The sequence below is a fragment of the Micromonospora sp. NPDC005163 genome, from assembly GCF_053599835.1.
In genome coordinates, this window is record NZ_JBSFYP010000023.1 from 1 (window position 1) to 56437 (window position 56437).

Below are 56437 nucleotides of genomic sequence, written 5' to 3' on the forward strand. Positions count from 1 at the left end.
GACGCTTGACCGGATCGAACCGGTCCTTCCGTTGAACGGGCTGAGAGCAACGACGAGCGCATGGGGAAGCTGCGGCCAGTTGTCGTACATGGACGTCAGGACCCCGCACCCACTCCCACCTGGCGCCATCACCTGGTTGACGATCACGTTCGACGTGCTCGTGCCCTGCCCAGCGCCAATGCCGGTCCTCTTCACCCTCACCTACACACAGGCAGGTGACACCGCCATCTCTGACCTGGGCGGTTTCCCCGATTTAGGCAACGTTCCCTACACCCGATGCACCGCCAGTCCTGGCTAACTCGGCCGCTGTCGGGACGGCCGGATTCGGGCCGATGACCCCTTGACCCCCAGGCAACCAGCACTGCCACCTGAGCTGCTATTCCATGGCCCTTGACCTAGGGGTGCGGTCCGCCATCGTCCGAGCTTGTCCACTGACGTCCGCACCGATCGTCACTCGGTTAGTCACCCAGGGTCGCCCGCCTCGCCCACCCGCACAACATCCCCACGGGTCGCCCGCCATACGTGCGGGGGCAACGCCTTGTTGAGCTACAAGCGCTCGCTGAGTAGCAGTTGCCCGCCGCCGACCAGCATCGCCGCGCCCGCCAATATCATCAACACCCCAAAGAGCCTGTCGAACACAATGAAGAAAGCGCGGCGTCGAGCCAGTCGGTCATCCGTCCACCGGAAGGGACTAAGCGGACGCACAATCTGCATCGATAGATCTATATGCTTTGTCGCGATGCCGCGATAGTCAGTCGCGAGGGCCGCTCCAATCACGATGAAGAGCACTCCCAACAAAAGCCCGAGCAAAACCCGCCACATTACGATGCCTCCGCCGAACGGCTCCCGGGCGGCCCCGCCGACACAGCGAGACTAGACGACATCCTCAAGCCATCCCGATGCTCCTATGGAGGTCAAGGGGCGAGGGCAGCGAAGTCGGCGAGCAGGGCGGTGTAGACGTCGCGGACGATGTAGCGCTTGAGGCAGCGGAGGATCTCCTGCTTGCTGAGGCCTTCGGTGATGCGGCGGTGGACGTAGGCGCGGGTGCGCTGGTCGTAGCGCATGCGGCAGAGCGCGATGGTGTGTAGGGCGTGGTTGGCGCCGCGGTCGCCTCCTCGATGCAGGCGGTGGCGGCGCACCCTTCCTGAGCTGGCGGGGATGGGTGCTGCGCCGCAGAGGTGGGCGAGGGCGGCTTCGGAGTGCAGCCGGTCGGGGTTGTCCCCGGCGGTGGTGAGCAGCTGCGCGGCGACGTCGGGGCCGACGCCGAACAGGGCTGTGGTGCGGGGTGCCGCCTTCGCGACGATGGGTGTCACCTGTCGGTCGAGGAGGGTGATCTCGTCGGTGAGGGCGGTGACCCGGCGTCCGAGTCCGACCAGGGCTGCGGCGGTGGCGTGCTCCGGTTCTTGGAGTGTGGCCGGGTCGTAGATCAGTGCAGCGCACCGGCTGACCAGCGTGGCGGCGCTGGTCCTGGTCAGGTGGGCTCGCAGAGGTTCGGGGGCGGCGGCGACCAGGCCGCGCATCTGGTTCAGGGCGGCCGTGCGGGCTTTGACCGCTCCTCGGCGGGCGACCCGCAGGGCGCGGATGGCCTCGACCGGCCCGGTGCGGGTCTTCGGCGTGCCCATCGCGGTGCCTGCAAGGGTTGCCCGGGCGGCGGCGATGGCGTCGATCGGATCTGACTTGCCGTGATTGCGGCGGGCACGGCGGTCGGGCCGGTCCACCTCCACGACGGCGATCTTCTTGCTGGTCAGGTAGCGGGCCAGGCCAGCGCCGTAGCTGCCGGTGCCCTCGACTCCCACGGCAGTTACCCGGCCGAAGGAGCGCATCCAGGCCAGCAGGTCTGCGTAGCCGGCGGTGGTTGCGGGGAACTCGGCGTCGGCCAGGAGGCCGCCCGTGCTGTCGATGACGGCGGCGTGGTGCGTGTCCCGATGGGTGTCAACACCACCGATAACAGATCGTCTCTTGGCTGCCATGCTGGTGAGGTCCGCCTTTCTCGTCTGCGTCGAGAATCCTGTGGACACGTCACCGGTCAGGCGATGCGGACAACACAGTGGTGGGCGCCTCTCGCACAGGCTCCTATCAGGTCACGACGCCTGACCGGTGACATGCAGGTCGCGGGGCCACCGAGCTGGCCGACGAATCGGGATGAGGACAGCAACCGTCGGTCTGCCGGTGAGTCAGACCAACCCAGCGACCCACCCCACCATCCTCACTGTCTGCCGCCGACCCGCCCTCCTGGGAAGCGGGCCGCCGCCCGGTCCGCCACGTCAAGACGGCCTTGACGCAAGTTCGGGCGCTGGCGGGCCGGGTGGTGGTTTGCTCGGCTCGCCCGGGTCGACGGCTGGCGGGATGGCCCTGCGCAACCACCCACGGACCGCGACCCGCCGACGGACCCCCGGCCATCTCCGAGTCGTTGCGCCCCCGCCGGAGGCGCGATAACCGCGACCAACCCGCCGCCCCGACCCGCCGCGCGGACCCGGCGTGCCCTTCCCTGCGCCGCGCCGATCGGGCGCGGCCCGGCCGGCTGCCGGCCCACGAACCTCAACGACCCTCGGCGCTACCGTCAGCGGCGGCCCCTGGGCTTCCCGCTCTCCGCGCCAGCCGACGGGCGATGGCGTGGCTGGCCCCGACCGGCTAAGGGAGGGGTCAGACGCGCGCCCAGGCGGCGGCGCGTGCGGCCCGTCTCGGGCCGCCTTGAAGACGTACAGAAAGTTTGCACAACATCGCCGGCGGTCGGCCTGTCGTGTCACGGCCGATGCTTGGCATTCGCGTCCCACCAGACGCTTGACATGATCCTCAGGACGATCCCGGAGACCCTTACGGTCCGCGGCAGGGCCGGCTCATCGCAGCACGAGCGCGACGCTGATCAAGCGGTGCTGACGACCAAGACGGCACTGCGCTGGCTCAGAGCCGAACCCACTCTCCGAGTCGTTCGGCTGGAGCACCTTCGATGAATGCCGTGATCGCCGCCATTGCCGTCGCCACGCTGGAGACGAAGTCACCCGAGAATGTGCAGTCGCCGCCGAACACCGGCACGTCGATGGTTCTCATCGCGGGCAGCCTTCCATCCCCACGGAGAAGGCGGCAGTCGTCTGGCGACTCAAACAGGTGCATGACCCCGTAGTCCCCTCTGAACGAGAACGTTAGGAGGGGGTAGTCCACCTCGACGCGGCGCACCTCCGTGTATCCCTCCCCGGCGCGCAGAAGGTGCTGAAGCCGGGACATGAACCCGTCGGCGTTAGACCGGGTCTCCGTGGCGGCCAGGTCGCCACTCTCGGGATCGATCGCGGTCCAGGCCACGTCCATGTGTGTCTCCATCAAGCGGGTCAGCAGTCGCACGTGGGTGTCGCACATGAGCGGATGGGTGCGTAAGCCCACCGTCACCACCGCTCGATGGTCACTGAAGGTACTCAGGATGATCGAGTAATCAAGGCGGACTTTCGTGCATGTTCTGGGACGGATTCGTCAAGCGTGTGGTGGGACTAGACGCGCCGGCAGCCCGGCCGCCCTCGCCTGGCCAGCGACTGGACACGGGATGGTGCGCGGGCTGGGTCGCTCCGTAGCCTGGCGACATGGCCGCCCTCGTCGACACCGCCCGGGAAGTTGCGCGACACCTGTTGGAGACGCCGTTGCCCCGTCGATGGAGTCACGTCCAAGCGGTCGCTGCCAAGGCGGACAGGATCAGCTCAGCGGTACCGGCCGAGGATCGAGAGGTGCTTGTAGCATCGGCGTGGTTGCACGATGTGGGCTACAGCCCTGACCTGGTCGACACCGGCTTTCACTCGCTTGATGGTGGTCGCTGGCTGCGCCGTGAGCGGTTCAACGAGCGGATTGCCGCCCTGGTGGCCCATCATTCCTGTGCGTGGCTGGAAGCTGAGGAGCGTGGGCTAGGCGAGGTTCTTGCTGCCGAGTTCCCTCGGGAGGAAACCGCGGTGACCGACGCTCTCTGCTGCTCGGACATGACGACCGGGCCGGATGGCCAGGATTTCGAGGTGTTGGAGCGGCTGGCGGAGATCCGTTCGCGGTACGGGCCGGAGCACCTGGTGACCCGCTTCATTTGCCGGGCGGAACCAGAAATGGTCGCTGCCGTGCGGCGGACTCAGCACCGTCTGGTCGGCGGCGTCCATCAGCCGATATAGGGCTCGGGACGATCCTTGTAGCCGTGGGTGATGCGCAGCAGGGTCGACGGGTGAATGTCGAGCGCGGCCAGCTCGTCGCGGGCCACCCACCGGACGTCATGTGACTCGTCGCTCGGGGTCGGTGTGCCGCTGACCGGTACGGCACTGAAGCAGAGCGAGAACTGCTGCCGTACCTCGCCGTCTGAGTACTCGATGACGTGGCCAGGATCGGAGTAGACACCAACCATCCCAGACACTTCGACGCTGATGCCGGTCTCCTCGCGGGTCACTCGGCAGATCAAACTCGTTCGCGGTTCGCTGATCTTCGCCCCGCCAAAGGGCGGCAGGTCCCGCGAGGTCCCGTTGCCGGACTCGGTGGCCGGCAGGCTGGAGCAACACACGCGAGACTGCCCGCCAATTGCGGTGACCCTGCCGTGGGAGACGCTGACCGGCGAACCGCGAACCGTAGAGCTGTACCTGACGACACCCGCCGGCCTGGCGCTGTCCCGCTCGATGTTCAACTCCGGCGTCTGGAAGCCCGCGATCCGGGCGACCGGCATCCCCGATGACCGACACAACGGGATGCACGTCCTGCGGCACACCTACGCTTCGGTCCTCCTGGACGCCGGAGAGAGCATCAAGGCTCTGTCGGCCTACCTGGGCCACGCGGACCCGGGCTTCACCCTCCGGACTTACACCCACCTACTGCCGGCCAGCGAGGATCGCACCCGCCGGGCCATCGACAAGGCACTCGGTGGAGACCAGGCCGGCGAAGGCGCTCCGCAAGCCCTTGACGGCCTGGACACGGCATGATCATGGTTCGTCGGCCTTGGCAGCGCCCTGAGACGCAGGTCAGAGGCCACGCCGTCTCTACTTCCAGCGGAAGTGCACGAAGAGTCGGCCGAAGTTCTTGGAGTCCTTCTCCACCCGGTGATAGAGCTGCTTGACGTCCTTCTGGTCGAGGAACCGCAGCACCCGCTTCTTGAGCTGGCCCGATCCCTTGCCCGGGATGATCTCCACGAGGGTGGCCTTCTTCGCCACCGCCTCGTCCATGATCCCGCGTAACGCGCGGTCGATGTCCTGGCCCTTGTTGAAGATCTCGTGCAGGTCCAGCTTGAGCTTCATGCCGCAGCCCCCGGCCGGTCAGGTCCCATGTCCGCCATCCTAGGCACGCCAGGCGGGGCGCCCGCCGGACGACGACGGGGCGGCCCCGAAGGGCCGCCCCGTGCACGTCACCGGTCCGCGTTCAGCGCGTACCGCCCAGGCGGGTCTCCACCCGCTCCAGCGCGACCCGGTAGTCGTCGTTGGCCGCGTACATCGCGGCGGCGATCCGCAGGTGCCGCAGCGCGTCCGAGTGCCGGTTCAGCCGCTCCAGCGTCCGGCCCAGCACGTGGTGCGCGTAGTGGTCGCTCGGGTCCCGGTCGACCAGCTCCCGCAGCTGCTCCTCGGCCCGGTTGAGCTGAGCCGACTGGAAGTACGCCCGGGCCAGCAGCTGCCGGACCGCCGCGTTGCCGGGTTCGGCGTCCACGATCGGCTCCAGCAGTCGGGCCGCTCCGCTCGGATCACCTGTTTCGAAGAACATGGTCGCCCGCCGGTAGTCCGCCAGAAGATCCATCTGCCCACCTCCTCGGGTCGCGCGCCGTCACTGTTCCGACGCTGGCACAACGCTGGGCGTTTGGCGACTGTTCCCCGGGTCTCTTTCCACCCTCGGCGGGTCAGGTGCGGGCGTCCCGGCGTCCGGTGGACAGCTCCCAGGCGCGGACGCCGCCGACGATCCCCGCGGTGTTCGGCACCACGACGACGTCGTCGCCCATCCGGGCCAGCTGCTCGGGCCGGATCAGCCGGGAGTTGCCCCCGCCCAGGTAGAGCCGGTCCCAACGGAACACCGGGCGGAGCCCGTCCACCACCTGCCGGATCCGCCGGGACCAGAAGGCGTCGCCGAGCCGGCGGCGCTCCGGCTCGCCCACGTACGTGTCGTAGGTGGTGCCCCACCGCACCGGCGCGTGGGACAACTCCAGGTGCGGGGCGAGCACCCCGCCGTCGAAGAGGGCGCTACCCAGCCCGGTGCCCAGGGTCAGGACCAGCTCGCATCCGGTGCCGGCGACCACCCCGGCGCCGTGCACCTCGGCGTCGTTGAGCACCAGCGCCGGCACCCCGAACGCGTCGGCCAGCGCGCCCCGCGCGTCCCAGCCGGACCACTCGGCGAGCAGGTCCGGATCGACCCGGCTGCGTGGTCCGCTGCGGGTCACGTAGTGCGGTGTGGTCACCACCACTCCGTGCCGGATCATCCCGGGCACGCCCACGGTGAGCCGGTCGGCCGCCGGCAGCCGCCCGCCCAGGTCGAGCAGGGTTCGGACGAACAGCTCAGGCGGCAGCGGGTACGGGGTCGGCACCCGCAGCGGCCGGGCCCGCATCGTGCCGGCCTCGTCGAGTACCGACGCCTTGATGCCCCCGCCACCGCAGTCGATCGCCAGTGTGGTCACCACGTCGTTGAGTCTGCCCGCTGCCGCCCGGCCGTATGCCGGCGGCCGGATAGGCTGCCGTCCTGATGAGCGCCACGATGATCGTCAAGGACCTGGCCGCCGGGCACGGCGACCGCCCGCTCTTCGCCGGATTGGACCTGGTCGTCGCCCCCGGCGACGTGGTCGGCCTGGTCGGGCCGAACGGCGCCGGCAAGTCGACGCTGCTGCGTACCCTCGCCGGGTTGCTGCCGGTGGAGGCCGGCAGCGTCCGGCTCAGCCCTCCCACCGCGACCGTCGGGCACCTGCCGCAGGAACCGGAACGGCGGCCGGGCGAGACGGTGCGCGATTTCCTGGCCCGGCGGACCGGGGTGACGGCCGCGCAGGCCGCGCTGGACGTGGCGACCGAGGCGCTGACCGCCGGGGCCGCGGGCGCCGACGACGCGTACGCCGACGCGCTGGAGCGCTGGCTGGCCCTCGGCGGCGCGGACCTGGACGAGCGCGCCGAGCAGGTCAGCGCCGACCTTGGGCTCGCGGTCGACCTGGACCATCCGACGACCGGGCTCTCCGGCGGTCAGGCCGCCCGGGCGGGGCTGGCCTCGCTGCTGCTCAGCCGCTACGACGTGTTCCTGCTCGACGAGCCGACCAACGACCTGGACCTGGCCGGGCTGGAGCGGTTGGAGGAGTTCGTCACGGGGCTGCGGGCCGGCACGGTGCTGGTCAGCCACGACCGGGAGTTCCTGACCCGCACGGTGACCCGGGTGCTGGAGCTGGACCTGCCGCAGCAGCAGGTGCACCACTACGGCGGTGGCTACGCGGCTTATCTGGAGGAGCGCGAGGTGGCGCGGCGGCACGCCCGCGCCGACTTCGAGGAGTACGCGGACGCCCGGGCTGGCCTGGAAGCGCGGGCCCGCACCCAGCGCGCCTGGATGGAGAAGGGCGTGAAGAACGCCCGCCGCAAGGCCACCGACAACGACAAGATCGGCCGCAAGTTCCGCAGCGAGGCGACCGAGAAGCAGGCGGCCAAGGCCAAGCAGACCGAGCGGCTGATCGAACGGCTCGACGTGGTCGAGGAGCCCCGCAAGGAGTGGGAGCTGCGGATGGAGATCGCCGCCGCGCCCCGCGCCGGCGCCGTCGTGGCCACGCTGCGCGGCGCGGTGGTACGCCGGGGCGGGTTCACCCTCGGCCCGATCGACCTCCAGATCGACTGGGCGGACCGGGTCGCGGTGACCGGGGCGAACGGCTCGGGCAAGTCCACCCTGCTGGCCGCGTTGCTCGGTCGGCTGCCGCTGGACGCCGGAACCGCGTCGCTCGGGCCCGGGGTGGTGGTCGGCGAGGTGGACCAGGCCCGAGGGCTGTTCCTCGGCGACGCGCCGCTGATCGACGCCTTCCAGGCGGCCGTACCGGAGATGTCGCCGGCGGACGCGCGGACCCTGCTGGCCAAGTTCGGGCTGCGCGCGGCGCACGTGCCACGGCCGGCGGCCACCCTGTCCCCCGGCGAGCGGACGCGGGCGGCGCTGGCCCTGCTCCAGGGGCGCGGGGTCAACCTGCTGGTACTCGACGAGCCCACCAACCACCTGGACCTGCCGGCCATCGAGCAGCTCGAAGCGGCCCTGGCCAGCTACCCGGGCACGCTGCTGCTGGTCACCCACGACCGGCGGATGCTGGCCGCCATCGAGACGAACCGCCGGCTGCGGGTCGACGCCGGACGGATCGCCGAGGATTGATCCGTGCCGGCGGGCCGGCGCGGGGTGAGAATGACGCCATGCTCAAGTGGGAGTACGCGCTACTGATCCGCCGTCGCCAACCGGCGGCCAACGATCTCGGCTGGGAGGTCGTCTTCGTCTGGTACGGCCCCGACGGCTCGATGGTCGATGTGACGCCCTACGGCGACACGGCGCTGGCCCACCTGAACCGGGCCGGCGACCAGGGCTGGGAGTTGGTCGCGATGAGCGAGGACCCGTCCCTGCCCGGCCACAACGAGTTGCACCGCTACCACCTCAAGCGCCCGAAGCCGGCCGCCCCGCCTCCCCGCCAGCGGATGCGTGGCGGCGGCCGGCCGGGCCGCCGCACCTTCTCGGGCTGACCGCCCGGCCCCGGGCGAACTGCCCTGCGACGCACGGTCCTCAGCCACCGGGGAACGCCCTCGGGCACCGGCGCGCGGTCCCGACGCTCCATCACGCGGCCCGACGCTGCGTCACGCGGCGCGGCGCTCCGTCACGCGGCCCCGCAGCGCGGCCGGGAAGCCTTAGCACGCGGCCCCGCGGCTCCGCCGCGACCCGGGGCTCGGCCGGCACCGGCGCGATTGAGTCTTATACCTGGGAGGCATATTTATACCTGTGAGGTATAGCGCTTTCTCGGCCATCCGCCTCGCGCCGCGACACGCCGACCGACGCTCGGGAGACCCGCCGAGCCGGTCGACGGGCGGGGCATACCGGGCGCGGATGCGGGTAACGCGCGGCGGGAGGTGGCCCGAATGGTCGCTTTGGCACAGACTCCGCCCTCGGCCGACCGGCTGCGGGCGATCGACGAGTTCCTCGCACAGGCGTGGGCGGACCAGGTCCGGCACGACGACCGGCTGCGGGGCCTGGGGGTCGAGGTGCGGTTCGACCGGGGTGTCGCCCACCTGAGCGGAGGGGTGGCCGAGCCCACCGAGCTGCGGCTCGTCCGGGACCTCGTGGGGCGGCTGGCCGGGGTCTACGGCGTGTGGTGCCGGGTCGGCGTCGGCGGGCGTGCGCCCGTGGTGGTGGACCTCGGCTGCGGACCGACCAAGCAGTGGTCGGGCAACCTGGGGCTGGACATCTTCCCGGCCCCGGGGGTGGACGCGGTGGCGGACCTCTCCGGCTCGCTGCCGCTGGCCGACAACTCGGTGGACGTCCTCTTCGCGGTGCACATCCTGGAGCACCTGATCGACTTCCTGCCGCTGGTCGACGAGTGCCACCGGGTGCTCCGCCCGGGCGGTGTGCTGCACGTGATGAGCCCCTGGTGGGGACATGTGAACGCGGTCGCGGACCCGACCCACGTCCGGCTGATGGACGTGCAGACGTTCAAGGGGATCTGCCAACTCCGGCCGCCCGGCACGCCGCGCTGGTACCCACTGCACGCCGGCTGCGACGGCGCCTCCATCTTCGCCGACCTGACCCCACTACCACCCGACGCCGACCCGGCCCCCCAACCCCACCTGGCCCGCTTCTTCAATTAACCCCCACCCCGCCCGCACACCCCGAGCTGGGCCGGGGTTAGGGGGAGGTGGGTGGATTCGCGGAGTTCCAGGCGGTAGGGGGCGGAGAGTTCGCGGGCGGGGGCCGTGCGGTCGCCGTCGAGGCGTTCGGCGAGCAGTTCGACGGCGAGCCGGGCGATCTGCGCCTTGTCCGGGGCGACGGTGGTCAGCGTGGGGATCGAGAACCGGCCGTCCTCGATGTCGTCGAAGCCGACCACCGCCACGTCCTCGGGCACCCGCAGGCCGGCCTCGTGCAGGGCGCGCAGGGCACCCAGGGCGAGCGTGTCGTTGAAACAGAAGACGGCGTCGGGGCGTACCCCGGAGGTGAGCAGGCCGCGCATGGCGGCCGCGCCGTCCGCGCGGTGCCAGGCCGGCGCGGGCGCCACCAGGGCCTCGTCGTAGTCCAGGCCGGCGGCGCGCAGTGCGTCGGCGTAGCCGGTCAGGCGCAGTCGGGCGCTGGCGCCCTCCGGGGTGCGCTGCGAACCGATGGCGGCGATCCGGCGCCGGCCGAGCCCGATCAGGTGGCTGGTGATCTCCCGCGCCGCGCCCACGTTGTCGATCACCACATGATCCGCCGGGCCGTGGTCGACGCGCTCGCCGAGCAGCACCATCGGCCTGTTGTCCAGGCCGGCCAGGTCGTCCGCGGTGAGCGCCAACGGACTGAAGATCAGCCCGTCGATCAGGTGGTCGGTGATGCCGGAGGCGACCACCCGTTCCTGCTCGCGCCCACCGCCGGTCTGGTCGATCAGCACCGTCCAGCCGAAGTCGGCGGCCGCGGTGACCACGTAGCGGGCCAGCTCGGCGAAGTACGGGATGTCCAGTTCCGGCACCGCCAGCGCGATCACGCCGGTGCGCCCCTTGCGCAGGTGGCGGGCGGAGAGGTTGGGCCGGTAGTTCAATTCGGCGATCGCCTCCTCGACCCGGGCCCGGGTGTCCGGCCGGACGTGCACGTAGCCGTTGACCACGTTGGAGACCGTCTTCACCGACACGCCTGCCCGTTCGGCCACATCCTTGAGCCTGTGTCGCACTCCGCAACCTCCCCGATGTAACACTCCGCACCCTACCCCGTCACCAGCCCTTTACAACGTTGCCTACAACGTTGTAGAAAGCAGGGAGGCCGGGTGGGCGGTGACTGCGGTCACCCGGCACCGGCAATGAGGAAAGGTGGCACCCCTTGCGGACCGCGCAGCTGACGATCGACCCAGCCTTCGCGATCGGCCCCGCCGACCGACGTCTCTTCGGCTCCTTCGTCGAGCACATGGGGCGATGCGTCTACGGCGGGGTCTACGAGCCAGGCCACCCCAGCGCCGACTCGCGCGGCCTGCGCGGCGACGTGCTGGAGCTGACCCGGGAGCTGGGCGTCTCGGTGGTCCGCTACCCGGGCGGCAACTTCGTCTCCGGCTACCGCTGGGAGGACGGGGTGGGCCCCGTCGGCGACCGGCCGCGCCGGCTCGACCTGGCCTGGAAGACGATCGAGACGAACGCGTTCGGGCTGGACGAGTTCATGACCTGGGCCGCCGAGGCCGGTGTCGAGCCGATGATGGCGGTGAACCTCGGCACCCGCGGCGTGCAGGAGGCGCTGGACCTGCTGGAGTACGCCAACCACCCGGGCGGCACGCAGCTCTCCGACCTGCGACGCAAGCACGGCGCGGAGGACCCGTACGGGGTGCGACTGTGGTGCCTGGGCAACGAGATGGACGGCCCGTGGCAGGTCGGCCACAAGACCGCCGACGAGTACGGCCGGCTGGCCGCCGAGGCCGCCAGGGCGATGAAGATGGTCGACCCGTCGATCAGCCTGATCGCCTGCGGCAGCTCCAACCGGCGGATGCCCACGTTCGCTTCCTGGGAGGCGACCGTGCTGGAGCACACCTACGAGCACGTCGACTACATCTCGGCGCACACCTACTACGACCCGTCCGACGGCGACCAGGCGAGCATCCTGGCCTCGGCCGTCGACATGGACAACTTCATCACCGAGGTGGTCGCGACCGCCGACCACGTGGCCGCCAAGCAGCGGCACAAGCGCAAGCTGAAGATCTCGTTCGACGAGTGGAACGTCTGGTACGAGTCCCGCCTCCAGGCCGACCTGGACAGGCGCGGCTGGGTCGAGGCCCCGGCGCTGATCGAGGACAACTTCACCGCGGTCGACGCGGTGGTCGTCGGCGACCTGCTGATCACCCTGCTCCGGCACGCCGACCGGGTCGGGGTGGCCGCCCAGGCCCAGCTCGCCAATGTGATCGCGCCGATCCGCACCCGCAACGGCGGCCCGGCCTGGCGGCAGAGCATCTTCCACCCGTTCGCGCTGACCGCCCGGTACGCCCGCGGCACCGTGCTGCGGACCGAGCCGGTGTCGCCGCGCTACGACACGAAGAAGTACGGGGACGTGCCGGTGCTCGACACCGTCGCCGTGCACGACGAGGAGACCGGCGAGCTGAGCGTCTTCGCGGTCAACCGCGGCGAGGAGGACCTGCCGTTGGAGATCGACCTGCGTGGCCTGCCGGGAATGTCCGGTCTGTCATTCGTCAGTCTCGCCGCCGGGTCTGACCCGTCGGCGATCAACACCGAGGCCGAGCCCGACCGGGTGACGCCCCGGGAACTGCCCACCCCCACCCCCGACGGCGGCCGGTGCACTGTGCGCCTGCCCGCCGTGTCCTGGAGCGTGCTGCGCTTCGGCCCGGCCGGCGCCTGATGTCGTACCGGGTTTGACCAGGCACAATTCATTCCGTCCCCCTCAAGGAGAGAACCAGCATGATCCAGAACGACATGAGTCGGCGTCGCCTGCTCGGCCTCGGTCTCGGACTCGGTGCCGCTGCCTCGCTGACCCTCGCCGGCTGCGGCGGCGACGGTGACAGCAGCTCCGGTCCGGCCGCCGGCAACGGCGGCAAGGAGTACACCGGCCCCAAGGTCGACCTGAAGCTGTGGAACGGCTTCACCGGCGGCGACGGCGACATCTTCAAGGCGCTGGTGAACCAGTTCAACACCGAGCACAAGAACATCGCCGTGTCGGTGGCCACGTACCAGTGGGAGGACTACTACAACAAGCTCCCCGGCGCGGCCTCCAGCGGCAACGGCCCGGACATCGCGGTCATGCACATGGACCAGCTCGCCACCTTCGCCGCCCGTGGCGTGATCACCGAGCTGGACGACGTGGCCAAGAACCTGGAGCTCGCCGAGGGCGACTTCGCCCCCACGGTGTGGAAGGGCGGGCTCTACAACAACAAGCGGTACGGCATCCCGCTGGACATGCACCCGCTGGGCTTCTACTACAACAAGACCGTCATGCAGAAGGCCGGCCTGGACCCGAACAAGCCGCCGACGACCAAGGACGAGTACGTCGCAGCGCTGGCCGAGCTGAAGAAGGCCGGCGTGCAGGGCTTCTGGGTCAGCCCGTTCCAGTTCACCGGCGGCATGACCTTCTACTCGCTGCTCAACCAGTGGGGCGCCACGCTCTTCGACGCCGACGTGGCCAAGGCCACCTTCAACTCCGACCCGGCCGTCGAGGCCTGCACCTGGCTGGTCGACATGATCAGGCAGGGCTACTCGCCAGCCAACGTCGGCCAGGACGCCGACTACCTGGCGTTCAAGAGCGGCAAGAACGCCTTCACCTGGAACGGCATCTGGCAGATCAACGATCTGAAGAAGAGCCCGGAGGTGCAGTGGGGTGTCGCCCCGCTGCCCCAGATCGGCAGCAAGCCTGCGGCCTGGGCCAACTCGCACAACTTCACGATCGTGAAGCAGCGGGCCAACGACGCCAACAAGGTCTCCGGCTCGAAGGTCTTCATCAACTGGCTGAGCGAGCACTCGCTGGACTGGGCGAAGGGCGGCCAGGTGCCGGCCCGTAAGGCGGTCCGCGAGGGCGCCGAGTTCAAGGCGCTGCCGGAGATCTCGTCGCTCGCCCCCGAGCTGGAGTACGCGGCCTTCCCGCCGGCGGCCCCGAGCCTGGGCGAGGTCATGACGACCTTCTACAACTCGTTCAACGAGGCCGCGCTGGGCAAGAAGTCGCCCAAGCAGGCGCTGGACGACGGGGTCGCGAAGGCCAACAGGCAGCTCGAGGACAACCGCAAGAAGTACGGGAGCTGATAGCTCGTGGCGGACGTGATCGAGGTCGGGGCGGCGCGCGGTGACGCGCCGCCCCCGGCGGCCAACGCAGCCCGCCGGGGCGCCTCGGCGGGCCGGACCGGACGGGCGACGCCATATCTGTTCCTCGCCCCCTACCTGGTCCTGTTCGGGGTCTTCGGCCTGCTGCCGATCGTCCTCGGCCTCTGGCTCAGCGTGCACCAGTGGGACTTCCAGCTGCCCAACCGGCCGTTCATCGGGTTGGACAACTACAAGGACCTGTTCTCCAGCGATTCCGCCATCTACGGCGACTGGTGGGAGAGCGTCCGGGCCACCGCGATCTTCACGGTGCTGTCGGTGCCGCTGCTGGTGGTCGTACCGCTCGGGCTGGCGCTGCTGCTGAACCGTTCCTTCCCGGGTCGGACCTTCTTCCGGGCGATCTACTTCGCGCCGTACGTGCTGGGTGTGGCGGTGGTCGGCCTGCTCTGGCGGTTCCTGCTCGATGCCAACCTGGGCCTGGTCAACCGGCTCGCCGGCGCCGTCGGGCTGCCCGCGGACACCCCCTGGGTTACCAACATGCCGTGGGCGTGGATCTCGCTGGTTGGTGTCACGGTCTGGTGGACCTCCGGCTTCAACGCGGTGATCTACCTGGCCGGTCTGCAGGACATCTCGCCGGAGCTGTACGAGGCTGCCCGAATGGACGGCGCCAGCGCCTGGCAGCGGTTCCGCAACGTCACCCTGCCCGGGTTGCGCCCGGTGCTGCTCTTCGTGATCACCACGACCGTGCTCGCCTCGGCGAACATGTTCGGCCAGTCGTTCCTGATCACCCAGGGGGCGCCCGGCACGGAGACCCGGACGGTGGTCTGGTTCATCGTCGAGGAGGGCCTGCGGGACAACGACGCCGGCCGCGCGGCCGCGATGAGCATCGTGTTCGCCCTGATGCTGGCGGTCGTGAGCATCGCCAACTTCCGCCTCTTCCGCTACAAGGAAGACTGAGGGGACCGCCATGACGACGCCCACGCGGACCAGCCGCGGTTCCGCGGCCGCGAGCCGGATCGTGCTCTACGCCACCCTCGTGGCGCTGGCCCTGATCTTCCTGACCCCGCTGGTGTGGATGGTCATCACCTCTCTGAAGACCTACACCGCCGCCCAGCAGATCCCGCCGAGCTGGCTACCGAATCCGCTCGCCGGCTACGGCTACGAGCAGATCTTGAACAACACGGCCAACCCGGTCCTGCGCTGGTTCCTCAACAGCATGCTGGTCGCCACGCTGCACTCGCTGCTGGTGCTGGTGACCGCCTCGATGGCCGCGTACTCGCTGGCACGGCTGCGGTTCCGGGGGCGCGGGGTGACCTTCGCGCTGATCGTCGGGACGCTGTTCATCCCGCCGACGTCGCTGCTCATCCCGAACTTCCTGATCGTCGACCAGCTCAACTGGATCGACACCCTCGCCGTGGTGGTGGTGCCGGGCGCGGCCAGCGCGTTCGGGGTGTTCTTCCTGCGGCAGTTCTTCCTCTCGCTCCCCAACGAGCTGGAGGAGGCCGCCACGCTGGACGGCGCCAACCAGTGGCAGATCTTCTTCCGGGTGGTGCTGCCGTTGTCCAAGCCGGCGCTGGCCACCCTGGCCGTCCTGTCGTTCCTCACCAACTGGAACGACTTCCTCTGGCCGATCTTCGTGCTGTTCAGCCCGGAGAAGCTCACCCTGCCGCCGGGCCTGGGCCTGCTCCAGGGGTCGTACGTCACCGACTATCCGGTGATCATGGCGGGTGCGGTGCTGGCCAGCCTGCCGGTGCTGATCCTCTTCGTGCTGGCCCAGCGGCACATCATCCAGGGCGTCTCCCGCAGCGGTCTGAAGGGATGACCCGGGCAACCACCCGGCGACGCGGCGCGGCGGCGATCACCCTCGCCGCCGCGCTGCTCGTCACGGGCTGTTCCGACGGCGACGAATCCATCGACAACAGCAACGGAGGCGGCTCCAGGATGTTCACCAACCCCGTCATCAGCACGGACGCTCCGGACCCGCAGGCGATCCAGGTGGGCGACACCTGGTACCTGTTCCACACCAACTCCGGAGGCCGCAACGTCCCGGTGCTGACCTCCACGGACCTGGTCGACTGGACCGAAGCCGGGGACGCCCTGCCGGCCCTGCCGGACTGGGCGGACGCCGGCAAGACCTGGGCGCCGGAGGCGATCCAGCTGGCACCGGAGAAGTTCCTGCTCTACTACACCGTCGCCGGTCGGGAGTCCGGGCGGCAGTGCGTCGGGCGGGCGGTGGCCAGCGCGCCGCAGGGCCCGTACCGGGACGACTCGGCCGGCCCGCTGATCTGCCAGGCGGAGCTGGGCGGAGCGATCGACGCCAGCCCGTTCCGGGACACCGACGGCAGCCTCTGGCTGCTGTGGAAGAACGACGGCAACGCGATCGGGGTGGACACCTGGTTGTGGTCGCAGCGCCTCGCCGAGGACGGCCTGACGCTGGTCGGTGAGCCGACGAAGCTGCTCAAGCAGACCGAGCCGTGGGAGGGCACCCTGATCGAGGGGCCGTTCTTCCAGCGCCAGGACGGTCGGCTGCTGCTCTTCTTCGCCGCGAACGCCTACGACCGGGCCGAGTACGCCGAGGGCTACGCAATCTGCGAGAGCCCGACCGGTCCGTGCGTGAAGGCCGCCGAGAACCCGATCCTGAAGACCAGCGAAGCCGCCTCCGGCCCCGGGCACGCCTCGATGGTGGTCAAGGACGGTCGGACCTGGCTGCTGTACCACGCCTGGCCGCCTGGCCAGGAGGGCAGCGTCGACCCCGGCCGCCAGACCTGGCTGGACGAGGTGACCTGGGTCGACGGCAAGCCGGTCCTCAAGGGCCCGACGGGCGAACCCCAGCCCCGTCCCTGACACGTACGCGAGGAGGGGCCCCTCGCGATCGCGAGGGGCCCCTGCGCACGTTCGGGCTCAGCTGTCGGCGGCCGGCTCGCGGGGGGCCGGGGCGACGGCGGGCTCGTGCCGGGCCAGCCGGTTGCGGCGGTAGCCGTAGCCGAAGTAGATCAGCCCGCCGAGCAGCATCCAGGCCAGGAACCGCAGCCAGGTCTCCACCGACAGGTTGAGCATCAGGTAGAAGCAGGCCAGCGCGGAGACGATCGGCAGCACCGGGGAGAACGGCACCCGGAACGGCCGTTCCAGGTCCGGACGCTTGCGGCGCAGGATCGGCACCGCGACCGAGACCAGCACGAACGCGCACAGCGCGCCGATGCTGACCAGGTCGGCCAGGGCGGAGAGCGGCAGGAAGCCGGCCAGCAGCGCGACCGTGACCGTCATGATCGCCGAGATCCGGTACGGGGTGCCCCAGCGCGGGTGCACCGCCGCGATCGACGGCGGGACCAGCCCCGGTGCCGATCACGATGCCGATGCCGAAGCCGGTGAGGTCGACCGCGCCGAGCCGCCTCTTCAACCCAGGCCGGCCGTCGTGCTCACTCCTCCCACCGTGCGACCACCACCGTGGCGGCCGGTGACCGGCGTTGCTACCCACCCACGGGAGCTGTCAACCGCGGCAACCATCCTTCACACCGAGTGCGACCTCCGCCACGATGAGCAACGGCGCGGAACGACCCGATGCCCGGCGGGCGAATCGAGCGCGTGCGAACCCTTGCGATAACGACCCGAGTGTGAAAATTTCCTTCCAGCGGCAGATAGCCAGCGGCGAATCTTGCCGGGAGTGCCGCGCTGAACACCCGGGAGCCCCAACGAAGGGACACACCGCATGAAGGCAACTCGGCTCGGAGCCGCCGGGCTGGTCGCAGCCCTGCTCGGCACGCTCGTCACCGCCACCCCCGCGAGCGCCGCGCCCGCCGCGGCCGGCACCGCCACCACCGCCGCCTGCAGCACCGACCCGGCCACCCCGAAGCGGCAGTTCCGGGCGATGTGGATCTCGTCGGTCGTCAACATCGACTGGCCCAGCAAGGCATCTCAGACCGACCCGGACCGGGTCGCCGCCCAGCAGGCCGAGTATCGCGGCCTGCTCGACCTCGCCGAGCGGCTGAACCACAACGCGGTCGTGGTGCAGGTCCGCCCGACCGCCGACGCGCTGTGGCCCTCCCCGTACGAGCCCTGGTCGGAGTACCTGACCGGCGTACGCGGGCAGGACCCGGGCTGGGACCCGCTGGCGTTCCTGGTCGACGAGGCGCACAAGCGCAACCTGGAGTTCCACGCCTGGTTCAACCCGTACCGCGTCTCCATGCCGGCCCCCGGTGGCGCCGGCGCGGACATCAATCTGCTCGCCCCCGGCCACCCGGCCCGGCAGCACCCGGACTGGACCTTCGCCTACCCGCCGGCCGGCGTGGCCGGCAGCCGGCTCTACTACAACCCCGGCATCCCCGAGGTCCGCGAGTTCGTGCAGACCGCGATGATGGACGCGGTCAGCCGGTACGACATCGACGGCGTGCACTTCGACGACTACTTCTACCCCTACCCCAGCGGTACCCACCAGGTGCCGGACGACGCCACCTTCGCGGCGTACAACCGGGGCTTCACCGACCGGGCCGACTGGCGGCGGGACAACATCAACCTGCTGATCCAGGAGATGAACGGCAAGATCAAGGCGGTGAAGCCGTGGGTGAAGTTCGGAGTCAGCCCGTTCGGCATCTGGCGCAACAAGGCCGCCGACCCGCTCGGCTCGGACACCACCGGCAGCCAGTCGTACGACATCATCTCCGCCGACACCCGTAAGTGGGTCAAGCAGGAGTGGATCGACTACGTGGTGCCGCAGCTCTACTGGTACATCGGCCAGTACCCGGCGGCCGACTACGCCCGGCTGGTGCCGTGGTGGGCCGAGACGGTGCGCGGGACCCGCGTCCAGCTCTACATCGGCCAGGCCGACTACAAGAGCGGCGACGCGGCGTACGGGCCGTTCTGGCAGAACCCGCAGGAACTGTCCGACCACCTGACGCTCAACCAGGCGTACCCGGAGGTGCAGGGCAACGTGCACTTCTCCGCCGTACAGGTGCGGGCCAACCGGCTCGGCGCCACCGACATCTACGCCGCCGAGCACTACTCCCGCCCGGCGCTGGTGCCGGCCATGCCGCACCTGCCGTCCAAGCCGCTGCTCTTCCCGGTGGTCACCAAGGCCACCCGGAACGCCGACGGAGTGCGGCTGACCTGGCGTCAGCCCGCCGACGGCGCCGGGCCGTTCGGCACTGCCACCTCGTACGCGATCTACCGGTTCGACGGCACCACGCTGCCCGGTCGGTGCGGCATCGCGGACGCATCGCACCTGGTCGACACCGTCCGCGCCACGGCCGGTGGGGCGCAGTCCTGGGTGGACACGTCGGCCGAGCCCGGCCGGCGGTACACCTACCAGGTGACCGCGCTGGACCGGTCGGCCAACGAGAGCCCGGCGAGCCCGCCGGCCTTCGTTCTGCGCTGACCGTACGGCCCTCGCCGAGTGCCCCGGGTGCCATCGAGCACCCGGGGCATTCGTCTGTTTCAACGTATGTCACCAATAGTTCGCGAGACACATACCGATGAGTTGATCAGTTGATCGACACTGATCGACATCCGGTAACCCGCCGGTAACTTACCGCCCCGCCCGCTCACCCCCGCGGAGGTAACCCGTGTCCCGACGTCTCGCCACCCTGCTCGCCTCGGGCGCGCTCGCGCTGCTCGCCACCCTCGCCGTCGCCTCCCCCGCCGCCGCCGTCACCCCCGCACAGCGACTCTCGGTGCTCTCCAGCTGGACCCAGACCAGCGCGAGCAGCTACAACTCCTGGAACAACGCCCGGGTCAACCGGGCACCCTGGGCCGAGTACAACTTCAACTGGTCCACCGACTACTGCTCGTCGAGCCCCGACAACCCGCTCGGGTTCACCTTCAACCTGGGCTGCTACCGACACGACTTCGGCTACCGCAACTACAAGTCGGTCGGTCAGTTCTCCGCCAACAAGTCCCGGCTGGACAGCGCCTTCTACGAGGACCTCAAGCGGGTCTGCGCCACGTACAACGCGGTCGTCCGGCCCGCCTGCTACAGCCTGGCCTGGACCTACTACCAGGCGGTCAGCATCTTCGGTTCGGTGGCGGCCGTGCAGCAGGCCGACATCGACCGTGCCGCCCGGATGAAGGCCGACGCCGAGCGCCGCGCCGCCGCCCGCTAAACCCACCCACCCCACCCCGCCTCCTGGCCGCGTTGATCAAGAGGTTTCGGTCATCGGAAGCCCGCTTCCTGACGCAAACCTCTTGATCAACAACGCTGGAGGGTGGGGTCAGGCGCGTTCGGTCCGCGTGGCCGGGTACCGGTCGGGTTCGGCGGGACGACGCGGCGCCGGCTGGGACAGCCCGGTGCTGAACCGGGTCGAATCCGCCGCCAGGTCCGGATGCTCCACGTCGAGCGCCAGCGCCGCCGCCTCGTCCAACCCCAGCTCGGCGCCCTCTCCGTACGCGTCGTCGAAGGCCGCGTCACCCAGCACCCCACGCAGCTCCGCCTGCTGGTCGTCCCAGTAGCCGCCGTAGATGCCCGGCGTGGACCGCATGCTGGCCCGCGTCGCCTGCGCCGCCCCGAACAGCCGAGCGGCGGTCAACTGGTCCCCGCCGGCCGCGCAGCGCACCGCGATCGCGTTCAGCGTCTCGCACGCCAGGCCGTGGTAGCCGTGGCCCATCCGGGAGCGCAGCGCCACCAGCAGGTGCTCGTGCGCCGCGATCACGTCGCCCCGGGCCAGCGCGACCATACCGAGCAGCATGTCGACCGAGCGCCGGCCCCGCTCCACCGGCCGGGCCGCCTCCACCGGACGGACCGCACCCAGCAGATCCGCCGCCTCCTCCAGCGCGCCCCTCCGCCACAGCAGCTCGGCCAGGCTGAACACCGCGAACAACGCCTCGCCGACCACGTCCTGACCGTGCGCCCAGTCGATGACCTCCCGGCACACCCGCTCCGCCTCGACGCACTGTCCCATGTCGACCAGCGGCGCGGCCCGCCCGGCGAGCACCCGGGCCAGCAGACCGGCGTCACCGGCCTGCCGGGCGGCCGCCTCCGCCCGCTGGGAGAAGCGCAGCTCCTCGGCGAACTCGCCGTCCCCGCCGGCGTGCAGCGAGTGCATGTGGTACGCCGCCGCCAGCTCGGCCTCCGGGATCTGCTCTCCGGTCTCGGCGATCCGCCCGTACAGCCGGAACAGCCAGAGCCGCCCCTCCCGGGCCAGCCCACGCTCACGCCACCACTGGTCCAGGCCGCCGGCCAGGCGGAGGCCGGCGCGCGCGCTGCCGCCGGTGGTGCACCAGCGCAACGCGGCCCGAAGCTCCCCGGCCAGCGGGTCGAGGGCGTAGAGCGACAGCGTCACCGGCCGACCGTCCGGGCCCAGGTGTGCCCGCTCCAGCGCGTGCGCCGACCAGGCCACGTGCCGGTCCCGGGCGGCCTGCTCCTCGCCCGCCTCGGCCAGCCGCCGCGCGGCGTACGCCCGGATCGGGTCGAGCATCCGGTACGTGCTGCCGGCGGCACGCGGCTCGGCCAGCACCATCGACTTGTCCACCAGCACCGAGAGCGGATCCAACGGGTCGTCGCCCAGCAGCCACTCCACCGTCGCCAGGTCCACCGGCCCGGCGAAGACCGCCAGCCAGCGCAGCAGCCGGGCGGCCCGCGGCCCCAACGTGCGGTACGACCAGGTGACGGTGGCCTGCATGGTCAGGTGCCGCTTGGTGGCCGAGCGCTGCACCGCCCTGCTCGCCGGGGTGGGCGGCGACGCGCCGGCCGCCGCGGCCACCAGGTCCACGGTGTCCTGCTGGTTCCCCGACCATCCCCGCTCCACCGGCGGCGGCTCCGGGTCCTCCCGGCCGGCGTCCAGCGTGCCGAGCACGTCGTCCAGCCGCTCGGCGAGCTGACCGACGGAGAGCACCCGCAACCGGGCGGCGGCCAGCTCGATGGCCAGCGGCAGACCGTCCAGCCGCTGCACCACCCGGCCCAGATCGGCCGACTCGGCCGGATCCGGCTGCCGCCCACCGCGTGCGGCCGCCGTACGGTCCAGCAACAGCGCCACCGCGTCGCTCTCCGCGCCCTCCGCGCTCGGATCGACCGAGAGCGGCGGGATCCGCCAGACCACTTCGCCGGGCAGGCTGAACGACTCGCGGCTGGTGGCCAGCACCCGCACACCGCCCCCGCCGGAGAGCAGGCGGGAAATGACTTCCGCGCAGGCGGCCGGCTGCGTGTCGCAGGTGTCCAGCACGACCAGCATCCGACGGCCGGCCGCGTACTCGACAAGGGTGTCCAGTATCGGCCGGCCCGGCTCGGGTCGCAGCCCGAGCACCGCGGCGATGGCGAACGCCACCAACCCCGGGTCGGTCACCACGGCGACGTCGACGAACCAGACCCCGTCCGGGTACGCCTCGACCACCCCGCTGGCCAGCTCCACGGCGAGCCGGGTCTTGCCCGCCCCACCCGCGCCCAGCACGGTGACCAGCCGGTGCTCCTCGACCAGCCGGCCCAGCTCGGCCCGCTCGGCCTGCCGGCCGACGAACGAGGTCACCTGGGTCGGCAGGTTGTGCGCCACCGCGTCGGCCGTGCGGGGCCGGGGGAACTGCCGTTCCAGCCCGGGCGCGACCAGCTGGAACAGTCGTTCCCGGTCGTCGAAGCCACGCAGCCGGTGCAGGCCCAGGTCGAGCAGGGTGGCACCGGGTGGCAGCGGTTCCGCCCGGCGGGCGGTGGACGCCGAACAGAGCACCTGCCCGCCGTGCGCGGCGGCGGCCACCCGGGCCGCCCGGTGCACCTCGGGGCTGGCGTACTCCCCGTCGCGCGGCTCGGCGTAACCGGTGTGCAGGCCCATCCGCACCCGCGGCGCCGCTTCCTCCGTGGGCCAGTCGTGGCTGGCCAGCGCGCGCTGGGCGGTCAGGCAGGCGGTCAACGCCGCCGCGGCGTCGTCGAAGGCCAGGAAGAACGAGTCGCCCTCGGTCAGCAGCTCGGCGCCACCGGTGCTGGCCAGCGTCCGGCGTAGCAGCCGTCGGTGTTCGGCGAGCACCGGGCGGTAGTCCGGGCCGAGCAGCTGGGCCAGCCGGGTCGAGCCCTCGATGTCGGTGAACACGAAGGTCACCCAACCGCTCGGGAGCTGGATCCGTGGCGACATGCGTGGAACCTCCGCCCGTGACGTCGGGTTCATGCTGCCTGAGTCCGAGCGGTCACACATCGTGAGAACGGCCGGGCACGTGCCGCCTCAAAGTGCCACTCGGACCCGTTCCCGGCAAGGGCGGCCGACCAGACGGCCGCGAATTGGTTGGATCAGCAGCCGCAGGCACCGCCGCAGCAGCCGCCCCCGGTGGCGGCCGCGGCGCCGCCGCCCGCACCCCGGCCGGTGACCGCGACCGCGGAGAGCAGCTTGACCGTGTCGGTGTGGCCCTGCGGGCAGGTGGCGGGCGCGCCAGCCGACGCCATTGGACGGTTGACCTCGAACGTGTCGCCGCAGGCGCGGCAGCGGAACTCGTACCTGGGCATGGCAACCAGGGTACGGGGACCTGACGTCCAACGGGGTATGGGTGATACTCGACGGGTGGTGGACGGCGAGGACAAAACGCGTGTGCAACCGTTGCGACCGTCCGCGCCGCTGGACGGGCCGCTCGAAGGATCGGGGGCCGCGCCGGATCCGGTGCCACGGGCCGTGCCCCGCCCCCGCCGGCCCTGGCTGAGTGGCAAGGCCCCCGCTGCGCCCAACCCGACGGCCGGAGCCCCGAAGACCGACGCCCCCGATGGAGGCACGAAGGCCGACGCACCCGGTCAAGGGACGAAGACCGACGCCACCGGTGGAGGGACGAACGCCGACGCACCCGCTGACGACCTGACCGCCGCACCCCCGGCCGTCGACTCGGACGCGGTGACCGCGCCGGCCGGGGCGGGCGCCGAGACGCCGGCTGGCGATGCGAAGACCACACCCCTGCCCGCCGCCGAGGCAGACCCGAAGCCGGCCAGTGTGGACGACGTGGCCAGCGCACCGAAGATCGATCCGGGCCGGCGGCGACGGGTGCCGTTCGCGCACGCGCTTCGCCTGCCGCCACGGCAGGCAGCGGCGACCGCTGCCCGGGCGACCCGCGCCTGGGCCCGCCGCCCCAGCGGTCGGCTCACCCTGCCCGGGGTCTTCCTGCTCGCCCTAGTGGCCGCGACCGCCGCGGCGGGCGCGCTGCTCGTCCCGGCGGCCATCCGCGCACCCCGGCCGGTCGCCGTCGACGCCTCCGACACGCCGGCCGCGGCCGTACCGCCCCCGGTGCTGCCGTCCGGAGTTCCCACCGGACCGCTGCCGACCGGGCCCCTTCCCACCGGCGGACTGCCGACCGGCGCGCTGCCGACCGGGCCGGCCGGTGGGCCGGTGACCGGTGGGCGGCCCTCGGACGCCCTGGCCGGCTGGGCGCAGCAGGTCGGCACCAAGGTCGGTGTCCCGCCGGCCGCGATGCAGGCGTACGGCTACGCCGAGCTGGTGCTCGCCCAGACCAACCGCAGCTGCGCGCTGAGCTGGACCACGCTGGCCGCGATCGGCCAGGTCGAATCGGGGCACGGCACGGCCAACGGCGCCCGGTTGGGGCCGGACGGCAAGGCGCTTCCGCAGATCATCGGCCTGCCGCTGGACGGGCGGGACGGGCGCATGCGGATCATCGACACCGATCGTGGGAACCTCGACCAGGACACCTCGTTCGACCGCGCGATCGGGCCGATGCAGTTCATCCCGACCACCTGGCAGGAGATCGGCGCCGACGCCGACAACGACGGCGTCAAGGACCCGCACGATCTGGACGACGCGGCCCTGGCGGCGGGAAACTACCTGTGCAAGAACAACCGCAACCTGAGCATCGCCGCCGACTGGTGGAACGCGATCCTGTCGTACAACGACGTGCGCCGGTACGCCCAGGACGTCTACGACACCGCAAACCGATACGGACGGGCCAGCCGTACGTGAAGTGATCGTCCGCATACATTGGAGAACTGGACACTTCCCCCGGGCAGCTGTTAGCGGCAAGCTAGACAGGTGATGGTGCGCGAGTGGGACCCCAGGACCGCGTCGTCCGCCGAGATCGCGTCGCTGCTGGACACGCTGAACGCGGTTCTGGCGGTCGATCTGCCGCAGGACCCGCCGTGGCGGGAGGACTCCCTGCGGGAATACCTCGCCGAGGTGATGCCCGGTGAGCGGCGGCTCTCCTGGATCGCCCAGGCCGATCCGACCGACCCCGGCGGTCCGGGCGCGGTGCTCGGGCAGGTCCACGTGCTGCTCCTGGGCGACATCGGCGTGCTCGAAGTGCTGGTGCACCCGTCCGTGCGGCGCGCCGGGCTCGGCCGTGACCTGGTGCTGCGCGCTGCCCGCCGGGTCTACCAGGAGGGCTTCCGGTCGATCGGGGTCGAGGTGGTCGGCGACACGCCGGCGGTGGGCTTCTACGAGGCGCTCGGCTTCACCCGGGAGTACGTGGAGACCCGCAGCGTGCTCGACCTCTCCACGGTCGACTGGACCGAGCTGGCCGGAATGGCCACCGGCATCGGCGCGGGCTACCACCTGGAGTTCTTCCCCGGCGGGCCGCCGGACGACCTGATCGAGGCGTACGCGCGGGCCAAGGCGGAGGTGCGCGACGTCGACGACGGCGAGCTGCGCCCCAGCTCCTACGACCCGCAGCGGCTGCGGGACAGCCTGGACACCCTCCACCGGCGGGGCATGAAGCCGTACATCGTGCTCGCTCGGCACGAGCAGAGCGGCGAGGTGGCCGGCCTGACCGAGGTGGTGGTGCCGGCCCAGCACCCGACCCGCGCCGACCAGTACGACACGATCGTCGCCCAGGACCACCGGGGCTACGGCATCGATCGAGCGATCAAGGCCCGGATGCTGCGGGAGCTGCGCTCCGCCGAGCCGGAGCTGGCCGAGGTGCAGACCTGGAACGCCCAGGCCAACGAGGCGATGCTCAAGGTCAACGCGGAGCTGGGTTACCGGCCCGACCGGGACTGGTGCGAATACAGCGTCGACATCGCCGAGCTGGTGCACCGCATCGATCCGCCACGCTGAAAGAATTCACGAAACTGTCCAATGGGGGATGGACGGTGGACAGTCGCGCACCTTAACGTGCGTTGATTCCCATCCACCCATCGTGGAGGCCCTATGCGCCCGCGCCGCACAATCGCCGCGCTCGCGACCGCCACCGTCGCCGTGACCGTCACGGCCCTCGGCGTCGCACCCACCGCGGCAAGCGCCGCACCCACCGACCTGTTCATCTCGGAGTACGTCGAAGGTTCGTCGAACAACAAGGCGATCGAGCTGTTCAACGGCACCGGTGGTGCCGTCGACCTCACGACCGGCGGCTACCAGCTCCAGCTCTTCTTCAACGGCTCCGCCACGGCCACCAACATCGCGCTGACCGGGACGGTGGCCGCTGGCGACGCGTTCGTGTTCGCCAGCGCCTCGGCCGGGTCCGCCATCCTCGCCCAGGCCGACCAGACGACCGGGGCGAGCCTGTTCAACGGTGACGACGCGATCGTGCTGCGCCGGGGCACCACGGTGCTCGACTCGATCGGCCAGGTGGGTGTCGACCCGGGCACCGAGTGGGGCACCGGCGTCACCAGCACGGCCGACAACACCCTGCGTCGGCTGCCCGCCGTGACCGCCGGTGACACCGACCCGTCGGACGCGTTCGATCCCGCCGCGCAGTGGGCCGGCTTCCCGGTCGACACCTTCGACGGGCTCGGCACGCACACCGTGGACGGTGGTGGCCCGGTCGACGCGCCGGCCACGCTGACCTGCGGCGGGCCGCTGGTCACCGCTGCCGGCACGGCGGCTACCCGTGAGGTCACCGCCACCGACCCCGATGACACCGTCGTCGACCTGGCGGTGAGCGCGGTCAGCCCGACCCCGGCCACCGGCTCGATCACCCGCACCGCGCTGACCCCGGCCGAAGGGCTGGGTGGCACCGCCCGCGCCACGGTCAGCGCGAGCGCCGACCTCGCCGCCGGGGCGTACACCGTCACGGTGACCGCGACCGACGCGGGCGGCGGCACCGCCAGCTGCGCTCTGGTCGTGCAGGTGACCCGGGAGCTCACCGTCGGCGAGGTGCAGGGCCCGACCACCGACGCCGAGTCCGGCCCGACCGACCGGTCGCCGCTCGCACCGGCGAGCGGCAACGGCACGAGCAGCACTTTGTACGACGTACGTGGGGTGATCACCCAGTTGACCCTGGCCCGCACCTCGGCCGGGGCGGAACAGCACGGGTTCTTCCTGCAGAGCCGCACCGGCGACACCGACGGCGACCCGACCAGCTCCGACGGCATCTTCGTGTTCATGGGCACGTTCACCTCGTTGATCGGTGGCTACGTGCCGACGGTCGGCGACGAGGTGGTGCTCCGGGCCCGGGTGTCCGAGTATTTCAACTTCACTCAGCTCTCCGGTGCCTCGCTGGTCCGCCGGATCGCCACCGGCCTGGACGTGGCCACGGCGGTCGCGGTGACGGACGCGGCCCCGCCAGCTGAGCTGACCGACGCGCAGCGCTTCTGGGAGCGGCACGAGGGCGCCCGGCTGCGGGTACGCGCGGGCAGCGGCGCGGTGAGCGGTCGGGACGTCTTCTCCTCCACCGCCGACGCGGAGCTGTGGGTGGTCGACCGGGACGACCCACTGTTGGACCGCGCCGACCCGTACGCCCGGCGGGTGTTCCGGGACTCCCACCCGCTGGACAACGACCCGACCCGTCGCTTCGACGACGGCAACGGCCAGCGGGTGCTGCTCGGCAGCATGGGCGTGAAGGCCACCGCCGGGGTCAGCACCGCGCTGCTCCCGCCGGCGCACACCTTCGACACGCTGCGCGCGGACGCGGTGGGCGGGGTCTACTACTCGTTCGAGAAGTACGGCGTCCAGGTCGAGCGGGCGGAGTTCGACGCCGGGGCCGACCCGTCGAAGAACAACCCGCCGAAGCCGGCCGACCGGTCGCAGGAGGTGGCGGTCGCCACCTACAACGTGGAGAACCTTTACGACCACCGGGACGACCCGTTCGACGGCTGCGACTTCACCGGCAACGCCGGCTGCCCGGGCGTCAACCCGCCGTTCGACTACGTGCCGAGCGGTGAGGCGGACTACCGCGAGCACCTCACCGCGCTCGCCGACCAGATCGTCAAGGACCTGCACGCGCCGGACCTGATCCTGGTGCAGGAGGCCGAGGACCAGGACATCTGCACGGTGTCCGGGGCCGCGCTGGCCTGCGGCGACACGAACAACGCCGACGGCGCCCCGGACACCATCCAGGAGCTGGCGCTCGCGGTGGCGGCGGCCGGCGGTCCGGCGTACGCCGCTGCCTACGACCGGACCGGCGCGGACGCCCGCGGCATCACGGCCGCCTTCCTGTACCGCACCGACCGGCTGTCGTTGGCTGCCGCGACGGCGACCGACCCGCTGCTGGGTTCGGCGCCGACCGTCCAGTACCGCGCCCCGGGGCTGCCGGCCAACGCCGACGTGCAGAACCCGAAGGCGCTCAACGCGGTGCTGCCGGCCGACGTGGACACCTCGACGGGCCGGGACGGGAACAACGTCTTCACCCGGGCTCCCCAGTTGGGCAGGTTCAGCGTGGCCGCGACGCCGGGCTCGGCGGAGCGGTTCACCCTGTACGCGCTCAGCAACCACTTCTCCTCCGGCCCGGACAGCCGGGTCGGGCAGCGTCGGGAGCAGGCGGCGTACGGCGCGGCGATCGTGACCGCGATCGAGGCCGCCGACCAGAACGCCCGGGTGGTCTACGGCGGGGACCTGAACGTCTTCCCCCGCCCGGATGATCCCATCGCGACGGGCAGCCAGCCTACCCCGTCGGACCAGCTCGCCCCGCTCTACGAGGCGGGCCTGCACAACCTGTGGGACAACCTGGTCGCGGACACCCCGTCGGCCGCGTACTCGTACAGCTTCGAGGGGCAGGCGCAGACGCTCGACCACCTGTTCGTCAACGACGCGCTCTACGGTGACCTGGTGCAGGTGCGGGCAGCGCACGTCAACGCGGACTGGCCCGCGGAGTTCAGCGGCGACGGGTCGCGGGGCTCCAGCGACCACGACCCGCAGGTGGCCCGGTTCCGCTCCCGGGCGTCGCTGACCGTCGCCGACACAACGGTGGTCGAGGGCGACAAGGGCACCCGGCAGCTCACCTTCACCGCCACCGTGTCCCGGCCGTTGTCCCAGCCGGTGCTGCTCTGCGCCGCCACCCTCGGCGGCACGGCGCAGGCCGGTTCGGACTTCGACCCGTACGTCGGCTGCCGGACCCTGGCCGCTGGGCAGACCTCGCTGGCCTTGCCGGTGACCGTGCGCGGTGACCGGAAGCGGGAGGCGGACGAGAGGCTCACGCTGCTGGTGGCCGGCGTGCCCGGCCTGCGGCTGGCCGACCCGGCGGCGACCGGCACCATCACGAACGACGACTGACCCGTTTCTGCTCGTTCGCTGGTCCGAGCGGGCCGTCGTCCAGGTTTGCGCCGGACGACGGCCCGCTCGCTCGTTCCCGGCGTCAGCGGTCAGTAGTAGTCGTGGATGGCCGGCGGGGGTGGCAGATGACGGTGTTGCGCGACCCGTACCTCCCACTGGCTGCGTCGTCGCCGCGCCTCCCGATCCGCCGAGGAGCGGTGATAGGTCTCCGGCGGCCGGGCCAGCCCGTAGATGTCCGCCCACCACTCCCCCGGCTCCGGGTCGAGGATGGTGTCCAGATGTGAGGGGTAGCGGCGACCGGCGCCGTCGTGAATGTCCTCCCGGTCGGCCATCGGCAGAATCACCCGGCCGTTCTGGTCGACCACGGCGATGTAGAGCCCGGCCGCTGCGAGGAGGCGCTCCAGCACGGCCAGGCTGGGGGTCAGGCTGCCCGCTTCGACCCGCCCCACCGTCGAGGGCGAAACTTTGGCGAAGCGAGCCATCTGGTGCTGGCTCAGCCGGACGATCCGACGTGCCCGGCGAACCAGACCGGCAATGGGAAATTGACCGACGGTGGGACCGGTGGGAGAAGGAGGATCGAGTGCCGACGCCATTCGGCCACCGTCCCCGGTAGTGCCACCCGAGCTCAATCCCTGTGGATAAACCTGTGGACACCCGGCGGGGGCGGGGGCCGAGGCGGAGGCGGAGGCGGGGGCGGAGGCGGGGGCGGAGGCGGGGGCGAGGGCGAGGGCGTGGTTGGCGCCCTTTGCTCTGCTTCAACGGACGCAACAGCCGGACCCGAAAAGTGTTGCGCCCGTTGAAGCAGAGCAAAGGGGGGTCGGGGGGGCGCGATGGGGGCGCGCGAGAGGCCCGCTACCGGCCGCTCAGTAGCGCTCGCGGAGCAGTCCGGCGGCCTCGACAGCCCAGTAGGTGAGGATGATCTGCGCGCCGGCCCGCTTGATCGAGGTGAGCGTCTCCAGCATCACCCGCTCGCGGTCGATCCAGCCGTTCGCGGCGGCCGCCTCGACCATCGCGTACTCACCGGAGACCTGGTAGGCGGCGACCGGAACGTCCACCGCGGCCCGCACCGCCGACACCACGTCGAGGTAGGGCAGCGCCGGCTTGACCATCACCAGGTCGGCGCCCTCGGCGACGTCCAGCGCCACCTCGCGCAGCGACTCGCGCAGGTTGGCCGGGTCCTGCTGGTAGGAGCGCCGGTCGCCCTCCAGCGCCGACTCCACCGCGTCCCGGAACGGGCCGTAGAAGGCCGAGGCGTACTTCACGGCGTACGCCAGCACGGTCACGTCCTGGTGCCCGGCGGCGTCGAGCGCCCGGCGCACGACGCCGACCTGGCCGTCCATCATCCCGGACGGCCCGACCATGTGGACCCCGGCGGCGGCCTGGGCCACCGCCATCTCGGCGTACGCCTCCAGGGTCGCGTCGTTGTCCACCTCGCCGCCCGGGGTGAGCAGGCCGCAGTGCCCGTGCGAGGTGAACTCGTCCAGGCACAGGTCGCTCATCACCACCGTGGCGTCGCCGACCTCGGCCACCACGTCGCGGATGGCGACGTTCAGGATGCCGTCCGGGTCGATGCCACCGGACCCGGTCGGGTCACGATGCTCCGGCACACCGAAGAGCATGATCCCGCCGACACCGGCCTGGACCGCCTCGACCGCCGCCTTGCGCAGCGAGTCCCGGGAGTGCTGGAGCACCCCCGGGAGCGACGCGATGGCGCGGGGCTCGGTCAGCCCCTCCTTGACGAACATCGGCACGACCAGCTCGGCCGGGTCGACCCGCGTCTCGGAGACCAGCCGGCGGATCGCCGGGGTGCGGCGCAGCCGGCGGGGCCGGATCTCGGGGTACGACATGGGAGCCCCTCCTGAAGACGACTACCGGAAGCGCAGGGCGGTCGGCCCCTGCACCTTCGAGCCGCGACGCTGCTTCGCCGGCATGGCGGCGAGCTTCTCGCGCAGCTCGACGGCGTAGGCGGCGAGCGCCTCCACCAGGTCGGGCACCGAGGCGTGCGGCGGCTGGACGTCGACCCGCAGGCCGAACTCCGTCGCGGTCTCCGCCGTCTTGGGCCCGATGACGGCAACAACGGTACGCGCGTGCGGCTTCCCCGCGATGCCGACCAGGTTCCGCACGGTGGAGGACGAGGTGAAGAGCACCGCGTCGAACCCGCCCGACTTGATCGCGTCCCGGATCTCGGCGGGCGGCGGCGCGGCCCGGACCGTCCGGTACGCGGTCACGTCGTCGACCTCCCAGCCACGCTCGGTGAGCCCGGCGGCAAGCGTCTCGGTGGCGATGTCGGCGCGCGGCAGCAGCACCCGGCCCACCGGGTCGAGGATCTCGTCGTGCGGCGAGAACTCGGCCAGCAGCCCGTCGGAGGACTGTTCCCCGGCGGGGATCAACTCCGGCTGGATGCCGAACGCGCGGACCGCGTCCGCCGTCGCCTCACCGATGCAGGCAATCTTGACGCCACCGAAGTGCCGGGCGTCCAGGCCGTGCTCGGCGAACTTCTCCCAGACCGCGCGGACCGCGTTCACCGAGGTGAAGATGACCCAGGCGTACCGGCCGTCGACCAGGCCCTTGACCGCCCGCTCCATCTGCGCCGGGGTACGCGGCGGCTCGACCGCAATGGTCGGCACCTCGCACGGGATCGCCCCGTACGCGCGCAGCCGGGCGCTCATCACGCCGGCCTGCTCCTTGGTCCGCGGCACCAGCACCTTCCAGCCGTACAGCGGGCGGTTCTCCCACCAGCTCAGCTTGTCCCGCTGGCCCACAGCGGCGCCGACGGTGAGCACCACCCGGCCGGTGAAGCCGAGCGCGGCGGCCACGAAGCTGTCGACGGTCGACGTGGTCGTGTACTGGGTCTCGCCGGTGCCGTCGCCGGTCACCCCGACGCCGGTGGTGCCGTCGACCCCGGCGGCCAGCAGCCCGTCCCGGACGGCGGCGAGGTCACCGGCGTCCACCGCGACGGCGAGCGAGCCCCGGCCGACGGCTGCGGCCAGCGCCTCGAAGTCCAGAGCGCTGACGTCCTCGACGTCGGCGGCGGTACGCACACCCGGCAACGGGACCCCCGCGTAGGTGGCCACGCCCTCGGCCTGACCGACCCCGGGCACCACCTCGAAGTGAGCGGCGGTGCGGGCCACCGCCTGCACCTCCTTGACCACCGAGTCGTGGCCGAACGGGTCGCCGGCGACCAGGTGCACCGCGTTCAGCCCGGACCGGGCCGCGGAGATCAGCACCTTCGCCACGTCCCCCGGCGCGCCTTCGGCCGGGGTGAATTCGGCGTCGTCCCTGGCCTCGGCGCGTACGACGGCGAGCAACGACTCCGGGACTCCCCGGTCGTAGATCACCTGGTCGGCGTCGACCAGGGCGTCGTGCGCCCGACGGGTCAGCAGGCCCGGGTCGCCGGGGCCAGCCCCGACGAACGCGATACGGCCGACGGGCTTACGGGTGCGGGTCATTCTGTGCTCCCAAATTGCTGGGTCCCCGAGCCGGTGTTTCCTTCCTGGCCGAGGATCGAGTCGGCGCCGAGGTCGAGGAGTTCGGCGGCGAGTGCCTTACCGATCTCCGCCGCGTCGGCGGGCGTTCCGGTGCGGGACAGCCGGAGGTCACGAGTGCCGTCCGGGCTGATCACCGCCCCGCGCAGGTAGATCTCATCGCCGGCGTCACCTTCGGCGAGTTCCGCATAGGCGGCGACGGGTGCGCTGCACCCGGCCTCCAGGGTGGCCAGCAACGCGCGCTCCGCGGTGACGGCGGCGTGCGACGGTGCGTGGTCGAGCACGGCGAGCAGCTCGACCAGGTCCTGGTCGTCGACCCGGCACTCCACGGCCAGCGCACCCTGGGCGGGCGCGGGCAGCATCAGCATCGGGTCCAGCGTCTCGGTGATCACGTCGGCCCGGCCGAGTCGGGCCAGCCCGGCCCGGGCCAGCACGACGGCGTCGAGGTCGGCCTCGGGGCCGAGCACCCGCGCCAGGCGGGTGTCCACGTTGCCCCGGATCGGGGTGACCTCCAGCTGCAGGCCGAGCGCGTGCAGCTGGGCGATCCGGCGCAGCGCGCCGGTGCCCACGGTGGCCCCGGGCGGCAGCTCGGTGAGCGTCCGGGCGTCCCGGGCGATCAACGCGTCGCGTGGGTCCTGCCGGGCCGGCACCGCGGCGATGTGCAGCCCGCCGGCGGCGGCCGTGGGCAGATCCTTGTAGGAGTGCACCGCGAAGTCGATGGTCCGGGCGGCCAGCGCGTCGCGCAGCGCGGAGACGAACACCCCGACGCCGAGCCGGTGCACCGGCGCGCTGGAGCGGTCGCCGGCGGTGATCACCTCGACCAGCTCCACCGGGCGGCCGGTGGCGGCGGTCAACGCCTCGGCGACCTGACCGGACTGGGCCATGGCCAGGGCGCTGCCCCGGGTGCCGAGGCGTAGGGGGGTGGTCATCGCGCACCTCCGGTGGGCGGGGTCGGGTCGGTGGCGTCCGCGCCGAGCACCGGGTCGATGGCGCTGAACGCCGCGCCGAGGTCGGGTGCCACCACGTCGGGAACGGTGTCCACCGGCGAGGTCTGCGGCACCTGGAGGTCGAACAGCTCGCGCAGCAGGGCTGCGTACTGGTCGCCGCCGGGCTCCGCGGCCAACTGGCGGACCTTGACGGTGGGCTGGTGCAGCAGCCGCTGCACCACGCGGTGCACCGTGCGGGCCACCTCGGCCCGCAGGTCGTCACCGAGGTCGGGGCGGCGCTGGGCCAGCCGGCGCAGCTCGGCGGTGACCACGTCGTCGGCCCGGCCGCGCAGCGCGGCCACGGTGGGCGCCACGTCGGCGCCGCGCAGCCAGGACAGGAAGCTCTCCACCTCGCCGAGCACGATCCGCTCGACGGCGGCGGCGTCCGCGGCGGCCGGACCGTCGGCGAGCAGCGCCGCCATCCGGTCGATGTCGATCACCTCGACGCCGGGGAGGTCGACGACGCCCTCCTCGACGTCGCGCGGGACGGCCAGGTCGAGCAGGACCAGTGGGCCCCGGGCCGGGTCCCGCTCGGCCAGCGCCGCGCCGACCACCGTCCGGTTGAGGACCGGTTCGGTGGAGGCGGTGGCGGCCACTACGATGTCCACTGTGGAGAGCGTCTCGGCCAGCTCGGCCATCGGCACGGCGTTCGCCCCGTACGACTCGGCGAGCCGCGCGGCCCGGTCGGCGCCCCGGTTGGTGACGGTGAGCGGCCCGGCGCCCAGCCGGGACAGCGTGGCCACCCCGAGCGAGCCCATCGCGCCGGCCCCGACAACCAGGGCCGGGTGACCGGCGAGGGCACCGTCGAGGTGCCCGGCGGCCAGCTCCAGCGCGGCGGTGACCACGCTCTGGCCGGCCCGGTCGATGCCAGTCTCGGCGTGGGCCCGCTTGCCGACCCGCAGTGCCTGCTGCATCAGCTCGTGCAGCAGGCGGCCGGCCGAGTCCGCGCCGGTGGCCCAGTGGTACGCGTCGCGCAACTGCCCGAGGATCTGCGCCTCGCCGACCACCATCGAGTCCAGCCCGGTGGCGACCCGGAAGACGTGGTCCACGGCGGCGGCGTCGTAGTGCACGTACAGGTGGCTGGCGAGCGCCGCCGGCGAGCTGCCGGCCTGCTCGGCCAGGACGGCGCAGACGTCGCCGAGCCCGCCGTGGAAACCGGACACGGCGGCGTAGACCTCCACCCGGTTGCAGGTGGAGACGAGTACCGCCTCGGCCACGTACGGCTGGGCGACCAGGCGGTCCAGGGTGCGGGTGAGGTCGGCGGGGGGCACGGCCAGCTGCTCCAGCGTGGCGACCGGGGCGGTCCGGTAGGACGCGCCGACGACGAGCAGTTTCACGTGCCGATCGCCTCCTGGGTGTCGGTGGCCGCGAGCCCACCCGGCAGGGCGGTGAGAGCGGACCCGCCGGTGGCGGGAAGCGCGGTCAGTGACGCCTTGCGGTGCTCGTGGAAGGACAGAATCTGCAGCTCGATGGCGAGGTCGACCTTGCGCACGTCAACCCCCTCCGGAACCGAGAGTACGCACGGCGCGAAGTTGAGGATGCTCGTCACGCCGACCGCGACCAGCTGGTCGGCGACCCGCTGGGCGGCGGCGGCCGGGGTGGCGATCACGCCGATCGCGATGGACTCCTCCGCGGCGATCGCCGGAAGCTCGTCGACATGCCGGACCACCAGGCCGTTGATCTCTTCGCCGACCCGGGAGGGGTCGGCGTCGAGCAGTGCGGCGATCCGGAAGCCCCGGCTCGCGAAACCGTCGTAACCGGCCAGAGCGTGACCGAGATTACCCACGCCGACCAGGGCGACCGCCCTGCGCTGGGTGAGCCCGAGCACGTACTCGATCTGCTCGATCAGCAGCGCGACGTCGTAGCCGACGCCCCGGGTGCCGTACGAGCCGAGGTGGGAGAGGTCCTTGCGGAGCTTGGCAGAGTTGACGCCGGCGGCGGCGGACAGGCCCTCGCTGGAGACCGTCTCGTGGCCGACGTCGGCGAGGTTGTGCAGCGCACGCAGGTATTCCGGGAGTCGCGCGACGGTCGCCTCGGGCAGGTCCGGGAGCGCGGGTACGGCACCGGCGCGGCCGGGCGCGCCTGGGTGACGATGCTGACTCATGAGACTCCGTGCGGTGCGATCCTCGGCCAACTCCGCTGGTCGGCCGCTTATGGACTCCCGCTGGCGACCGAGATTGCCGGCTGTGCTAGCAGGGCGCGTCGGAACTAGAGAGTAGGCGCTTGTGAAGACGTGCACAAATCGCGATCTTGTCGCTGCGCGGCGCGACCCCACCAGCGCCTCCGTTCTGCAAGATCGATCCAGCGGCGTCCGCCCGCACCGCCCGCGTAATTATTGCTCATTCCCGACTTCTCTGACCAATCCCGCGCCCAGGTCGGACAGGCGTGCCGGGACAGGTAGGGACAGCACTACGGAGGAGAGGCAGGGCTTCGGGATGGGGTGGCGGACCCGGGCTGCCTAGCCTTTGGGCATGACCGCCGTTGCCGCCACCAGCGACCAGCCGACGCTGGCACCGAGCATCCCCCGCCAGCTCTTCGTCGACTCCGGGTACGTGCTGCTCGGCCTGCCCCTGGCCCTGACCAGCTTCGTCGTCCTCGTGGTGGGCCTCGTGGTCGGCGTCGGGCTGGTGGTCACGGTGATCGGCCTGCCGATCATCAGCGGCACCCTGTACGCCGCCCGCGGGCTCGCCGACATCGAGCGGCTGCGGCTGCCGGCGGTACTCCGTCAGCCCCGGATCCGGCCGCACTACCGGCTGCCGGAGGCGGGAGCGAACGCCTGGCGGCGGATCTTCGTGCCGATGCGGGACGCCCAGTCCTGGCTCGACGTGGCACACGGCGTGCTGCGTCTGATCGTGTCGGTTGTCACGTTCGTGGTGGCGCTGGCCTGGTGGGCCGCCGCGGTCACCGGCTCGCTCTACTGGGCGTACGACTGGACGCTGCCGCGCGGCGACGGCGAGGGCGACCTCGCCCAACTGCTCGGCCTCGGCGACTCGACCACCGCGCGGATCGGGCTGACCACCGCGATCGGGGTGTTCTTCCTGATCACCCTGCCGATCGTGATCCGGGGCTGCGCGCTGCTCCAGGCGAGCTTCGCCCGGGCCATGCTGACCGGGGTGGCCGAGATGCGGGACCGGATCACCGTGCTGGAGGAGCAGAAGCGCGCCGCCGTCTCCGCCGAGGCGTCCGCGCTGCGCCGGCTGGAACGCGACATTCACGACGGCCCCCAGCAGCGCCTGGTCCGGCTTGCGATGGACCTCAGCCGGGCCCGGCAGCAGCTCGCCTCCGACCCGGAGGCGGCCGGCCGGACCATCGACGAGGCGGTCACCCAGACCCGGGACACATTGGCCGAGCTGCGGGCGCTGTCCCGGGGCATCGCCCCACCGATCCTGGTCGACCGGGGCCTGCCCAGCGCCCTGGCCGCGCTCGCCGGCCGGGGGCTGATCCCCATCGAGCTTCAGGTGGACCCGCAGCTCGGCACGCCGGGCGGGCGACTCGACCCGGCGGTGGAGAACACCGCGTACTTCATGGTGGCCGAGGCGTTGACCAACGTCGCCAAACACAGCCGGGCCACCGAAGCCACCGTCGCACTGACCCGGCAGGGCAGCCGTCTCCTGGTCCGGGTGGGCGATGACGGGCAGGGCGGTGCGCACCTGGCCAAGGGGCACGGCCTGGTCGGCATCGCCGACCGGGTGCGGGCCGCCGGCGGCGAACTGGCCGTCGTCAGCCCGACCGGCGGGCCCACCGAGATCCGCGCGGAGCTTCCGCTGTGAGTTGGCGGACACCGCGTCGAGCCCTCCCGGCGGGCCGGACGTGGTAGACAACACAGCCATGCGCATCGTGATCGCCGACGACGCCGTCCTGCTCCGCGAGGGGCTGGTGCGGCTGCTGACCGAGAGCGGACACCAGGTGGTGGCCGCCGTCGGGGACGGCGACGCGCTGGTCGAGGCGGTGGTGGAGCACCGGCCGGACGTGTCGATCGTCGACGTTCGGATGCCCCCGTCGCACACCGACGAGGGGCTGCGCGCGGCGGTGGAGGCCCGCCGGCTGGTGCCGCGTACCCCGATCCTGGTGTTGTCCCAGTACGTCGAGGTCTCGTACGCCGACGACCTGCTCGCCACAACCGGTGGCGCGGGTGGCGGTATCGGCTACCTGCTCAAGGACCGGGTGGCGGCGATCGACGAGTTCCTCGACGCGCTGCGCCGGGTGGCGGCCGGCGGCACCGTGCTCGACCCGGAGGTGGTCGGTCAGCTCTTCGCCCGACGCCGCCGGGACGACCCGCTGCGCGAGCTGACCCCGCGCGAGCGCGAGGTGCTCGCTCTGATGGCCGAGGGGCGCTCGAACACCGCCATCGCCCGCGCCCTGGTGGTCAGCGACGGCGCGGTGGAGAAGCACGTGCGCAACATCTTCACCAAGCTCACCCTGCCACCGGACACCGAGCAGCACCGGCGGGTGCTGGCCGTCCTCACCTACCTGCGGAACTGACCTCCCGGGCCAGGGTCACGGCGTCGGTGAGGGTGTCGGCGACCGGGTGACCGGAGGCACGCAGCCGGGCCGGGTCGGTGAAGCCGCCGGTGTAGAGCACCGCCCGGCCACCCACCGCGAGCGCCGCGTCGGCGTCGTCGATGGAGTCGCCGATCAGCACCACCGACGCGCCGTCCACGCCCAGCTCGGCGAGGTGCCGTTCGAGCGACTCCGCCTTGCGGCCGCCGCCGACCGTGGCACGCAGCCCGTCCACCCGGGTGAAGTGGCCGGTCAGCCCGTAGGTGTGCACGGTCGGCACCAGCTCCTCGTGGAACCACATGGAGAGCAGGCTCTGGTTGCCCGGCCAGGTGGCCATCGCGGTCCGCGCGTCAGCGGCCAGCTCGCAGGTGGTCAACCCGCTGCGGTACGCGTCGTGGAAGATCCGGTCCAGCCGGCCGAACTCGTCGTCGTCCACGGCCTGACCGAGCACCTCGGCGTAGTACTCGGCGATCGGCCGGCGGAACCGCACCCGGTGCTCGTCGGAGGTGACCACCGGCCCGCCCACGCTGGCGAACGCCGCGTTGGTGGCCGCGACCACCAGGCTGAGGTCGTTGAGCAGGGTGCCGTTCCAGTCCCATACGAGGTGGGGGCGTGCAGGGGTCATCAGAGCACCATAGGCACCGCTCAGAGCTGCGGCGTGGTCAGGTCCCGCAGCAGCCGTTCCTCCTCCACCCGCCAGTAGCCGTGCTCCTTGCCGTCGAGCATCACCACCGGCAGCCGGTCCCCGTACTCCCGCTCCAGCCCCTCGTCGCCGGTGACGTCCCACTCGACCCACTTGTCCCCGGTGACCGCCACCACCCGGTCGAGCGCCGCCTTGGCGTCGTCGCACAGGTGGCAGCCGGGGCGGGTGACCAGGGCGAGCCGGGCGTCAGTGGACATCGGTTACCTCCGTGCGGGTGTCGGCGCTCGCCGGCGGGTCGGCCGGCGTCGCCGACCGGAGCTGGGTCTTGCGTACCTTGCCGATCGCCGAGTGCGGCAGGGCGTCGACGAACTCGACCCCGGTCGGGCACTTGAACCGGGCCAGGTTCCGCGCGCAGTGGGCGAGCAGCTCCTCGCTGGTCACCTGCCGCCCCGGTGCCGGCACCACGTACGCCCGGACAGTCTCGCCGGTCCGGGGATGCGGCACACCCAGTACGGCCGACTCGGCCACCCCGGGGTGCCCGGCGAGCACCAGCTCGACCTCGTGCGGATAGACGTTGAACCCGTTGACGAGGATCAGCTCGCCGAGCCGGTCGACCAGGAAGAGGTCGCCGTCCTCGTCGGCGTACGCGACGTCGCCGGTCCCCCACCAGCCGTCGGCGTCCGGCCCGTCCCGGCCGTCCGGCCAGTAGCCGGTGAAGACGTTGGGGCCGCGCACGACGATCTGCCCCGGGTCGGTGCCCGGCGCCGCGTCGGAGATGTCCATCTCGTCCGGGTCCTCGTCGGGGGTGGCCAGGCCGTCGCGCCAGAGGTCCGCGCCGTCGGCGCCGACCAGGCGCAACCGGACGCCGGGCAGCGGCCGACCGATCGAGCCGGCCTTGGCCACCCCGCCGACCAGGGTCGAGGTGAGCACCGGCGCGGTCTCGGTGAGGCCGTACCCGATGTGCACCGGATGACCGGTGGCCTCGGTGAAGCGCGCCGCGACCGCCGGCTCCAGCGGCGCCGCGGCGCAGACCGCCACCCGGACGGAGGCGGTCGCCGCGCGGACCTCCGCCACGCCGGCCCAGGCCAGGAACATCGACGGTACGCCGACCAGCACGCTGACCCGGTGCCGGGCGATCTCGTCGAGCCCCGCCGTGGGCCCCGGCTCGTCGAGCAGCACGCCGGTCGCGCCATGGTGGACGACCGCGCCGAGCCCCGAGTTGAGCCCGTACGCGTGGAACAGCGGCAGGGCCAGGAGCACGGTGTCCTCCGGACCGACCACCGGCGGCTCGATCCGGCCGACCTGCTCGTGGTTGGCCAGCAGCGCGTGGTGCGAGAGCATCGCGCCCTTGGGCCGGCCCTCGGTCCCGGAGGTGTAGAGCAGCACGGCCAGGTCGGCACCGCCCCGACGCGGGCGTGTGGGCGGCTCCGGTGCGTCGTCGACCGACCGCGGCGGCGTGCCGTGCACGGCGGTGAGCGCGGGCAGATCGACGGCCACCTCGGCGAGCAGGCTCCGGATCCGCTCGGTGCCGATCAGCACCGACGCGCCGGAGTCGGCCAGCACGTGCCGCAGCTCCGGGGCGGTGAAGCCGGGGTTGACCGGCACCGCGACCAGCCCGGCGCGCAGGGCGGCGAGCCAGCTGACCACGAAGTCGAGGGTGTTGGGCAGCGCGATCGCGACGCGTGGCGGCGTACCGCCCGGGTCGGTGGGCGGCGCGGTGGCGGTCAGCGCGTGCGCGGTGGAGTCCACTGCGGCGTCCAGTTCGGACCAGCTGAGTGTCCGGTCACGCCAGTGCAGCGCGGCCCGGTCGCCGTGGTCGAGGGCCGCCCGGTGGACCCGGTCGGCGAGGTTCGGCGCGGGGTTTGCCGATGCGTCCTGCACGGTGATCGAGTCTGGCACAGCGGGCGCCGCCAGGCCACGCCCGGCGGCCGGACCGCGGCGCCGCGACAGTCCCGCCCACGGGACTGATCTCTGTGCCACCGGCGGTCCGATCAGGTCCCGTCGATGGGACGGCTGACGCCATCCGTCGGCGGTTCGGCCGGGCGCACACGACCACCCGGCGGGACGGGTCATCCGAACGGGCAATCCGCCCTCGACCAGGAGATCCACCCTGGAGCGCCACGCCGCTCCAAAGTCAAACGCACACGACGGACAACCGGTCCGCCGACGGTGCGATGGAGCGGGAAATACTTCCGCCCTGTGTAACGGACTTGCCACGCGCGGGTGACGTTGGCCCTATCATCACTCGGGTCGGCTCACCCCATTTGCCGTGAGTCGACACCCCTCAGCCCGAGGAGGCCCCCGTGCCTGTGAGCGCATTGGACCAGCACCTCAAGGGGAACTGCCGCCCGTCGGCACACCCCGGAACCGTCCTGCCCGACCGGAAGCCCGGTCGGTCCGCACCGACGACCCGCAGACCGGCCCGCCCGGCGACCGACGGGACGGGGGCGACGCGGTGACCACCTTCGGTTACGCGGAACGCCCGGTCGGCCTGACCGGTCAGACGACTCGTGCCCAGGTCAACGAGCGGCCGGCGGCCCGCGCCCCGCTGGATGAACCACACAGCGCCGCCGTGCGGGGCGACGGCACAGCGCAGCGGATACGCAACAGGCCACACCACAACGAGCCGCCACCGCGACCAGCGGTGCCCGGCGGGAACTCGAAGCCGGCCGGGGGCCGGGTCGCCGTACCGGCCCGACCGACCATGCCGGCCCAGGGCCGACGGGTCAGCGACACGCCGGCGGCGACCACCGACCCGTCCGCGGGCGAGACGGCGGTGATCCCGGCGGTGCCGGCCACCACCACCCCGACCGGCTTTCCGAGCCGACCGGATCCGTCCGACCCGGCCACCGAGGTCTGGACGCTGATCGAGCGGGCCCAGGCCGGCGAGTCCGAGGCGTTCGGCCTCATCTACGACCGGTACGTGGACACCGTGTTCCGGTTCGTCTACTTCCGGGTCGGCAACCGGCAGCTCGCCGAGGACCTCACCTCGGACACCTTCCTCCGCGCTCTCAAGCGGATCAGCAGCTTCACCTGGCAGGGCCGCGACCTCGGCGCCTGGCTGGTGACCATCGCCCGCAACCTGGTCGCGGACCACTTCAAGTCCGGCCGGTACCGGCTGGAGGTCACCACCGGCGACGTGCTCGACGCCGACCGGGAGGACCGGGGCCCGGAGGGCAGCCCGGAAGCCGCGGTGGTTGAGCACATCACCAACGTCGCCCTGCTCACCGCCGTGAAGCAGCTCAACCCGGAGCAGCAGGAGTGCATCGTGCTCCGGTTCCTCCAGGGCTTCTCGGTCGCCGAGACGGCCCGGGCGATGGGCAAGAACGAGGGCGCCATCAAGGCCCTCCAGTACCGGGCGGTCCGCGCGCTGGCCCGACTCCTGCCCGACGGCTTCCAGCCGTAGTTCTTTTCCGCGGGACCGATGGGCGTCGATCGACGTCCGGGCAGCTCAGTCGGTCCCGCCTGGTGACAACCATCACTTTCTGTGATTTCCGCCCCGCCAGGCCCGTAACCCGTGCCCGGTCCGCGGCGTTTCTCCGGGTGCGACCGGTGGTTGCCCCGGCAGGCCCGGGTCACCGAGGTCCGACCGGCATGCCGGACGGGGCCTCACCTCCGTGGTGTCACACTGCCGCCCGGTCGCTGGCAACGACGGCGGCCGACCGGCCGTGACCAGCGAGAGGAGGTGCCTGCGGTGGACAACATCCTCTTCTCCCGCCGGCGCGCGGAGCGCTTCGCGCAGCTTCTCGACGAGGCCAACGGCGGCCGGCGGCACCACGTCCGGTCCCGGGTGGACGGCCAGCTCGCCCCACTCGTCGCGGTGGGTCAGCGGCTCAGCGTCGATCCACCGGCGGTCGAGGTGGACCCCGACTTCCGCACCGGCCTGCGGGCGATGCTGCTCGCCACCGCCGTGCGGGAAGGGCTGGGCGCCACCCCGCCGGCCGGCGAACCGGCCACCACGCGTTCCCCCAGCACCACCCGCGGTTCGCTGCTCCCGGCGGTCACCGCCCGCCGGGCCCGCGCCCGGGGCGCGATCCTGATCGGCATCGCGGCCGGCGCCATCGCCGTCTCCGGCATCTCCGCCGCCAGCGAGAACGCCGTCCCCGGCGACGCGCTGTACGGCATGAAGCGCTCGACCGAGCGGGCCCAGCTGGCCCTGGCCAGCTCGGACATCAGCCGCGGTCAGCTCTTCCTGGACTTCGCCCGGACCCGGCTCGGCGAGGCCGCCGAGCTGCGCGGTGACCGGATCGGCTACAGCGCGGTCCTCGACGACATGGACGCCGACACCCGGCAGGGTGTGCGCCTGCTCAACGCCGCCGCCGTGCAGCGGGCCGAGCCGGCCAGCCTGGACACTGTCAACACCTTCGTCGCCGGTCAGCACCGAGCGGTGAGCAACCTGCTCGACGGGGCCACCCGGGCCGACCGGGAGCGCACCCGGCGTTCTCTGGTGCTGCTGGACAGCATCCGGGAACGCTCGGACACGCTGCGCGCGGCGATCGCCTGCGGCATGCCGGCGCCGGCGGCCAGCGACGCCCTCGGCCCCGCGCCGTCCGCCTGCCCCGGCACCCGCTGACCCACCCGGGGCGGCCGGACGCCCCGGCCACTCCCATACCGCAGGTCCGGCCGGTCGTGCCACAGTTTGCGGTCTGCCCGGCCGGTCGACCATGCTTCCCGGCTACCCTCGCTGGAGGCATCCGTCGCACCGGCGAGGAAGGGAGACGCGTGGCCCGCAGCCGCAAGGTGACGGTCAGCACCGACGTCCACGGTCACACCGCCGGCTGGGCGGAGACCGAGTTGGCTCCGACGGCCGCGCCAGACCCGACCGCGGCGGCGTTCTTCGACGTGGACAACACGATGATGCAGGGCGCGTCGATCTACTGGTTCGCTCGCGGCCTCGCCGCCCGGAACTACTTCACCAGCGCCGACCTGGCCCGGTTCGCCTGGCAGCAGCTCCGGTTCCGGTTGCTGGCCCGGGAGCACGCCGGTGACATGTCCCAGGCCAAGGAAGCAGCGCTGGCCTTCGTCGAGGGCTGGCGGGTGGACGACGTGGAACGCCTCACGGAGGAAATCTTCGACGAGCTGATGGCACCCCGGATCTGGACCGGCACCCACCAGCTCGCCCAGCGCCACCTGGACGCCGGCCAGCGGGTCTGGCTGGTCAGCGCCGCCCCGGTGGAGATCGGTCGGGTGATCGCCGCCCGGCTCGGCCTGACCGGCGCCATCGGCACGGTGGCCGAGGTGGTGGACGGGGCGTACACCGGGCGGCTGGTGGGCGACCTGATGCACGGGCCGGCGAAGGCCGAGGCGGTCACCCAGCTCGCCGCCGTGGAGCGGCTGGACCTGGCCCGCTGCGCGGCCTACAGCGACTCGGCCAACGACCTGCCGCTGCTCTCCACCGTGGGGCGGGCGGTGGCGGTCAATCCGGACGGCACCCTGCTGCGGCAGGCGCGGCAGCGTGGCTGGGAGGTGCGGGACTTCCGTACCGGCCGCCGTGCTGTGAAGATCGCCGTACCGTCGACCGCGGCGGCCGGTCTGGTCGCCGGCGCGGTCACCGCCGGCCTGGCGTTGTCACGCCGCCGCCGCAGCGGCTGACCCGACTCCCGCTCAGGGGCCGAACGGGTCCGGCCGCCGCTCCAACAGCGTGTGCAGGGTCTGCTGGATGGTTTCCCGCACCTGGTCGGCGAGGTTGAAGACCACCAGCGGATCGTCCGCGGAGTCGGTCAGGTGCGCGGTCGGGATCGGTGGGCAGAACTGGATCAGCCACTTGCTGGGCAGCGGCACCATGCCCAGCGGCCCGAGCCACGGGAAGGTCGGCGTGACCGGGAAGTACGGCAGCTTGAGCAGCCGCGCGAGGGGCTTGATGTCGGCGAGCATCGGATAGATCTCCTCGCCACCGACGATGGCGACCGGCACGATCGGGGTGCCGGTGCGCAGCGCCGCCGAGACGAAGCCGCCCCGGCCGAACCGTTGCAGCTTGTACCGGTCGGCGTAGAGCTTGCCGATGCCCTTGAAGCCCTCGGGGAAGACGCCGACCAGATCGCCGCTACGGAGCAGCCGCTCGGCGTCCGGGTTGCAGGCCACGGTGCCACCGGTCTTGCGGGCGATCTCCGACACCACCGGCATTCGGAAGACCAGGTCCGCACCGAGCAGGCGCAGGTAGCGATGAGCGGGGTGCTTGTCGTGCAGCGCCGCCGAGAGGATCAACGCGTCCAGCGCCACCGTGCCCGAGTGGTTGCCGACCGCCAGGGCGGGCCCGTTGACGGGCACGTGCTCCACCCCGCTGACCTCGGTGCGGAACCAGTCCCGGTAGAGCAGCCGCAGCAGCGGGTGGAAGACCGCGTCGGTCAGCTCCGGGTCGAAGCCGAACTCGTCGACCTCGTAGTCGCCGGAGAGCCGCCGGCGCAGGAACGCGAGGCCGTTCGCGACCTTCCGGTCCCAGTGGTCGCCCGGCCGATCCGAAACGGCCGGCTCGGTGCCACCGGGATCGCCACCGGTGGCCGGACCCGCCGGCTCGTCCGTGGTCGGGCCGCCCGCCGGCTCGTCGGTGGCCGCGGTGTCGACCTCGTCGGCCGCCGCCGGGGTCGGCGCGACCCGGTCCGTCGGTCGGTGTCCGTTGCGCCGCGCCGACTCCGCGGCTGGCGCGGTCGTTTCCCGCGGTACGTCGAACCGCCCGAGGCCTGCTGGGTCACGCCCCTCCCCCGACCCGGTCACGACCGCTCCCGCATCGCCGAGCGAACCTGCCGGATGCCGTCCAGGACGAGTTGTTCAGCGACGGCCAGGTGATCCCGGGTGACCACGACGCCTCCGTGGTGGGCGCGGATGAAGTCGTCGAAGGCCGCGGCGGTGGAGCGGGGCGTGAAGCCATACTCCCGCTCCAGCCGGGTGGTGTCGACCACCCGGCCGTGCACGAAGAGGTCGACCTGGTCCAGGCCGTAACGGCCGAAGCCCATGCTGCGGGCCAGCGCGGCGGCGCCGGAGAGGCCCGGCTCCAGCACCGGGACGGCCACCCGACCGGCCCGCCGGATCGCCTGGGACAGGGAGAGCACCCCCGGCCCGGCGACGTTGTAGGTGCCGGGGTGATCCTCCACGATCGACCGGTGCAGCACCTCCAGCGCGTCGTCGAAGTGCAGGAACTGCAGGCGCGGATCGCGGCCGAAGACGGTGGGCACCAGCGGCTGCGCGAAGTAGCGGGTCAGCGTCGTGTCGGCGGTCGAGCCGATGAACGGCGCGAAGCGCAGCACCGTCGCGGTGACGTCGGACCGGCGACGGCGAAAACCGCGAACGTACCCCTCGACGTCGAGGATGTCGCGGCCGAAACCGCCGCGTGGCACCTCGCGCGGCTCGGTCTCCTCGGTGAACACCGCCGGGTCCCGGAACGACACGCCGTACGCGGCGGTCGACGAGCGGACCACCAGCTTGCGCAGCCGGGGCGCCCGTTGGCAGGCGGCGAGCAGCTGCATGGTGCCGATGACGTTCTGGTCCTTCATGGCCGACCGGCCGCCGTGCTGCGGGTCGGCGGAGCTGACCAGCGCGAGGTGCACCACCGCGTCGACGTCCAGGTCGGCGAGGAGCCCGCCGAGCGAACCGGCGTCGACGCGGATCCGTTCGACGCGGTCCAGCAGGTCGGTGAACTCGGCGCCGGGCTCGGGCGCGTCCACCCCGATGACCCGCTCGATGCGCGGGTCGGCGGCCAGCCGGGCCGCCACGTGGGCGCCCAGGTAGCGACCGACACCGGTGACGACGACGACCCCCGGAGCACCTGAGGTGCTACCGGGGGTCATCTGACGCACCTACCCCGGCAGGAGTGATCGAGCCGGGACGACCACGGCCTGATCACCTGAGCCTCCGGAGGTCGACAGGTGGCAAGTGATGCCGGATGCCGGGCCGCAAGCCCGGCGGCGATCACTTGCCGAGACGGCGACGCTGGACGCGGGTCTTGCGCAGCAGCTTGCGGTGCTTCTTCTTAGCCATGCGCTTGCGGCGCTTCTTGACCACCGAGCCCATACGACAGCCTTTCGATACAACGTGCGGGGCGGACCGGTTGACACCACGCAGGTGGCGACGGCGACCGCTTGCGGACAACGGACCGGACCAGTCTGGGCGGCGGGGCGCACCGGTGGGGTCTCGGTCGGGCTCCAGGGTAGCCGGAGAGCGTCAGCAGGACCAACGCGCCCCCGTCGATGCCGCTTTCCGGGCGTGACCGTGGGGCCCGCAAGCTTCCGCTACGTCGCGCTCGGTGAGCGCGGCGGTGGCTCAGGCGGTCTCCTGAAAGGCACCCCGGAGATATTCGTGCACCGCGTGCTCAGGCACCCGGAACGAACGGCCGACCCGGACCGCGGTGAGCTCACCGCTGTGCACCAGGCGATAGACCGTCATCTTCGACACCCGCATCACCGTCGCCACCTCGGCAACGGTGAGGAACTTGACCTCCGACAGCCGTCCGTCGGACTGCGACCCGGCCATGGCTCACCGACCCATCCCATGCCCGGCGCGTGCCAACCCGACGGATGCTCCGGGCCGGGCCGGCGACGCGCGTGTTACCAGTACGGTAGCGGGGCGGCTGTGACCGGCGCGATCCCTTCGTACAACTGATCATGTTCTGGTTGCCGGTTCACCCGGTCCGCGCTCCCGGTATCTCCCCGCCTGCGCCGGGCGTCCGGTTGCGGCAGCCCGGCGTGGTCGTGGCTCACTCCGCGCGCAGCGCGACCACCGGGTCGAGCCGGCCGGCGCGCTGCGCGGGAACCACCCCGAAGACGATGCCCACGGCCGCCGACACGCCGAAGGCGAGCGCCAACGACCACCAGGTGATCGCCGCCGGGATCGGTGACAGCGCGTCCACCAGCAGTGCGGTACCCACGCCGAGCGCCATCCCGGTCAGCCCACCGATCGTGGTGAGCAGCACCGCCTCCAACAGGAACTGCACACCGATGTCACGGGGGCGGGCACCGACGGCCTTGCGCAGCCCGATCTCCCGTGTCCGCTCCCGGACGCTGACTAGCATGATGTTGGAGACGCCCACCCCGCCGACGAGCAGCGAGATGCCGGCGATGGCCGCCAGCACGCCGGTGAGCACACCGAGGATGTCGCCGAGCACGCCGAGGATCTGCTGCTGGGTGACCGCACTGAACTCGGTGTCCGGATGCCGGTGGCTGAGCTCGGCCACGATCCGTTCGCCCAGCTCGTCGATGCGCTCCCGGTCCGGTGCCTTCACCGCGATGCCGTCCACCCGCTGGGTGCCCCAGAGCCGCTGCGCGGCGGTCACCGGCACGTGCACCTCGTCGTCCCGGTCGACGCCGAGGCTCTGCCCGAGCGGCGCGAAGACGCCGATGACCCGGAACCGCACGCCGGCCAGCGTCACCTGCTGCCCGAGCGGGTCCCGGTCGGGGAAGAGAGCGCGGGCCACCGAGTCGCCGAGCACCGCCACCCGCCGGCTGGTGTCCACGTCCGTGCCGGTGAGGTAGCGGCCCCGGGCCAGCGACCGCGTGAACACCTCCGGCGTGGTCTCCAGTACGCCCTGCACGGTGGTGAAGTCGGAGCGGGCGCCGGCCCGCGCGGTCGCCCCGGAGGCGATGGTGACCGCCACCCGATCGGGATCGCCGACCACCCGGGTGACCGCGTCCACGTCCTTGAGCGTGAGCGGCGAGACCACCGGCGCGGTCCCCACCTCGATCCGGCCGGGGACGACCAGCAGCAGGTTGGAGCCGAGCCCCTCGACCTGCTGCTCCACCTTCTGTTTGGTGCCGGTGCCGATGGCCACCAGCAGCACCACCGAGGCCACCCCGATGATCACCCCGAGCATGGTCAGCGCACTGCGCAGCCGGTTGGCCCGTAACGCGTCCAGCGCCACCCGCCACGCCTCGGCGACCCTCACGACTCGCTCCCGTCGCCGGTCACCGCGGCGGCGTCGTCGGTCCCACGGCCGTTAGCCGGGCGCGGAAGGCGCCCGGTGGCTCCGGCGGCGCCACCAGAGCCACCGGACGGGTGCCCCGGGCCGCTTCCGGACACGGACCGGGGCTCCGCGCTGGGAGCGGGGACCAGTGTCGCAGGTCGACCATGATCAACGGACAGCGGTCGATCATGCAGGTGGGTGGGGTCGTCGTCGGCCGCGCTGTCCGCCACCACCACGCCGTCGCGCATGGTGATCCGGCGGCGGGCCCGGGCCGCGACCTCCTGGTCATGGGTGACCATCACCAGCGCCACCCCGGACTCGGCGTTCAGTTGTTCCAGCAGCTCCAGCACCGCGGCGCCCGTGACGCTGTCCAGGTTGCCGGTGGGTTCGTCGGCCAGCAGCACCGTCGGCTCGGTGACCAGCGCGCGGGCGATCGCCACCCGCTGCTGCTCACCGCCGGACATCTGGTTGGGCCGGTGGTCCAGCCGGTGCCCGAGGCCGACCCGGCCGAGCATCGCCGCAGCCCGCTCCCGGCGCTGGCGGGCCGGCACGCCCCGGTAGACCAGTGGCAGCGCCACGTTCTCCACCGCCGAGGTACGCGGCAGCAGGTGGAACGCTTGGAAGACGAAGCCGATCGTCTCGTTGCGCAGGGTGGCCATCTCCGGCGGAGACAGGGCGTTGACGTCCCGGCCGCCGATCACCAGCCGGCCGCCGGTGGGCCGGTCGAGCCCGCCGAGGAGGTGCATGAGGGTGGACTTGCCCGACCCGGACGGCCCGACCAGCGCCACGTGGTCACCCGGCTGCACGACCAGCGACACGCCGCGCAGCGCCTCGACCGACACCCCGTCCAGCTGGTACGTCCGGGAAACGTCCACCGCCTCGATTGCCGGCGGGGAGCCGGTCACCGCACCTCCTGGCCGTCGCGGACCTGGTCGGCACCGCGCACCACGACCCGGTCGCCGGCCTGCACACCGTCGAGGATCTGCACCAGGTCCGATCCCTGGACGCCGACGGTCACCGGTGCCCGGTCCGCCTTTCCGTCGCGGACGACCCAGACGGCGTCCCGGCCGTCGGCGGAGAACACCGCCGAGGCGGGGACGGTCACCGCGTCGGCGGCCTCGCGCACCCGCAGGTGGACGATCGCGTTCATGCCGGGGCGCGGCGTCGGGGCCAGCTCGTCCTCAGCCAGCTTTCCGGTGCCCAACGCCAGGCGGACCCGGTAGGTGACACCGCCCTGGGCGGAGTTGGTGGGGAGCACGTCGACCGAGCGGACCGTGGCGTCGTAACTGGCGCCGGTGACGGCGTCCAGCTCGACCGTCGCGGTCACGCCGGCCCTGACCAGCAGCACGTCGGTCTCGTCCACCTCGGCCAGCAGCCCCAGCTGCCCGGTGTCCACCACGGTGAGCACGGGCGTGCCGGCGGCGACCCGGCCGCCCACCGCGACCGCGTCATCCACGCCCGCGGGCGGCCCGCCCTGGTTGGGGGCCAGCGCCGACGGGTCGATCCCGGCCGCCTGGGCGGCACCGGCCTGCTCGAGCAACCCGGCGAGGCCACCGGCCGGGCCACCGCCGGCCCGGGTGCCGCCCGGCTGCACCACCCCGGCGATCGGGGCGCGCAGGGTCAGCGCGTCGACGGTCGCCTTCGCCAGGTCGTACGCCTGCTGGGCCTGCAACCGTTGCGCCGCGGAGAGCGCGCCGACGGCCGAGTTCAGCCCGCTGATCCCCCTCTGCACCGCGCGGACGGCCTGGTCGGCGGTGCGCGCGGCCGCGGTGTACTGCCGTTGGGCGGAGGTCACCTGGGTCAGCAGCGCGTCCCGCAGCTGCGGGTCGGAGATCTTCTCGGCGGCCTTGCGCGCCGCGTCGAACGCCTCGTCGGCGGCCTTGTCGGTGCCGCGCCGGCTGCCGGCCAGGTCGCCGGTGGAGACGCCCCGGCCGGCTCGCTTCGCGGCGGTGAGCGCCTCCTTCGCCTGGCGGAACCGCTGCTGCGCGGAGGGTGAATCGACCACGGCGAGCACCTGGCCCCGCTTCACCCGCTGTCCCGGCTCGACGCGGAGGCTGGCCAGGGTGCCGTCGGCGGGGGCGGTCAGGGTGGCGGCGGCGCGGGCGGTCACCGTCGCCGGTGCGTCGATCACCTCGGTGACCGGGTTGCGAGCGACCGAGGCGAGCGTGACGGCCGGCCGGTCGTCGCCGCACGAGGCGGCGGTGGTGGCGGTGAGGACGGCGACGGCGGTCAGGGCGGTGAGCAGGCGGGGCCGCGTGACGTGGGTAGGCCGCGGCGACTGGGTGCGGCGCACCCATCGATCGTACGGCTCACCGCCACGACCCCCACGGGCCGTCAGGCGGCGGCGGCGCGGACGTACGCCACGCACTCGTCGTGCAACGTCGACCACTGCTCGCCGAACGCCTGCTCGGCGGCGTCCTCGAACGCCTTGCGCCCGTGCACCACGGCCTCGAAGAAGGCGAGCAGCCGCTGCGGCCCGTACCGGTCGACGAGATGCCGGACGGCCAGGTAGCCGACGCCGTAGCTGCCACCGACCCGGTCCGCGGAGGCGTCGTCGGCGGGGGTGATGCCCTCCAGCCGGCCGTCCCAGCTGCTCCGGACCAGCTTGCGCACCTGGGCGAGTCCCTCGTACCGGTCGACCGGCTGGCCACCCGCGCCCGCGTACTCGGCCAGCCCCTCCACCAGCCACCAGGTCGTCTTGCCCGGGTAGCCGCGCTCCGGCAGCGACGCGGCGTGGGTCAGCTCGTGCCGCAGCAGGTCGTCGGCGCCGCTGCTCGGCAGCCCGTCGGCGTTGAGCACCACCTCGTGGTGTCCGCCGCCCACCGTCACCGCGTAGCCGCCGGTCCACTGTGGCCGGCCTCCGCCGTACCAGCTCTGCCACTCGCTACGCCCGGCGTAGAAGATCCGGTACCGGTCCGGTGGCGACCCGGTCACCACGTACCCGTCGGCGACCGTGGCCGCCGCCTCGGCCTGCGCGAGCAGGCCGGGCAACCTGCCGCGCAGCGCCGGGGTGGTGGCCACGATGGTCCGCGGGCCGATCGCCACGGCCAGGTCACTGATCTCCCAGGGTCGGGTGCCGGTCTCCGCCGACTTGGACTCCTCCATGGCGACCAGCAGGGGCTGGGCGCCGTTCTCCCGCCAGCGGGTGCCGATCAGCACCGGGCTGGGGCGGCAGCCGGGAACCACGAAGCAGTACTGGAAGCGCACCAGCAGCCGCCACTCACCCGGTTTGCCGACGACCGGTGCCGGCAGGCCGCTCGGTTCGGCCCGCCAGACGGTGACCTTGAGCGCGCGCAGCGCGGCGAAGCGGCGGCGCAGGTCGGCCTGCACGGCGGGCTCGGCGACGGCGAGGAAGCCGGCCCGGTCCCCGCCGAGCAGCGCGGTGGACTGCCGTCTGAGCTGGGCGGTCATCCGGTCGCCCAGTCCTCGGGCGACCGCGGTGGCGGGATCGTCGGGAGCCGACGTGCCGACCCGGCCGACGACGGCCCGGTCCCCGGACTCGCGCACCACGCCGACCAGCAGCACCGTCGGCAGGCCGCAGCCCAGCAGGAGGACTAACACCACGAGCGCTGTCCACAGTGGCCAGAGCCGTCGCAGTGATGGCTGATGCACCCCGTCGGTCACCCGGCGAAGGGTACGCGAGCGCGCGGCCAGGAACGGAACGAGACGCCGAGGTTGGCGACCAGTTGTTGGTACGAGAGGTCCACCCCTCGGGACAGGCCGAAGCCGCCCGCAGCCTTCAGCGACACGGTCTGCTGGTTGAGGCCGACCTAGGCACCGATGCACACCGCCAGGAACCCGAGAAGCTCGTCGGCGGTGCGCTGCGGTCGGTCGGCGTGCGGGTAGTGCCCGGACTCCTCGATCATCCGGGCCTCGGCGGTGCGGAACAGCCGGCGGGCCGCCCGCGCCTCCGCACCGGGGTCGGGAAAGTCCGGGTCCTTGGCGCCCATCAGCACCAGCACCGGTTGCCGGACCTGCGGGGCGCGGGCGGTCCAGTGCGGCTCGACCGGCACGACCACCCGACGCGCCGCGGCCATCCGGCCGGGCTCGCGCAGGTTGGCCACCATCGATCGGCGGTACGCCACGTCGTCGGCGGGCCGGTGCACCGGGAAGAGCGTCTTGTGGAACATCCCGAACAGTCGAGGGCTGCGCAGCACCACCGCCAGCGCCACCCGCATCCCCGGGTTGGGCTTCTGCTGACCGACGAACGCGCCGATCTGCACGATGCCGGAGACCAGCTCGGGCGCGTCGGTCGCGGCGAAGACCACCGCCGCCGCGCTGGACGAGCTGCCGACCAGCACCGCCGGCCCGGCGCCGAGGTCGCAGACCACGGCCAGCAGGTCGGCGCCGACCTCGGCCGGGGCGTACGTGGGCCAGCCGACGCTGGACTCCCCGTGCCCCCGAACGTCGACCGAGGCGACCCGGTGGCCGGCCGCGACCAGCAGCGGCGCCAGGTGCCGGAAGCTCGCCCGGTTCTCGCCCATGCCGTGCGAGAGGACGACCAACGGGCCCTCGCCGTGCACCTCGTACGCGATGTGGCCGCCGTCCCGCCGCACCTGGCTGGTTGTCATAGCCGTAGCTAACCCTATTAGCCACGACCGTCGACCCGGATACGCGTGCGGACTACTTCTTCGAGATCAGGGCCCGGCCGAAGAAGACCAGATTGGCCGGGCGCTCGGCGAGCCGGCGCATCAGGTAGCCGTACCACTCGTCGCCGTACGGGACGTAGGTGCGCACGGTGTAGCCCTCGCCGGCCAGCCGGGCCTGCTCCTCGGGGCGGATGCCGTAGAGCATCTGGAACTCGAAGCGCTCCGGCCCCCGGTCGAACCACCGGGCCCGGTCCTCGCCGATGGCGATCATGCGAGGGTCGTGGGTGGCCAGCATCGGGTAGCCGTCGCCGGACATCAGGATGTTCATGCAGCGGACGTAGGACTTGTCCACCTCGCGGGCCGACTGGTACGCCACCGACTCCGGCTCCTTGTAGGCGCCCTTGCACAGCCGCACCCGCGACCCGGCCGAGGACAGCTCCCGGCAGTCCGACTCGGTGCGGCGCAGGTACGCCTGGAGCACCGCGCCCGTCGACGGGAAGTCCTTGCGCAGCTTCTCCAGCACCTCCAACGTCGAGTCGGTGGTGGTGTGGTCCTCCATGTCCAGGGTGACCGTGGTGCCCGCCGCGTCGGCGGCCGCGCAGATCGCCCGCGCGTTGTCGTACGCCAGCTGCTCGTCGATCATCTGGCCGAGGGCGGACAGCTTCACGCTCACCTCGGCGGCCGGGGTCAGCCCGGCGGCACCGAGCATCTTCAGCAGCTTCAGGTATTCGTCCCGGGTGGCGGTGGCCTGCTCGGGACGGACGGTGTCCTCACCGAGGTGGTCGAGGGTGACCGCCAGGCCGTCGTCGACGAGGCCGCGGGTCGCGCGCAACGCGTCGTCGGTGGCGGCGCCGGCGACGAACCGGCGGACGACGTCCCGGGTGAACGGGGCGGTCGCGACGAGCCGCTCGACCTGGGATGACCGGGAGGCGGCGAGGATGACGGAACGGAGCATGAGCCGAGCGTAACGCCCCTGCCAGAGCCCCCGCCGAGGGGCGGCCGGGGCTGCGGCGGTGGCGTCGATCGGCTACAACGATGCCGTGGACCAACGCCCCCGCCGCCGGCTCCGGTCGGCCTCCGTGCAGCTCGGCGCGCTCACCGCTCTCGCGCTCGCCCTCTCCGGCTGCAACATGACCTCGGACGACGATGATGACGACGACTGCGCCCTCGGGCCGGTCGGCGGCGGCGACACGGTCGCGCTCGCGATGCGGGTCGCCGACCCGGGCGTCGGCCGCGCCGCCCCCGAGCCGACGGCCGCGGCCCTGCCCGAGCGCGGCGGGTTCGGCACCCACCTCGCCGCCTGCGGCGGCTGAGGTGCGCCGCGACCAGGTCACGCCACGACCCGACTGGGACGCCACCATCCGGGCTCAGGGGCTGGTCTACGTCGACACCGAGCTGCCCGACGGCGGCGTCATGTCGTACTGGGACGAGACCGCCGCGTACGCCTTCGACCTGGATGAGGTGCTGCGGCTGGAGGAGGCCACCGAGGAGCTGCACCGGATGTCGGTGGTTGCCGCCGAGCACGTGGTGGCCCAGCACCGGTACGCCGAGTTCGGCATCCCGGAGTGGGCAGCCGAGGCGGTGGCCCGTTCGCTGCGCGAGGCGCCGCCCACCCTCTACGGGCGGTTCGACCTCGCCTACGACGGCGTCTGGCCGCCGAAGCTGCTGGAGTACAACGCGGACACCCCGACCGCGCTGGTCGAGGCGAGCATCATCCAGTGGTACTGGCTGGAGCAGACCCGGCCGGAGCTGGACCAGTGGAACAGCCTGCACGAGCGGCTGGTCGGCGCCTGGGCGAAGATCGGGGCCGGGCTGCACGACCCCCGGGTGCACGTGCTCTGGTCGAACGAGGAGGAGTCGGGCGAGGACCACATGACCGCCGGCTACCTGGCCGAGACCGCCCGGCAGGCCGGCCTGACCGTGGAGCTACAGCCCATCCAGGAGATCGGCTGGGACGGCCGGCGCTTCGTCGACTCCACCGGCCGCCCGGTGACCACCTGCTTCAAGCTCTACCCGTGGGAGTGGATGCTGGCCGAGCCGTACGGGCCGCCCGCGCTGGCCCCGGGCACCCCGACCACCTGGATCGAGCCGGCCTGGAAGCTGCTGCTGTCCAACAAGGCGCTGCTCGCGGTCCTGTGGGAGCTGTACCCCGGCCACGAGTACCTGCTGCCGGCGTACCTCGACTCGCCGCGTGACATGCCGGAGTACGTGGCCAAGCCGCTGCTGGGCCGGGAGGGCGGCTCGGTACGCATCGTCACCGCCGAGCAGGAGATCACCAACCCGGGGATCTACGGCGACGAGGGCTGGTGCTACCAGGAATTCCGGGCGTTGCCGCAGTTCGACGGCAACCGGATGGTGTTGGGCAGCTGGATCGTCGACGGCGAATCGGCGGGCGTGGGGGTGCGGGAGAGCGCGAGTCTGATCACCGACGGCTACGCGCGGTTTCTGCCGCACTACATCGACGCGCCGCGCACCCCGTGAGTCGTCTACGGTTGGGGGCGTGAACTTCGACGCGTACGCCCGGACCGGCGTTGACCTGGTCAACGCCCGCCTGGACGACCTCGACGACCTGCGGGCCCTCTTCCCCGACGAAAACGCCTGGATGCGCGACGAGGTCGCGGAACGGGATGTCGCGATTTTCCGGCGGGCACAGAAGCGGTTGCGCGACGTCTTCGAGTACGGCACTTCGGGGCGGGACGCCCACGCGGTGACGGAGCTGAACGCGCTGCTCGAGGCGTTCCCGGTCCAGCCGCGCATCTCCGGGCACGACTCCAGCGACTGGCACATGCACGTGACCAGCCGGGGCGCTTCGGTCAGCGCCGAATACCTGGCCGGCGCGGTCTGGGGGCTGTCGGTCTGGCTCTGCGAGTACGGCAGCGCCCGGTTCGGCGTCTGCGCCGACGAGCGGTGCGGCAACGTCTACCTGGACACGTCGTCCAACTGCTGCCGGCGGTTCTGCTCCGAGCGCTGCGCCACCCGCTCGCACGTGGCGGCGCACCGGGCCCGCAAGCGGGCCGCGGTCGGCGAGCAGCTGACGGTCGCCGCGCAGCCGACGGCGGGCGCCGACTCGCTCACCCCGGTCAGCTGACGTCGTCCCGGTCGACGCCCTGACGTCCCCGTCGGGGGTCAGGCGTCGACC

53 protein-coding genes and 1 pseudogene (1 of these 54 cut by a window edge) are annotated in these 56437 nt (G+C 72.3%); 23 read left to right on the forward strand and 31 right to left on the reverse strand.

Annotated elements, in window-relative coordinates; translation table 11 throughout:
• Nucleotides 1-914: 914 nt before the first annotated feature.
• Nucleotides 915-1970 carry an IS110 family transposase gene (locus ACWD6N_RS17490; protein ID WP_450004983.1) on the reverse strand — a complete coding sequence of 352 codons (1056 nt, stop codon included), beginning with the start codon at nucleotides 1968-1970 and terminating at the stop codon, nucleotides 915-917.
• 931 nt (nucleotides 1971-2901) lie between these two features.
• Entirely contained in the window at nucleotides 2902-3303 is a 402-nt protein-coding gene (locus tag ACWD6N_RS17495) for a hypothetical protein (protein ID WP_354963651.1), read from the reverse strand.
• Nucleotides 3304-3569: 266 nt separating this feature from the next.
• Between ACWD6N_RS17495 and ACWD6N_RS17500 the strand changes: the two genes are divergently transcribed.
• Nucleotides 3570-4136 carry an HD domain-containing protein gene (locus ACWD6N_RS17500; RefSeq protein ID WP_354963650.1) on the forward strand — a complete coding sequence of 189 codons (567 nt, stop codon included), beginning with the start codon at nucleotides 3570-3572 and terminating at the stop codon, nucleotides 4134-4136.
• Here ACWD6N_RS17500 and ACWD6N_RS17505 read toward each other — a convergent pair.
• Nucleotides 4124-4405 (reverse strand): NUDIX hydrolase, encoded by a 282-nt coding sequence (locus ACWD6N_RS17505; protein WP_450004984.1) that lies wholly within the window; start codon nucleotides 4403-4405, stop codon nucleotides 4124-4126. The two genes, ACWD6N_RS17500 and ACWD6N_RS17505, sit on opposite strands and share 13 nt — an antisense overlap.
• On the opposite strand from ACWD6N_RS17505, the gene ACWD6N_RS17510 reads away from it, so the two are divergent.
• Nucleotides 4383-4928, forward strand: coding sequence for a tyrosine-type recombinase/integrase (locus tag ACWD6N_RS17510; protein ID WP_354963649.1), 546 nt, complete (start codon nucleotides 4383-4385; stop codon nucleotides 4926-4928). The two genes, ACWD6N_RS17505 and ACWD6N_RS17510, sit on opposite strands and share 23 nt — an antisense overlap.
• 57 nt (nucleotides 4929-4985) lie before the next feature.
• On the opposite strand, the gene ACWD6N_RS17515 is transcribed toward ACWD6N_RS17510, so the two are convergent.
• From ACWD6N_RS17515 to ACWD6N_RS17525, 3 genes are all read right to left on the reverse strand, one after another.
• Complete coding sequence (locus ACWD6N_RS17515; RefSeq protein ID WP_007465523.1) at nucleotides 4986-5240, reverse strand: Smr/MutS family protein; 255 nt, start codon at nucleotides 5238-5240, stop codon at nucleotides 4986-4988.
• A 121-nt stretch (nucleotides 5241-5361) separates the two neighbouring features.
• Nucleotides 5362-5730, reverse strand: a complete 369-nt coding sequence (locus ACWD6N_RS17520; protein WP_089018862.1) for a tetratricopeptide repeat protein — start codon at nucleotides 5728-5730, stop codon at nucleotides 5362-5364.
• Between the two features lie 100 nt (nucleotides 5731-5830).
• Nucleotides 5831-6601, reverse strand: coding sequence for an ROK family protein (locus ACWD6N_RS17525; RefSeq protein ID WP_354963648.1), 771 nt, complete (start codon nucleotides 6599-6601; stop codon nucleotides 5831-5833).
• Nucleotides 6602-6663: 62 nt separating this feature from the next.
• On the opposite strand from ACWD6N_RS17525, the gene ACWD6N_RS17530 reads away from it, so the two are divergent.
• The 3 genes and pseudogenes from ACWD6N_RS17530 to ACWD6N_RS17540 all read left to right on the forward strand — a co-directional run bounded on the left by ACWD6N_RS17530 (nucleotide 6664) and on the right by ACWD6N_RS17540 (nucleotide 9776).
• Nucleotides 6664-8301: an ABC-F family ATP-binding cassette domain-containing protein gene (locus ACWD6N_RS17530; protein WP_354963647.1), complete on the forward strand. Its 1638-nt coding sequence runs from the start codon at nucleotides 6664-6666 to the stop codon at nucleotides 8299-8301.
• A gap of 38 nt (nucleotides 8302-8339) precedes the next feature.
• Nucleotides 8340-8585, forward strand: a pseudogene (locus ACWD6N_RS17535) (hypothetical protein); the annotation flags it as partial.
• Between the two features lie 465 nt (nucleotides 8586-9050).
• On the forward strand, nucleotides 9051-9776 hold the full coding sequence (locus tag ACWD6N_RS17540) for a methyltransferase domain-containing protein (protein ID WP_354963646.1): 726 nt from the start codon (nucleotides 9051-9053) through the stop codon (nucleotides 9774-9776).
• Here ACWD6N_RS17540 and ACWD6N_RS17545 read toward each other — a convergent pair.
• On the reverse strand, nucleotides 9773-10822 hold the full coding sequence (locus tag ACWD6N_RS17545; protein WP_354963645.1) for a LacI family DNA-binding transcriptional regulator: 1050 nt from the start codon (nucleotides 10820-10822) through the stop codon (nucleotides 9773-9775). The two genes, ACWD6N_RS17540 and ACWD6N_RS17545, sit on opposite strands and share 4 nt — an antisense overlap.
• Nucleotides 10823-10968: 146 nt before the next feature.
• Here ACWD6N_RS17545 and arfA point away from each other — a divergent pair, with 146 nt between their 5' ends.
• The 5 genes from arfA to ACWD6N_RS17570 are packed head-to-tail and all read left to right on the forward strand — an operon-like array spanning nucleotide 10969 to nucleotide 16733.
• Nucleotides 10969-12483, forward strand: coding sequence for an arabinosylfuranosidase ArfA (arfA, locus tag ACWD6N_RS17550; RefSeq protein ID WP_354963644.1), 1515 nt, complete (start codon nucleotides 10969-10971; stop codon nucleotides 12481-12483).
• Nucleotides 12484-12542: 59 nt separating this feature from the next.
• Nucleotides 12543-13874 (forward strand): ABC transporter substrate-binding protein, encoded by a 1332-nt coding sequence (locus ACWD6N_RS17555; protein ID WP_450004985.1) that lies wholly within the window; start codon nucleotides 12543-12545, stop codon nucleotides 13872-13874.
• 6 nt (nucleotides 13875-13880) lie between these two features.
• A complete protein-coding gene (locus tag ACWD6N_RS17560) occupies nucleotides 13881-14846 on the forward strand; it encodes a carbohydrate ABC transporter permease (protein ID WP_354963642.1) in 966 nt (321 codons plus the stop codon).
• A gap of 10 nt (nucleotides 14847-14856) precedes the next feature.
• Nucleotides 14857-15711, forward strand: coding sequence for a carbohydrate ABC transporter permease (locus ACWD6N_RS17565; RefSeq protein WP_354963641.1), 855 nt, complete (start codon nucleotides 14857-14859; stop codon nucleotides 15709-15711).
• The gene (locus tag ACWD6N_RS17570; protein ID WP_354963640.1) at nucleotides 15708-16733 is read left to right on the forward strand and encodes a glycoside hydrolase family 43 protein; all 1026 of its coding nucleotides are present in this window, start codon (nucleotides 15708-15710) and stop codon (nucleotides 16731-16733) included. The genes ACWD6N_RS17565 and ACWD6N_RS17570 overlap by 4 nt, the downstream gene beginning before the upstream one ends.
• Nucleotides 16734-16790: 57 nt before the next feature.
• Here the strand turns inward: ACWD6N_RS17570 and ACWD6N_RS17575 are convergent, their stop codons facing one another.
• Nucleotides 16791-17219 (reverse strand): amino acid permease, encoded by a 429-nt coding sequence (locus ACWD6N_RS17575; RefSeq protein ID WP_354963673.1) that lies wholly within the window; start codon nucleotides 17217-17219, stop codon nucleotides 16791-16793.
• A gap of 376 nt (nucleotides 17220-17595) precedes the next feature.
• Between ACWD6N_RS17575 and ACWD6N_RS17580 the strand changes: the two genes are divergently transcribed.
• Together ACWD6N_RS17580 and ACWD6N_RS17585 are read left to right on the forward strand one after the other, a co-directional pair.
• Nucleotides 17596-19257, forward strand: a complete 1662-nt coding sequence (locus ACWD6N_RS17580) for a glycoside hydrolase family 10 protein (RefSeq protein ID WP_354963639.1) — start codon at nucleotides 17596-17598, stop codon at nucleotides 19255-19257.
• A 187-nt stretch (nucleotides 19258-19444) separates the two neighbouring features.
• On the forward strand, nucleotides 19445-19981 hold the full coding sequence (locus tag ACWD6N_RS17585) for a phospholipase (protein WP_354963638.1): 537 nt from the start codon (nucleotides 19445-19447) through the stop codon (nucleotides 19979-19981).
• A gap of 108 nt (nucleotides 19982-20089) precedes the next feature.
• On the opposite strand, the gene ACWD6N_RS17590 is transcribed toward ACWD6N_RS17585, so the two are convergent.
• Nucleotides 20090-22930 carry an ATP-binding protein gene (locus ACWD6N_RS17590; protein ID WP_387324487.1) on the reverse strand — a complete coding sequence of 947 codons (2841 nt, stop codon included), beginning with the start codon at nucleotides 22928-22930 and terminating at the stop codon, nucleotides 20090-20092.
• A gap of 152 nt (nucleotides 22931-23082) precedes the next feature.
• The gene (locus tag ACWD6N_RS17595; RefSeq protein ID WP_354963636.1) at nucleotides 23083-23295 is read right to left on the reverse strand and encodes an FmdB family zinc ribbon protein; all 213 of its coding nucleotides are present in this window, start codon (nucleotides 23293-23295) and stop codon (nucleotides 23083-23085) included.
• Between the two features lie 55 nt (nucleotides 23296-23350).
• On the opposite strand from ACWD6N_RS17595, the gene ACWD6N_RS17600 reads away from it, so the two are divergent.
• The 3 genes from ACWD6N_RS17600 (at nucleotide 23351) to ACWD6N_RS17610 (ending at nucleotide 29206) form a co-directional block, all read left to right on the forward strand.
• On the forward strand, nucleotides 23351-24745 hold the full coding sequence (locus ACWD6N_RS17600; protein WP_354963635.1) for a lytic transglycosylase domain-containing protein: 1395 nt from the start codon (nucleotides 23351-23353) through the stop codon (nucleotides 24743-24745).
• A gap of 72 nt (nucleotides 24746-24817) precedes the next feature.
• Nucleotides 24818-25834 carry a GNAT family N-acetyltransferase gene (locus ACWD6N_RS17605; protein ID WP_354963672.1) on the forward strand — a complete coding sequence of 339 codons (1017 nt, stop codon included), beginning with the start codon at nucleotides 24818-24820 and terminating at the stop codon, nucleotides 25832-25834.
• A gap of 93 nt (nucleotides 25835-25927) precedes the next feature.
• The gene (locus ACWD6N_RS17610; protein WP_387324485.1) at nucleotides 25928-29206 is read left to right on the forward strand and encodes a lamin tail domain-containing protein; all 3279 of its coding nucleotides are present in this window, start codon (nucleotides 25928-25930) and stop codon (nucleotides 29204-29206) included.
• A gap of 89 nt (nucleotides 29207-29295) precedes the next feature.
• Here ACWD6N_RS17610 and ACWD6N_RS17615 read toward each other — a convergent pair whose 3' ends face one another.
• The 6 genes from ACWD6N_RS17615 to ACWD6N_RS17640 form a co-directional block, all read right to left on the reverse strand.
• On the reverse strand, nucleotides 29296-29799 hold the full coding sequence (locus ACWD6N_RS17615) for a helix-turn-helix domain-containing protein (protein WP_354963633.1): 504 nt from the start codon (nucleotides 29797-29799) through the stop codon (nucleotides 29296-29298).
• Nucleotides 29800-30069: 270 nt separating this feature from the next.
• A complete protein-coding gene (gene hemB, locus ACWD6N_RS17620) occupies nucleotides 30070-31053 on the reverse strand; it encodes a porphobilinogen synthase (RefSeq protein ID WP_354963632.1) in 984 nt (327 codons plus the stop codon).
• Between the two features lie 21 nt (nucleotides 31054-31074).
• Entirely contained in the window at nucleotides 31075-32655 is a 1581-nt protein-coding gene (locus ACWD6N_RS17625; RefSeq protein ID WP_354963631.1) for a bifunctional uroporphyrinogen-III C-methyltransferase/uroporphyrinogen-III synthase, read from the reverse strand.
• Entirely contained in the window at nucleotides 32652-33620 is a 969-nt protein-coding gene (gene hemC / locus ACWD6N_RS17630) for a hydroxymethylbilane synthase (protein ID WP_354963630.1), read from the reverse strand. Before hemC ends, ACWD6N_RS17625 begins: the two co-directional genes overlap by 4 nt.
• Entirely contained in the window at nucleotides 33617-35014 is a 1398-nt protein-coding gene (locus ACWD6N_RS17635; protein ID WP_354963629.1) for a glutamyl-tRNA reductase, read from the reverse strand. Before ACWD6N_RS17635 ends, hemC begins: the two co-directional genes overlap by 4 nt.
• Nucleotides 35011-35781, reverse strand: a complete 771-nt coding sequence (locus ACWD6N_RS17640; protein ID WP_354963628.1) for a redox-sensing transcriptional repressor Rex — start codon at nucleotides 35779-35781, stop codon at nucleotides 35011-35013. The genes ACWD6N_RS17635 and ACWD6N_RS17640 overlap by 4 nt, the downstream gene beginning before the upstream one ends.
• Before the next feature lie 367 nt (nucleotides 35782-36148).
• On the opposite strand from ACWD6N_RS17640, the gene ACWD6N_RS17645 reads away from it, so the two are divergent.
• Together ACWD6N_RS17645 and ACWD6N_RS17650 are read left to right on the forward strand one after the other, a co-directional pair.
• A complete protein-coding gene (locus ACWD6N_RS17645; RefSeq protein ID WP_354963627.1) occupies nucleotides 36149-37447 on the forward strand; it encodes a sensor histidine kinase in 1299 nt (432 codons plus the stop codon).
• 58 nt (nucleotides 37448-37505) lie between these two features.
• A complete protein-coding gene (locus ACWD6N_RS17650; protein ID WP_074314799.1) occupies nucleotides 37506-38159 on the forward strand; it encodes a response regulator transcription factor in 654 nt (217 codons plus the stop codon).
• Here ACWD6N_RS17650 and ACWD6N_RS17655 read toward each other — a convergent pair.
• Genes ACWD6N_RS17655 through ACWD6N_RS17665 form a run of 3 tightly spaced genes read right to left on the reverse strand, consistent with a single transcriptional unit; the run spans nucleotide 38140 to nucleotide 40701 of the window.
• Nucleotides 38140-38802: an HAD family hydrolase gene (locus ACWD6N_RS17655; RefSeq protein ID WP_354963626.1), complete on the reverse strand. Its 663-nt coding sequence runs from the start codon at nucleotides 38800-38802 to the stop codon at nucleotides 38140-38142. The genes ACWD6N_RS17650 and ACWD6N_RS17655 overlap by 20 nt on opposite strands.
• A 20-nt stretch (nucleotides 38803-38822) precedes the next feature.
• Entirely contained in the window at nucleotides 38823-39077 is a 255-nt protein-coding gene (locus tag ACWD6N_RS17660) for a glutaredoxin family protein (protein WP_354963625.1), read from the reverse strand.
• Nucleotides 39067-40701 carry an AMP-binding protein gene (locus tag ACWD6N_RS17665; protein ID WP_387324478.1) on the reverse strand — a complete coding sequence of 545 codons (1635 nt, stop codon included), beginning with the start codon at nucleotides 40699-40701 and terminating at the stop codon, nucleotides 39067-39069. Before ACWD6N_RS17665 ends, ACWD6N_RS17660 begins: the two co-directional genes overlap by 11 nt.
• Before the next feature lie 574 nt (nucleotides 40702-41275).
• On the opposite strand from ACWD6N_RS17665, the gene ACWD6N_RS17670 reads away from it, so the two are divergent.
• From ACWD6N_RS17670 to ACWD6N_RS17680, 3 genes are all read left to right on the forward strand, one after another.
• Complete coding sequence (locus ACWD6N_RS17670) at nucleotides 41276-42226, forward strand: ECF subfamily RNA polymerase sigma factor, BldN family (protein WP_354963623.1); 951 nt, start codon at nucleotides 41276-41278, stop codon at nucleotides 42224-42226.
• A 288-nt stretch (nucleotides 42227-42514) separates the two neighbouring features.
• Nucleotides 42515-43393: a DUF5667 domain-containing protein gene (locus ACWD6N_RS17675; protein WP_354963622.1), complete on the forward strand. Its 879-nt coding sequence runs from the start codon at nucleotides 42515-42517 to the stop codon at nucleotides 43391-43393.
• A 119-nt stretch (nucleotides 43394-43512) separates the two neighbouring features.
• The gene (locus ACWD6N_RS17680) at nucleotides 43513-44412 is read left to right on the forward strand and encodes an HAD family hydrolase (RefSeq protein WP_354963671.1); all 900 of its coding nucleotides are present in this window, start codon (nucleotides 43513-43515) and stop codon (nucleotides 44410-44412) included.
• A gap of 12 nt (nucleotides 44413-44424) precedes the next feature.
• Here the strand turns inward: ACWD6N_RS17680 and ACWD6N_RS17685 are convergent, their stop codons facing one another.
• The 11 genes from ACWD6N_RS17685 to ACWD6N_RS17735 all read right to left on the reverse strand — a co-directional run bounded on the left by ACWD6N_RS17685 (nucleotide 44425) and on the right by ACWD6N_RS17735 (nucleotide 54253).
• A complete protein-coding gene (locus ACWD6N_RS17685) occupies nucleotides 44425-45531 on the reverse strand; it encodes a 1-acyl-sn-glycerol-3-phosphate acyltransferase (protein WP_354963621.1) in 1107 nt (368 codons plus the stop codon).
• Nucleotides 45528-46601 (reverse strand): NAD-dependent epimerase/dehydratase family protein, encoded by a 1074-nt coding sequence (locus ACWD6N_RS17690; RefSeq protein WP_354963620.1) that lies wholly within the window; start codon nucleotides 46599-46601, stop codon nucleotides 45528-45530. Before ACWD6N_RS17690 ends, ACWD6N_RS17685 begins: the two co-directional genes overlap by 4 nt.
• A gap of 121 nt (nucleotides 46602-46722) precedes the next feature.
• Nucleotides 46723-46824, reverse strand: coding sequence for a 30S ribosomal protein bS22 (locus tag ACWD6N_RS17695; protein ID WP_007465623.1), 102 nt, complete (start codon nucleotides 46822-46824; stop codon nucleotides 46723-46725).
• A gap of 249 nt (nucleotides 46825-47073) precedes the next feature.
• Entirely contained in the window at nucleotides 47074-47283 is a 210-nt protein-coding gene (locus tag ACWD6N_RS17700; RefSeq protein ID WP_007465625.1) for a helix-turn-helix domain-containing protein, read from the reverse strand.
• A 223-nt stretch (nucleotides 47284-47506) separates the two neighbouring features.
• The gene (locus ACWD6N_RS17705; RefSeq protein WP_354963619.1) at nucleotides 47507-48691 is read right to left on the reverse strand and encodes an ABC transporter permease; all 1185 of its coding nucleotides are present in this window, start codon (nucleotides 48689-48691) and stop codon (nucleotides 47507-47509) included.
• On the reverse strand, nucleotides 48688-49614 hold the full coding sequence (locus tag ACWD6N_RS17710) for an ABC transporter ATP-binding protein (RefSeq protein ID WP_354963618.1): 927 nt from the start codon (nucleotides 49612-49614) through the stop codon (nucleotides 48688-48690). The genes ACWD6N_RS17705 and ACWD6N_RS17710 overlap by 4 nt, the downstream gene beginning before the upstream one ends.
• Nucleotides 49611-51002: an efflux RND transporter periplasmic adaptor subunit gene (locus ACWD6N_RS17715; protein WP_387324472.1), complete on the reverse strand. Its 1392-nt coding sequence runs from the start codon at nucleotides 51000-51002 to the stop codon at nucleotides 49611-49613. The genes ACWD6N_RS17710 and ACWD6N_RS17715 overlap by 4 nt, the downstream gene beginning before the upstream one ends.
• A 41-nt stretch (nucleotides 51003-51043) precedes the next feature.
• Entirely contained in the window at nucleotides 51044-52333 is a 1290-nt protein-coding gene (locus ACWD6N_RS17720; RefSeq protein WP_354963616.1) for a hypothetical protein, read from the reverse strand.
• On the reverse strand, nucleotides 52330-52458 hold the full coding sequence (locus tag ACWD6N_RS17725) for a hypothetical protein (RefSeq protein ID WP_354963615.1): 129 nt from the start codon (nucleotides 52456-52458) through the stop codon (nucleotides 52330-52332). The genes ACWD6N_RS17720 and ACWD6N_RS17725 overlap by 4 nt, the downstream gene beginning before the upstream one ends.
• 21 nt (nucleotides 52459-52479) lie before the next feature.
• Complete coding sequence (locus tag ACWD6N_RS17730; RefSeq protein ID WP_354963614.1) at nucleotides 52480-53280, reverse strand: alpha/beta fold hydrolase; 801 nt, start codon at nucleotides 53278-53280, stop codon at nucleotides 52480-52482.
• A 52-nt stretch (nucleotides 53281-53332) separates the two neighbouring features.
• Complete coding sequence (locus ACWD6N_RS17735) at nucleotides 53333-54253, reverse strand: proline dehydrogenase family protein (RefSeq protein ID WP_354963613.1); 921 nt, start codon at nucleotides 54251-54253, stop codon at nucleotides 53333-53335.
• Between the two features lie 85 nt (nucleotides 54254-54338).
• Between ACWD6N_RS17735 and ACWD6N_RS17740 the strand changes: the two genes are divergently transcribed.
• From ACWD6N_RS17740 to ACWD6N_RS17750, 3 genes are read left to right on the forward strand one after another with little or no spacing between them, the layout of a single operon-like run.
• On the forward strand, nucleotides 54339-54611 hold the full coding sequence (locus ACWD6N_RS17740; protein WP_354963612.1) for a hypothetical protein: 273 nt from the start codon (nucleotides 54339-54341) through the stop codon (nucleotides 54609-54611).
• A gap of 1 nt (nucleotide 54612) precedes the next feature.
• Complete coding sequence (locus tag ACWD6N_RS17745; protein ID WP_354963611.1) at nucleotides 54613-55779, forward strand: glutathionylspermidine synthase family protein; 1167 nt, start codon at nucleotides 54613-54615, stop codon at nucleotides 55777-55779.
• Between the two features lie 19 nt (nucleotides 55780-55798).
• A complete protein-coding gene (locus ACWD6N_RS17750) occupies nucleotides 55799-56386 on the forward strand; it encodes a CGNR zinc finger domain-containing protein (protein WP_354963610.1) in 588 nt (195 codons plus the stop codon).
• 38 nt (nucleotides 56387-56424) lie between these two features.
• Here the strand turns inward: ACWD6N_RS17750 and ACWD6N_RS17755 are convergent, their stop codons facing one another.
• Nucleotides 56425-56437: the end of a sugar phosphate isomerase/epimerase family protein gene (locus ACWD6N_RS17755; protein ID WP_354963609.1), read on the reverse strand. 794 nt of this gene lie beyond the right edge of the window; only the last 13 of its 807 coding nucleotides appear in the window; its start codon lies beyond the right edge, outside the window — the gene reads right to left on this strand; the stop codon is at nucleotides 56425-56427.

Excerpts from the sequence above, each read along its gene's own strand:
- ACWD6N_RS17490 (WP_450004983.1), bottom strand. The coding sequence starts at position 1,970 with ATGGCAGCCAAGAGACGATCTGTTATCGGTGGTGTTGACACCCATCGG.
- ACWD6N_RS17495 (WP_354963651.1), bottom strand. The coding sequence starts at position 3,303 with ATGGACGTGGCCTGGACCGCGATCGATCCCGAGAGTGGCGACCTGGCC.
- ACWD6N_RS17500 (WP_354963650.1), top strand. The coding sequence starts at position 3,570 with ATGGCCGCCCTCGTCGACACCGCCCGGGAAGTTGCGCGACACCTGTTG.
- ACWD6N_RS17510 (WP_354963649.1), top strand. The coding sequence starts at position 4,383 with ATGCCGGTCTCCTCGCGGGTCACTCGGCAGATCAAACTCGTTCGCGGT.
- ACWD6N_RS17515 (WP_007465523.1), bottom strand. The coding sequence starts at position 5,240 with ATGAAGCTCAAGCTGGACCTGCACGAGATCTTCAACAAGGGCCAGGAC.
- ACWD6N_RS17520 (WP_089018862.1), bottom strand. The coding sequence starts at position 5,730 with ATGGATCTTCTGGCGGACTACCGGCGGGCGACCATGTTCTTCGAAACA.
- ACWD6N_RS17530 (WP_354963647.1), top strand. The coding sequence starts at position 6,664 with ATGAGCGCCACGATGATCGTCAAGGACCTGGCCGCCGGGCACGGCGAC.
- ACWD6N_RS17540 (WP_354963646.1), top strand. The coding sequence starts at position 9,051 with ATGGTCGCTTTGGCACAGACTCCGCCCTCGGCCGACCGGCTGCGGGCG.
- ACWD6N_RS17555 (WP_450004985.1), top strand. The coding sequence starts at position 12,543 with ATGATCCAGAACGACATGAGTCGGCGTCGCCTGCTCGGCCTCGGTCTC.
- ACWD6N_RS17565 (WP_354963641.1), top strand. The coding sequence starts at position 14,857 with ATGACGACGCCCACGCGGACCAGCCGCGGTTCCGCGGCCGCGAGCCGG.
- ACWD6N_RS17570 (WP_354963640.1), top strand. The coding sequence starts at position 15,708 with ATGACCCGGGCAACCACCCGGCGACGCGGCGCGGCGGCGATCACCCTC.
- ACWD6N_RS17580 (WP_354963639.1), top strand. The coding sequence starts at position 17,596 with ATGAAGGCAACTCGGCTCGGAGCCGCCGGGCTGGTCGCAGCCCTGCTC.
- ACWD6N_RS17590 (WP_387324487.1), bottom strand. The coding sequence starts at position 22,930 with ATGTCGCCACGGATCCAGCTCCCGAGCGGTTGGGTGACCTTCGTGTTC.
- ACWD6N_RS17595 (WP_354963636.1), bottom strand. The coding sequence starts at position 23,295 with ATGCCCAGGTACGAGTTCCGCTGCCGCGCCTGCGGCGACACGTTCGAG.
- ACWD6N_RS17605 (WP_354963672.1), top strand. The coding sequence starts at position 24,818 with ATGGTGCGCGAGTGGGACCCCAGGACCGCGTCGTCCGCCGAGATCGCG.
- ACWD6N_RS17610 (WP_387324485.1), top strand. The coding sequence starts at position 25,928 with ATGCGCCCGCGCCGCACAATCGCCGCGCTCGCGACCGCCACCGTCGCC.
- ACWD6N_RS17615 (WP_354963633.1), bottom strand. The coding sequence starts at position 29,799 with ATGGCGTCGGCACTCGATCCTCCTTCTCCCACCGGTCCCACCGTCGGT.
- hemB (WP_354963632.1), bottom strand. The coding sequence starts at position 31,053 with ATGTCGTACCCCGAGATCCGGCCCCGCCGGCTGCGCCGCACCCCGGCG.
- ACWD6N_RS17625 (WP_354963631.1), bottom strand. The coding sequence starts at position 32,655 with ATGACCCGCACCCGTAAGCCCGTCGGCCGTATCGCGTTCGTCGGGGCT.
- hemC (WP_354963630.1), bottom strand. The coding sequence starts at position 33,620 with ATGACCACCCCCCTACGCCTCGGCACCCGGGGCAGCGCCCTGGCCATG.
- ACWD6N_RS17640 (WP_354963628.1), bottom strand. The coding sequence starts at position 35,781 with ATGAGTCAGCATCGTCACCCAGGCGCGCCCGGCCGCGCCGGTGCCGTA.
- ACWD6N_RS17645 (WP_354963627.1), top strand. The coding sequence starts at position 36,149 with ATGACCGCCGTTGCCGCCACCAGCGACCAGCCGACGCTGGCACCGAGC.
- ACWD6N_RS17650 (WP_074314799.1), top strand. The coding sequence starts at position 37,506 with ATGCGCATCGTGATCGCCGACGACGCCGTCCTGCTCCGCGAGGGGCTG.
- ACWD6N_RS17655 (WP_354963626.1), bottom strand. The coding sequence starts at position 38,802 with ATGACCCCTGCACGCCCCCACCTCGTATGGGACTGGAACGGCACCCTG.
- ACWD6N_RS17660 (WP_354963625.1), bottom strand. The coding sequence starts at position 39,077 with ATGTCCACTGACGCCCGGCTCGCCCTGGTCACCCGCCCCGGCTGCCAC.
- ACWD6N_RS17690 (WP_354963620.1), bottom strand. The coding sequence starts at position 46,601 with ATGACCCCCGGTAGCACCTCAGGTGCTCCGGGGGTCGTCGTCGTCACC.
- ACWD6N_RS17695 (WP_007465623.1), bottom strand. The coding sequence starts at position 46,824 with ATGGGCTCGGTGGTCAAGAAGCGCCGCAAGCGCATGGCTAAGAAGAAG.
- ACWD6N_RS17700 (WP_007465625.1), bottom strand. The coding sequence starts at position 47,283 with ATGGCCGGGTCGCAGTCCGACGGACGGCTGTCGGAGGTCAAGTTCCTC.
- ACWD6N_RS17730 (WP_354963614.1), bottom strand. The coding sequence starts at position 53,280 with ATGACAACCAGCCAGGTGCGGCGGGACGGCGGCCACATCGCGTACGAG.
- ACWD6N_RS17735 (WP_354963613.1), bottom strand. The coding sequence starts at position 54,253 with ATGCTCCGTTCCGTCATCCTCGCCGCCTCCCGGTCATCCCAGGTCGAG.